The sequence below is a fragment of the Rufibacter psychrotolerans genome, assembly GCF_016924645.1.
GTDB lineage: Bacteria > Bacteroidota > Bacteroidia > Cytophagales > Hymenobacteraceae > Nibribacter > Nibribacter psychrotolerans.
Map to the genome: position 1 here is coordinate 1 of NZ_JAFFJV010000024.1, position 57,671 is coordinate 57,671.

Sequence of the window (57,671 nt, forward strand, 5' to 3'; positions counted from 1 at the left end):
CTCGCTCGCCTCTGGCGAGTGTGAGCTTTTCCGAGGCCTCTGGCCTCGTTGCGGGAAGCACCAACCTTACCTTTCTACCATTGCGGCCAGAGACCGCCCCATGACTCACACTCGCCAGAGGCGAGCGAGGGAGTGATCTTCAGGAAACTGCAGCTAGTAATCGTAAAGAAAAGAATTGTCTCTGCTTGCCCACAGAACTAAGCGCTTCATGCATTTCTCAGAAGGTTACTACTCCAAAAAATTCAGTCTTGGAATAAACAAATCATCCATGTTCACCAACGCATGCAGAATAGGATGCAGCTCTTCCCGTTTGAGTTTGAACAACTCCCGGATGCTCATAAACTTTACCTCCTCCAAAAGCTGAGCGTGCCGTTCTAACTCTGGGTCTGAACCTAAAGCAAGCGTGCCGTTCACAAGTTTTACCTCAAAAAACAACTCAAGGGCGTGCAGGGGTGGGCGGAGAAACTCGTTCATATACAGGAATCTACCCACTTCTACTTCAAGCCCGGTTTCTTCCACAAACTCCCGTTTGAGACACGCTTTTACAGTCTCGCCGTAGTTCAGGCCACCCCCGGGGGGAATCCAGAAAGCACCCTCGCCTAAGGCGGCTTTGTGGCGGGCAAGCAGTAATTTATCGTCCTGTACCAGAAGTCCGCAGACCCTAATTCTTGTCTTTTGTGAGTAAGTCTCCGCGAACGGGTGAATGTTCTCCATAGGTTGTGGGGGAGGGTTGAAGGCTGTACTTTTGTAAGATGTTAAAGACGTTCAATCCTGAGTTTAGAGATACGGTAAAAGAAAAACTTCAGCGGCAATTTTACATGCATTTGCTGGGTTTTGAAATAGAAACCATTGAAATAGGGCTGGTAGAAGGCCAACTGCAACTGGAAGAAAAGCACAAACAGCACAAAGGATTCGCGCACGGCGGTGTCATTGCCACCCTGGCTGACATTGTGATGGGCTTTGCCGCCGTTACTTTGGTGCCCGCTGACCAGCACGTGGTCACCGCCGACCTGAAAGTCTCTTACCTGAACCCAGGCGTAGGAACGGCGCTTTTTGCCAAAGGTTGGGTCTTAAAACAAGGCAAAAGGTTGAACTTTTGTGAGGCAGAAATCTTTACAATAAATGGCCAGGGCGAGAAAAATATGATCGCGAAGGCCTCGGCTACCATGGCGACGTTAGCGCCGGAAGCCGATAAATCTCAAGACTAGACATGACGCCAGCAGAAGCACTCCGCCAGAATTTTCCCTTTGAACCTACCCAGGACCAAGCCCAGCTTTTTCAGAAACTGGACCAGTTCATCATGCGCCGCACTGGCCTGAAAGAGGTGTTTTTGCTCAAGGGGTTTGCCGGTACCGGTAAAACCACGGTGGTGAGCGCGCTGGTGAAAATCCTGAACAAGTTTGGCTACAAATATGTGCTGCTGGCACCTACCGGGCGGGCGGCAAAGGTGATGTCCACGTATTCGGCCAAGCCGGCGTCCACCATCCATAAAAAGATCTATAAGCAAACGAACAATCCGTACTCAGACGGGCTGGCTTTTTCGCGGCAACCCAACAAGAGCGAGCAGGTAGTCTACATCGTAGACGAGGCCTCCATGATTTCTGATGACAAAGCCTTCGGCGACAATGGTTTGCTGCAGGATCTGCTGGGCTATGTGTTTGAGAAGCCCAGCAACAAACTGCTGCTCATTGGCGATACCGCTCAGTTGCCGCCCGTGAACCAGACCATCAGCCCATCTCTGGATGCGAGTTATCTGCAACGTAATTTCCAGTGCCACGTGCACGAGATGGAGATGCGCCAGGTAATGCGTCAGGCCGAGGAGTCCGGGATTTTGATGAACGCTACCCGCTTGCGAAACGAGCTGGTGAAAGAGCAACCGGAGCTGGCCTTCAAAACCAAAGGCTATCGGGATATCTTCTCCATGCGAGGCGACAAACTGGAAGACGGTCTGCGGTATGCTTATGACAAGTTCGGGATTGACAATACCACCGTTATCTGCCGCTCCAACAAAACCGCCAACCTCTACAACCAGCACATCCGGCGGCAGATTTTCTTTGCCGAGGACGAGATTGGCGTAGGCGATTACCTCATGATCGTGCGCAACAACTATACCTGGCTGCCCAAAGATTCCAGCATCGGGTTCATGGCCAACGGCGACTTTGTGGAGGTGACCAAAATCATCCGCTACGAAGAAATGTACGGCATGCGCTTCGCGGATGTACGCATCAGGTTTGTGGATTATCCCAACGAGGAAGAACTGGAAACTAAGATCATGCTGGACACGCTCTACTCAGAAGCTCCCGCGCTTCCTGCCGACAAGAACAAGGAACTATACCAGCAGGTGCTCCTGGATTACCAGCACATTACCAGCAAACGCCAGCGGGCGCAGGAGATGCGGCAAGACAAGTACCTGAACGCTTTGCAGGTGAAGTTTGCCTATGCGCTCACTTGCCACAAGGCGCAGGGCGGGCAATGGCAGGCGGTGTTTGTAGATCATGGTTTCCTGAAAGAAGATACGGTCACGCAGGATTTTGCCCGCTGGCTGTACACGGCGGCTACCCGGGCCTCAGAGCAGTTGTTTCTGGTGAACTTCAATGAAAAACTGATTGAAAATGCTGCGGCACCCGTAGAGGACTAATCATTTCTGAAGAATACGTATCTTTACCAATTATCGGCTTCGTTACCAATCTTAGCAGAAATGAAGAAATTACTTTTAGGGGCACTGTTCCTGTTGTTTGGCGGCTCAGCGGCCATGGCGCAAACCAACCCGGCGGCGCAAACGCAAACGGCTGTTGCTCCTATTGCCACTCCGGCACCTGCTCCGGCTGGTCCGTCCATTCTGTTTGATGAGCCCAAGTTCAACTACGGCGAGATCAAGCCCGGCGATGTCATTGAGCATGCGTTCAAATTCACGAACAACGGCACGCTGCCCCTGATCATCTACAACGTGAAAACCACGTGCGGCTGCACCGTATCGGAATACCCAGAAGCTCCCGTGATGCCCGGCGAAACAGCGGTGATCAAAGCCCGCTTCAACAGCGCCGGCAAACGCGGTCAGCAGAACAAAGTTCTGATTGTGGAGTCCAACGCTATTCAGGGTAACGCGCAGGTAGTTTTTTCTTCCACCATCGCTTCTGCCAACTAGCGTTTACACGTTGTTTTTCAAAAAATAAAGCCAAAACGCCTCTCTTGCTTTGCAGGAGAGGCGTTTTGGCTTTATCGGTCGTATAGTGCTTAGGGCAGATTCTTGGCCAGCGCCCACACCAGGTTCAGCCACCCGGCAATCATGAACAGCCCGCCAATAGGAGTGATGGCGCCCATCCACTTAATGCCGGTGAGACAAAGAATATACAGCGAACCGGAGAAAATCAGGATACCAATAAGAAAACAAAGGCCCGAGATGCGCATGCCGGTAGCGCCGGGAAATTGCGACATCAGCACGCCCACCAGCAACAGGCCCAACGCGTGGTACATCTGGTATTTCACGGCTGTCTCAAAGGTCTCGGTGCGGCCGGTCTCGGTTAGCATCTTGGACAAGCCGTGGGCTCCAAACGCGCCAATCATTACGCCCAAACCGCTCAGCAGGGCCCCCAGGATCAATATAGTTTTAATGCTCATTTTTGGAAAATCAGTGTGAAACGGAATAGTTACGGTTGCCGAAGATAGCGCTGCCCACTCTAATCATGGTGCTGCCCTCGGCAATGGCTAATTGGTAATCTGAGCTCATGCCCATGGAAATTTCCTTGTAATACGGCGCCTCCGGGAAAAACTCTGCTTTTAGCGCCTCAAAGTAGCCGCGCAAACGGGAGAATTCACGTTGCAGATGCTGTTCGTCATCGGTGTTGGTAGCCACGCCCATCACGCCGCAGATGCGCACGTGCTTTAGATTCCTGAATGCCTCTGACCGAAGGATTTCCTGAGCCTCTTCCAGGTCAAGCCCGAATTTGGTTTCCTCCTCGGCGATGTAGAACTGCAGCAGGCAGTCAATAACCCGGTTGTGTTTCTGGCCTTGTTTCTCAATTTCAAGCAGCAAACGCAGGCTGTCTACCGATTGGATCAGGTGCACGAAAGGCGCAATGTACTTCACCTTATTGGTTTGCAGGTGCCCGATCATGTGCCATTCCACATCAGCGGGAAGCTGTGGTTGTTTCAGCATCATTTCCTGCGCCTTGTTTTCGCCAAAAGCCCTTTGCCCGCCTTCGTACGCCTCCCGGATCAGTTCTACCGGGTGGGTTTTGGAAACGGCAATCAGGCGGCAGTTGGTACCGGCTAACTTTTGCTGGAAATCATGGATATTCTCCTGGATAGTCCTCATCAATCTTCTAACGCGTTGGTGAAAAAGGTGTTTTTGAGCAGCAGCCACAACAGCAGCAGAACAATTGCCCAGCGCAAATATATCTGGTAATAATCACGCGTATCGCGGTAGCGGGTTTCTTTTATCTCGGTTTTCTCCAGGGTATTGATGCGCCGGAAGATCTGGGACAAGGCATTAGCTCCCTCGGCCCGGAAGAACTGACCTTCAGCCAAAGAGGCTAACTGGCGTAACGTTTTCTCTTCCAGGCCGGTCTGCACCGTGACTTGTCTGCCCGTGGAGTCATCCGGCATCTGCACCGTACCTTCTTTGCCAATGCCTACCGTGTAGAGTTTTAGCTGAAACGCATGGGCTAATTGAGCCGCCAACTCAGGATCCAGGCTACCGGCAGTGTTTTCGCCGTCGCTGATGAGGATGCACACCTTTGATTTTGCTTTTGACTCCCGCAACCGGTTGATGGCCACGGCCAGGGCGCTGCCAATGGCGGTACCATCCTCAGAAATCATGTTCAGGTGGATGCTCCGGATGCTTTCGCGCACCAGTTCGTAGTCGGTGGTGAGCGGGGTGAGGGAGTAAGCGTGCCCGGCAAACACCACCACCCCGATGCGGTCCTGCACGCGCCCATTCACAAACTGCAGGGCCACCTCTTTGGCGGCTTCCAGGCGGTTGGGCTGAAAATCGGTGAGTTCCATGGAGCCGGAAACGTCCATGACCAGCACAATGTCAATCCCTTCCGAGGAAAGTTCTACAGTTTCATCGGTTTTCTGCGGACGCGCCAAAGCCACCAGCACCAGCATCAGGAAAAGCCCAAAGACTACGTCGGGTACGTAGCGCAGGATGCTGGTCCAGTGCCAGGTGGCGTTGCCCTCAAACAGGGCCACGTCCAGCTTCTTGCGGAACCGCACGTGCAGGAGCCAGCGCAAGAGGAACAGGAGGGGCACCGCCAGCAGGGCGTACAGGAAACCGGGGTTGGCCCAGTCAAACGACTGCCAGGTGCGCCAGTAAAACCAGCTAAAGTTGAGCCAGGAGAAATCAGCGGGGGCTTGCCACATTGCGCAGGGAGTCTCGGATTAAAACATAGCGTTGGGCCGCGAACTCGGCCAGTTGGGTGAGGGAGTCGGCCACCTCGGTCTCGTCGTCTGAGATGATGTTGCCGTAAATGGCCCGGTCGCACACCCGCAGGGCGTTGCTCACCAGCTCGTCTTCCTCGTAGTAGGTGGTGATTTCCTTGGTGGTGAACGAGTTGATCTCTATGTCCTCCAGCTTGGTTAAGTAGTTCTTCCACAGGATAATGGCCCGCTCCAGGTGATCCAGGGTTTTAAGGCGCTTGAACCGGTCCCGGGTGGTCTGCAGCCGGGACTGGAACTGGGCCTGGTCTTTCCGGAGCACATACAGTTTGTAGCGGGTGTTAATGCTTTTCCCAAACAGGACCCAGATGCCGCCCACCAGAATGGCCGCCGCCACCGCGCCCAGACCCCAGTAAATGTAGTTGAACTGCTCAATCACGGGCATGAGGTGCGTGGCCGATTGGAGGGGCAAAGAGTCACCGACCTGGGCGACTTTCTGGATCAGGATGACCGAGTCGGGGTCGGCCAGGAGGTGGGCGGTGTCGGTGTTGAGGAAGAGCCGGACCGGCAACCGGAGCGACTGCACGGGCCTGAGGCTGAAGGTGCGCAGCGTGTAGATGGTGCTGTCTGTGCTGATGCCCCCCACGGTGCGTGTGGGGAAGAACTCTTTTTTCACCAGCTCAAAGGGGGCAAAGCTGAAGGCAGAGTCCGGGAAGACCACCTCGGCCTTGGGCGAATGCCGGGACAGCAGCACGTACCGCACCGACCGCCCCAACTCTACGGAGTCCTGCAGGAAGAACCCCTCAATCTTCACCGCGGGAAACTGGGCCCAAGCCACCAGAGGCAGCAGGCAGAACAAGAGGCAACTTAGCTTTTTTAACAAGGGAGACAATTCAATGTTACGTATGGGGGGCGGGCAGGGCCACCGCCGTATTCTTTGGTAAAAGGTTTACTGGAGCGTAGTTTGGGTAAGGCCTTGTTTTTAAGCCGTTTTGCTGAAAACAGACGTAAAACCCCAAGGCCTCGCTAAGCGCTTCGTTTCATGATCTTGTTCCGGGCCCTGAACAGGTTCACCAACTGGGGCACGTAGTCCTGCTCCACGTAAATGGGCAGGAAATCGGCCTGGTACTGGCGGCAGAGCCGGGCCAGCCGTTCCTGGTTCTGGGCGTACGGCAAGAGGTAGCGCTCCCTGAACTCCCGGGAAGACGTGTTGATCCAGATGGTTTTGCCGGTTTCCTTGTCCAGCAGGGGCACAATGCCCAGCTTGGGGAAGTGGACCTCGCGTTTGTCTACCAGTTGCAGCACAATCAGGTCGTGTTTCTTGGCCAGCATGATCAGTTCCCGCTCGTAGTTCAGGTCAATAAAGTCCGAGATCAGGATGATGATGCTCTTGCGCTTCACCACGTTGAGGCACAGCTTGATGCCCGCGCCAATGTTGGTCTTGAGCGACTGCGGCTTCAGCTCGGCCAGGGTTTTGATGAGCGAGTAGGCGTGGTCATTGCCTTTGCCGGGCTTCAGGTAGCGCTCTTTGCCGTCGGTGAAGCAGATCATGCCCAGTTGGCTGCCCTGTTTTAAGGCCGAAAGCGCCAAAATACCGCCAATCTCCTTGCCCAGGTCCATCTTCTGGTTGCCGGGCGTGCCCAGGGCGTGCGAACCGCTCACGTCCAGCAGCAGGAACACGTTCTGCTCTTTCTCCTCGCGGTAGGTCTTCACGAAGGTGCCGTGTCCCTTGGCCGTTACGTTCCAGTCAATGGCGCGCACGTCATCGCCGTACTGGTAGGCGCGCACGTCGTCAAACTCCAGGCCGGAGCTTTTGAACACAGATTTGAAGTCGCCCTGCATCTGGGCGTCAATTGCCTTTCTAATCTGTATCTCGTACTTTCGTAGCTTCCTGACCAAGTCTTTCATGCCCCCTAAAGGTTTGTGCAGCGTCTAAAATTACCGAAACTTACGAACAACCGCGTGAAAAAACAGTTGTGTCTGCTTTTGTTGCCCCTGGTGGTGTTTGCCTGCTCCCAGGATTCGGGTAAGCCCGCCGACCTGATTCCGGAGGAGAAGATGACCCGCATCATGCTGGACATCCACCTCACCGAGGCAGCCGTGGGGCGCACCCACCGGGATGTTGACACCTCGCGCGTAGCTTACCGGGAAGCCCACAAGCTTATCTTAAAACGACACGCCGTCTCAGATAGTGCCTTCAAGCACAGCTATGACTATTACCTGGCCCACCCAGAAAAGATGGACAAAATCTACGAGGTGGTGCTGGACAGCCTGAGCATCAGGGAGGCGAAGCTCACCCCCAAATTAGCGCAGGACTCCGTAACCGCTATTTAAAGCCAGAAAGCAGTTTGGCTTAGATAAGGCGCTTGCCGTTAGGTACTTTGGCCTGCGGCTGAGCCAGTACAATGTGCCCATCCTCATCGGCGAAGCCCGTGACCAGCACCTCAGACCGCCAGGGACCAATCTGCTTCACCGGAAAGTTGGCCACGCAGATGACCTGTTGCCCTACCAGGCTCTCCGGCGCATAGTGGTGCGTGATCTGGGCGCTGGATTTCTTGATGCCCAGTTCGCCCAGGTCCACCCAGAGCTTGTAGGCCGGTTTGCGGGCCTCGGGGAAGGGCTCGGCCTGTACAATAGTGCCTACCCGCAGGTCAACGGCCGTAAACTGTTCCCAGGTGATGGTGTTCTCCATGTGTTTTTGCGCCCAAGATAAGGCCTGCGCCCCCAATAGGCAAATACGGAGTGCCATCCGTAAAAACCTCTACAAGGGGGCAGCGTATTCCTAGAAAGAGCTTTTCCTTTCGGCGGAGCTTCCATCCTTATCCTTCAAGCTATGAAAAACAATACCGGAACAACGCTGTCGGTGTGGCAGCCGGGCGTGGAGATGCCCTTTACCCAGCCGCTGGCCGCCAATGTCACCGCGGATGTCTGCGTGGTGGGGGCCGGCATCTCGGGCCTTACCACCGCCTACCTGCTGGCCAAAGAAGGCCGGAAAGTAGTGGTGCTGGAGGCTGGCGAAATCTGCGGCGGCGAGACCAGCCGCACCACGGCGCACCTTTCCTGGGCCCTGGATGACCGCTACTCCACCCTGATCAAGGTGTTCGGCAAGGCACAGGCGCTGCTGGCCTATGAAAGCCACCGCGAAGCCATCCACCGCATTGAGCAGATCATCCGCGACGAGAAGATCCAGTGCGATTTTGAGTGGCTGCCCGGCTACCTGTTCCTGGGGGCCACGGATTCAGAGGACCAGCTGGACCAGGAACTGGCCGCCTGCCGCGAGCTGGGCATCACCGACGTGGTGAAGCTGAAGCAATGCCCGGTGCCCACGGTGAGCAGCGGGCCCTGCCTCATGTTCCCCAACCAGGCGCAGTTCCATCCGGTGAAGTACCTGGCCGCGCTGAGCCGCTACATCCTGGACCACGGCGGCGATATTTACACCAACAGCCACGTGAAGGAGTTTGATACGGGCCTGGTGCACCGCGCCACCACCAATGCCGGTTTTTCGGTGGCCTGTAACCACCTGGCGGTGTGCACCAACACCCCGGTGAACGACAAAGTGACCATGCACACCAAGCAGGCACCCTACCGCACGTACGTGATCGGGGCTCGAGTGCCCAAAGGAGCCGTGCCCACCGCCCTCTACTGGGATGATTCTGACCCTTACCATTACGTGCGGGTAGGCACGGTGGCCGGCGAGGAAGAACTGGACTCCGAGATCTTGATTGTGGGCGGCGAGGACCACAAAACCGGCCAGAGCCACGGGCAGGAGGCCGAGCGCTTCACCTGTTTGGAGGAGTGGACCCGTAAGAAATTCCCCATGGCGCAGGACGTGGTGTTCCGCTGGTCTGGGCAGGTGATGGAGCCGGTGGACTTCATGGGCTTCATCGGCCGCAACCCCGGCGACAGCAAGCACGTGTACATTGCCACCGGAGACTCGGGCCACGGCATGACGCACGGCACCATTGCCGGCATCCTGCTCACCGACCTGATCTGCGGCCGAACCAACGCCTGGGAAGCCCTCTACGATCCCGGGCGGGTTACCTTCGCCACCGACTCTGCCAAGGAGTTCCTCAAAGAAAACCTGAACGTGGCCGGCCAGTACCTGGATTGGGTAAAACCCGCCGAAAAAGAGGAAGCAGTCATTGCGCCCGGCACCGGGGCCGTGGTGCAGAAGGGCCTGGCCAAAGTAGCCGTTTACTGCGATGCCCAGGGCCAGCGCCACGAGTGTTCAGCCGTCTGCACCCACCTGGGCTGCATTGTGCAGTGGAACGACCTGGAGAATTCCTGGGATTGCCCCTGCCACGGCTCCCGGTTTGACCCCTTCGGGAAAGTGGTGGCGGGCCCGGCCATTAAGGACCTGGAGAAGCTGTAGTTGGTGGTCAGTTGTCAGTTGTCAGTGACTAGTGGCGGAGGCTTTGATGGATCATAAAAAAGGGAAGCAGGGCTAGATTACATCTGCCTTGCTTCCCTTTTAAGTTTTAAGGTACGCTGTTTATGAACAATTTTCTGGAAAACAGCCCTAAAATGAGTTATTCTAAGAGAAAACGGCTAATCCCCAACTTCTACTCACTAGCAACTAACAACTAATCACTAACAACCAACAACTAACAACCAACTACTACTTATACGCTTCCAGTTGCTTCAGGCGTACCTCCACGGAGGCAATCCAGTCCAGTTGTTTTTCTTTGTCCAGGCCGTGGCGGCTTTCGGCGTCGTAGAGGTCCTGCTCTTTGTGCCAGTTGTTAAAGGCCTCGTTGGCGTACTTGTTCAGGTCAGAGGCGCCGCGGGTGCAGGGGTTGGGCAGTTCGGCCAGGCGCTTGCGCAGCATGCGGGCGTGGAGCTCGGTCAGGTCAAAGTGCAGTTGCTCGTGCGCCAGCAGCATGGCCGAGCTCTTGTTGCGCGACCACGACTCCCTGGGGTTGAAGACCGCCTCCACCTTGAACTTGAGCTGGCTGTTCTCGCACTTCACCTTCATCTCCATGTTGGTGGAGGTGAGGGCGTGGTGTTGGTTGTTAGGCGCAGGGGTGCCCGCGAAGTCGTCCCAGGTCAGGCGCTTCTGAAGGGTCCAGGGAATATTGGCCGCGGGGGCTGGGGTTTTGGGTTTAGTTTCTGGAAAAGCGGCGTAAAACAGCGCACTGATCCAGAGGAGCAATAGGGTGAATGACATAGCTGGTTCCGTAACACGCTCTTGGCAAAAAGGAGTTTCCTGAACGTACGCTTAAGTTATAAAATTATTGCGGGCTGAACTTCCTGAACCTGAAAAATAGGAGCACGGCGGCAATGGTAAGCCCCGTGAACAGCCCCAGCCAGATGCCAAGGGCCCCCAGGCCAATCCAGAACCCCAGCGCATACCCCACCGGCAGGGCAATGAGCCAGTACGAGAACAGCGAGATCATGCTGGGCACCCGCACATCTTCCAGGCCCCGCAGCGCTCCCAGCCCCACCACCTGCACCCCGTCAGACAGCTGGAAAATGGCCGCGATGATCAGGAGCTGGGCCGCCAGGCTTTGCACGGCGGGGTCTTTCACGTAAAACTCCGGAATAAGGTCCTTGCACAGGATAATGAGCACCGCGCTGGTGGCCATGAACAGGGCGCCCATGATGAGGCTGCTGTAGCCGGCCATGTGCACGCCGTGGGCATCGCCGGCCCCGCGCAGCTTGCCCACCCGTATGGTGGCCGCCGCCGAGATGCCGCTGGCCATCATGTACGTGACGGAGGCTACGTTGAGGGCAATTTGGTGCGCCGCCAGGTCGCGCGCGCCCAGCCAGCCAATCATGACCGCCGAAAAGCTGAAGGCTCCCATTTCAAAGATCATCTGCAATGAGATAGGGAAGCCCACTTTGAGCATGCGCCGCATGTGGGTCCAGGAGAGGTGTTGCCAGCGCAGGTACCTGCGGTAGCGCGCAAAGCGGGGGGCCAGAAAGACAAAGCCAGCCATCATCAGGGCCATAACCACCCTAGAGATGAGGGTGGCCCAGGCCGCCCCGTTCAGGCCCAGCGCCGGAAAGCCCAGCTTCCCGTAGATGAGCACGTAGTTCAGCCCCACGTTCAGCACGTTGGCGAAGATGGAAATGTACATAGACTGCTTGGTGAGCGACAGGCCCTCGGCAAACTGCTTGAACGCCTGGAACATCATGAGCGGCACCATGGACAGGAACAGGATGTTCACGTACGGAATGGCCAGCCGCACCACGTCTTCGGGCTGGTTCAGGTAGGCAATCAGCGGCGACAGGGCCCAGAACGCCAGGAACAGCAGAATACCCATGATGGTGTTCAGGAACCAGCCGTTGGTGAGCGCCAGGGCAATGCGGGTGTAATTCTTGCGGCCATCGGCCCGCGCCACCATGGGCGTGATGCTGAAGGAGATGCCCAGCCCAAACACCAGCACAATGGTGAAGATGCTGTTCCCCAGAGAGGCCGCCGCCAGCTGCAGCGTGCCTATGCGGCCCGCCATCACGCTGTCGGCCACGCTCACCAGGATATGGCCCAGTTGGCTCAGGACCACCGGATAGGCCAGCCAGAAGGTACTTTTATAATGTTCGCGGTACGGGGCAGAAAAAATCACGAGCGTCTGGTTTTAGAAAGAGGCCGCAAAGCTACGGCTATTTTCCCAACCCTCTACGGACAAATGTCCCTTAGGCGGGAGTGAGTGAGTGAGTGAGTGAGTGAGTGAGTGAGTGAGGGGCAGATGGCAACTGGGCTGTTTTAGGGCTATTTCTAGAAAATCAGCCCTAAAACAGGGGAAAAGAGGCCCTTGCTTCAGGAAACGAAGGCTTTCAGCCGAAGAATGGCACTGTCCAGCACCTCCTCGGGTAGGGCGAACGACATTCGCACGGCGTGGGGCATGCCCATGTTGGTGCCAGGCAACACCTCCAGACCCACCTGGTCTTTGAGGGCCGCGGCCCATTCCTCGGCCAGCTGAAAAGGGGAGGAGGCGTCCTGGGGTTTGAGGCAGCCCTCTAGCTGCAGGGTAACGTAATAGCCGGCCTGCGGCACCGTGAAGCCTAGTTTTGGCATTTGGCGCAGGGCCGCAAGGAGCCTTTGCCGTTTGGGTTCCAGGTCCTGTTTAAACTCCCGCCAGATCTGGTGCCGGTGCTGGGTGGCGGCCACCGCGCCGGCCTGCAAAAACGGAGACACCCCCGAAATCCATTTCTGCTGCAACTCCATGGCCTTTGTGAGGATGGGGAACGGAGCAATGAGATACCCCAGCCGCCAACCCGACATGGCAAAGGACTTAGAGAAACCGTTTACCACGGCTATTCTATCGCGCAGGGGCTCAAAGCGTAAGAAGCTGTGCACGGGTGCTTCGTAGCTGAGGCCGTCGTAGATTTCGTCAGACAAGACATGCAGGTTGGGGAATTCTTCCAGGAGTTGGGCCACGTGCTGCAGTTCGGTTGGGGAGTAGACTTTTCCGGTGGGGTTGCCAGGGTTGGTCAGGAGCAGCAGCCTGGTGGTGGGCGTGAGTTTCTGCCGGAGCAGATCTAGGTCCAGGGCGTAGTCCTGCGCCGGATTGGCCGGTACCGTTACCAGTTTGCCGCCGCTTTGCCTGATCAGCTCCGGAAACGCAAACCAGTATGGGGCCAGCGCCACTACTTCATCGCCGGGCTGCAGGAGGCTGTACAGGTACAGGTGAAGGGCGTGTTTGGCCCCGTGGGTAATCAGGATCTGCTCGGCGGGGATGGGGAGGCCTTCGTCCTCCAGGTAGCGTTGGGCCAGGGCATACCTCAGTTCGGGCAGGCCCTCGTTGGGGCCGTAGTAGGTGTTGTGCTGGGCCAGGGCCTCCTGCAGGGCCTGCGTGGCCACAGCCGGACTGTGGAAGTGGCTTACGCCCAAATGCAGCGGAATGATGTCCATCTTGGTCTAGTGGGAGTTGAATATTGGTGCTGGTAAATATATGCGCTGTTTTAGACCTATTTTCCTGAAAATGGCCCCGAAACAAAGCCTCAGGCCTTCTGTGCTGGACTGCGCCTTACACCGGCCGCAGCAGCACATCGGCGAAGCCGTGGCTGGTATCGGTGAACACGTCCTGTACCTGGAACCCGCAGTCCCGGGCCATTTCCTCCACTTGGCGCAGCGAGAACTTGTAGGAATTCTCGGTATGAATGGCCTCCCAGGCTTCAAACTGGAAGGTCTGGTCCAGGGCCTCAATAGTCACCTCCTGCGCCGTTTTACTGATCAGGAAGCTACGCATGGTGCCTTCCAGGGGATCATACTCGGCAAAATGCTGAAACTGGTCCAGGTCAAAGTTGGCCTTGAGTTCTTTGTTGATGCGGTGCAGCAGGTTCAGGTTAAAGGCTGAGGTCACCCCGGCGGCATCGGCGTAGGCCCGGCGCATTTTCTCGGGGTCTTTGCGCAGGTCCAGGCCCACCAGCAGGGCATCGTGGGGGTGCAGGCTCTGGCGCAGGGTGCACAGGAATTCTTTCGCCTCGGGCAGGTCAAAGTTGCCGATGTTGGAGCCCAGGAACAGGACCAGTTTCCGCTGCCGCAGGTGCAGGTTCAGCCACTCCAGCCCCTGGAAGTACTCGGCGGCCAGGGCGGTTACGGGCAGGTGCGGCCACCGGTGGTGCAGGTCTTCTAGTAGTAGGTTCAGCTGGTCTTCTGAGATATCCACTGGCACGTACTGTACCTGGGCCTGGGTGGCCACCAGTTCTGCCAGCAGGAGCTTGGTTTTGTAGGCGTCGCCGGCTCCCAGGTCCACCAGTTGGAACGGGGTCTGCGTACCAAACGCGAACAGGATTTCCTTGCGCTGCCGGTCCAGTATCTGGTGCTCCAGTTTGGTGAGGTAATACTCCGGCAGCTGCATGATCTGCTGGAACAGTTGGCTGCCTTTGGCGTCATAAAAGAATTTAGAGGAGAGCTTTTTGGGGCTTTGGCTCAAGCCCTGCATCACGTCCTGCGCCAGGCTGTTCTCATGGGTGGGCGCCTGGGGCAGCAGGTGGTGCAGGGTGTTCTGGGTAGTGGGTAGTGTCATAGTGGGTCATGGGGTTAGGGTTGCGCCAGCCTGATGCCGGTAAACTGCCAGCGCTTGTCTGGGTGGAAGAAGTTGCGGTACGTGGGCCTGATGTGGCTTTGCGGGGTGGCACAGGAGCCACCCCGCAGCACCATCTGGTTGATCATGAACTTCCCGTTGTATTCACCCAGGGCGCCGGGAGCCGTCTTAAACCCCGGATACGGAAAATAGCCGCTGTAGGTCCATTCCCAGGCATTGCCCAGCAGGTGGGCTGCCCCCGAGCTGCCGCTGGGCTGAGCCGCCGCCACCGGATGGAAGCTTCCGCTTTCCAGGAAATTCCCCTCGGCTACGGGGTTGGCGTGCCGCTGCGCCAGGGCTTCCCACTCAAACTCGGTGAGCAGGCGGTGCCCCGACCACGTGGCGTAGGCCTGGGCCTCATAGAAGCTGAGGTGGGTGACTGGCGCCTGGGGCTCTATTTCTTCCAGACCGTGCAGCGTAAAGTGCCACCATTTGCCTTCCTGCTTCACCCAATAGAGGGGCGCCTGCCAATGGTGTTGCTGCACCAGCTGCCAGCCCTCGTCCAGCCAGTGTTGGAACTGGGCGTAACCCCCGGCTTCTATAAAGGCGGCATACTCGGCGTTGGTGACCAGGGTGCGGCGGGCCTTGAACTCGGGCAGGTAGACCTGGTGCGGCTGCTGTTCGTTGTCAAAGCAGAAACCCTCGCCCTGGTGCCCGATGGTATACGTTCCCGCCGGTACGGTACACCACTCGTTTTGGGGCTCTTTCGCTTGAAACGATTCATAAACAGGCTGCGGTTTGGCGGCGTAGGCGGGCATGAGGGGGGTGCTGCTCAGGATGTACTTGATGTCGGTGACCAGTAGTTCCTGGTGCTGCTGCTCGTGCTGCAGGCCCAACTCCACCAAGTCCAGAAGCTGCGGTTGCTGCAGGAAACCCTCGTCGGCAAGGGCTTTTTCCATCCAGTGGTCTACGTGGCGGCGATAGGCGTAGATTTCTTCCAGCGGCGGACGCGAGAGGGTGCCGCGGTCTGAGCGGGCTACCCGGCTGCCCATGCTGTTGTAGTACGAGTTGAACAGGTAGGCGTACTGCGGATGGAAGGGCCGGTACCCTGGCAGGTGAGGCTGCAACACGAACGACTCAAAAAACCAGGTGGTGTGCCCCAGGTGCCATTTGGGTGGGCTCACGTCCTGCATGGGCTGCATGACGGTGTCTTCGGGGGTAAGCGGGGCGCAAAGGGCTTGGGTCTGTTCTCTGATGCTTCTATAACGGGCCAGCAGGGGAGTGCTGCCGGCAGAGGTGGCAAATAGCATGGGAAATGTGGTATATTCCCTTTCTAAACTTATTTTTGGGCGAAAGGTTTACCTCTACCCCAGCGGCTACTATCCTATGGCATTTGTCTTAACGCCTTTTTACCGGGAGCTTTCGTTCAGGTTCAACGCCCGCACCTCGCGCGGAGCCATGCAGACGCACCGGGCCGCCTACCTGCGCGTGCACCACACCCGCGCCCCCGAGGCGCAGGGCTGGGGCGAGTGCTCGCCGCTGCCGGGCCTCAGCCCCGACTATTCCCCCGACTTTCACCTGACCCTGCAGCAGGTGTGCGACCGTTTTAACGCCCTGGAGGTGGAGGACGTGGCGTCTGAGGAGGCGCAACGCTTCTGGAAGTGGCTGGAGCAGTGGCCCTCTATCTGCTTTGCCGCCGAAACCGCCTGGGTAGACTACCTGCGGGGCGCCAAGCGCGTGCTCTACGACACGCCTTTTTCCCGCTCGCAGCAGGGCATCCGGATCAACGGGCTCATCTGGATGGGCGATGCCGCTTTCATGCGGGACCAGATCAAAAAAAAGCTGGACCAGGGCTTCCGGTGCCTTAAAATGAAGATCGGCGGGCTGGACTTTGCCCAGGAGCTCCGCATCCTCAAGGAAATCAGGAGCGTGGCCGGTCCCCAGGAGCTGGAGCTGCGGCTGGACGCCAACGGCGCCTTCCCCGTGGTTGACGCCGAGGAACGGCTCCGGCACCTGGCCAAGTTCCAGGTCCATTCCATTGAGCAGCCCATCAGGCAGGGGCAGGCCGAGGCCATGCAGGAACTGTGCGGCGTTTCGCCCATTCCCATCGCCCTGGACGAGGAGCTGATTGGCGCCACCGGCAAAGAGCAGAAGTGGCACTTGCTGGACCAGATCAGGCCGCAGTACATCATCATCAAGCCCACCTTGGTGGGAGGGCTCTACAGCAGCCGCGAGTGGATCAGGGTGGCGGAGTCGTTGGGCATTGCCTGGTGGCTTACCTCGGCGCTGGAGTCCAACATCGGGCTGAACGCCATTGCCCAGTTCGCCGCTGACACCGGCAACCCCATGCCCCAAGGGCTTGGAACCGGCCAGCTGTACCACAACAATTTTGCTTCGCCGCTGGAGATCAGGGGCGAAGAACTGTGGTACAACCCAGAAACAGCCTGGGAACTGCCCGGGTGAGTGAGTGAGTGAGTGAGTGAGTGAGTGAGTGAGTGAGTGAGTGAGTGAGTGAGTGAGTGAGTGAGTGAGTGAGTGAGTGAGTGGCGGTTTTAGGCTTGTTTTCTGCAAATGGGGTTTAAAAACGGGTTTACGCCAGCCAGTTAATGATCCCTTCCCCCCATTTCTGCCACACCAAGAAGTAGATGATGGCGAACAGGATGGAGGTGATGTTGCCGATGAGAAAGTAGTCGTTGGAGACGGGGTGCTGCTTGTCGGTGTCCAGGCGGGTGCCCAGCTTGAGCGCGCCTAAGACGGTGAGCGCGGCCCCCAGGTCGTTGATGAGGCACAGAAACAGGAAGAAGCGCTCCAGCAGGCCTTTGGCAATGGTGTTCATCTTGTTGCGCTGTTCCACCACCGAGCCCACACCCTCGGGGTGCTCAAAACGTTTCCGGATGTAGCTAAACACAAAGTGCGCCAGCAGCTCGCCGGGCAGGTAGATCAAAAGGAAAAGCAGGACTTTCATGGTTGGGGCGGAAGGCTCAGGAACAGGAGTTCCTTTGCCGCAAGATACTCTTTCAACTTTAAACTTTTTTGCCGTTTCCAGAGCAACGACGGATTTTTGTTGAATTTACTGGCCACCGCCTTGTAGTCCCGCAGGTGCCAGAAAGCAGCGACAATGGGGTGCTCCTGCCGGCTCCATCCATCCACCACCGACTGATACAGCACCAGCAGCCGGTTTAACAACTCATCGGTTTTGGGTAAACTGGTTTCCACCCAGAAGCGGTCTCCCTTGCGGCTTTTCAGTTCGGCCAGCTTTTCCCGGGCTCTGGTCAGGCCTGGGCCCAGCATTTCATAGGCTATATTGGGGTTGATGGGTGTTTCAATGGTTCCTTGGTGCAGCACATGGCGCAGTTGGAAGCCCGCGCCCTGCTTCACCACTTCTTCCTCAATGGCCACCAGCAGCGCCACGCCGTCCTCCAATGAAGCCGCAACGGCCTGGTACTCATCGCCCAGCGTAATGGTGAGGGGCGAGAGCAGCTTTTCTGGGTGCTCCTGGTTAATGGCCTTCACCACTTGCTGGAACTGCTGCATCAAGGGCTCGCCCTTTTGCCGGCTGCTGCCCATGATGTCGGCCATCAGGATATGGTAGGTTGGGGGAAGGCTAGGCATTTTTATATTTCAAATTTCATGCAATACTAATAAAATTTCATATAAAATGAAATAATGCGAAATGTGCATAAAAAATGAAAGACAGCATAGCCTACTTAGATAGAAGTTGCTCTACCAGCTTAGGAACGCCTACCGTGGCTTTCTCCTGAAGGATGGTGAGGTTTCTTCTGTGCTGCACGGCCGGAGCATTAGGATCAATGAGGTAGATGGGGGTGTCATGCGGCGCGAAGGAAAGCAGCCCGGCGGCGGGATACACCTGCAGGGAAGTGCCAATCACCAGGAGGTAATCGGCAGACATGGTCTCCTCGGCGGCTTCCTCAATCAGGGGCACGGGCTCCCCGAACCACACAATGTTGGGCCGCAGCTGGGAGCCTTTTTCGCAGAGGTCGCCCAGGTTGAGTTCCCAGCCTTCCATGGGGTAGATGAGGCTCTCGTCTTTGGTGCTGCGGCTCTCAAACAGCTTGCCGTGCAGGTGCAGCACGTGTTTGGAGCCGGCGCGCTCGTGCAGGTTGTCTACGTTCTGGGTGATGATGCGCACGTCAAATTTCTGCTCCAGATCTACCAGGGCCTTGTGGGCGGCATTGGGCTCCACGCCCAGGGCGCTTTTGCGGCGCTGGTTGTAGAACTCCAGTACCAGCTCGGGGTTTTTCTGCCAGCCCTGGGGCGAGGCCACTTCCATCACATCATGTCCTTCCCAGAGGCCGTTGGCGTCCCTGAAGGTAGCCAGGCCACTTTCGGCACTAATCCCGGCCCCGGTTAAAACCACTATTTTCTGCTTCATTTTAGATTAGACACAAGATGTAAGACCCATGACACAAGATTTTGGAAATATACGGAACTCCCTGAAAAAGTACCGCTCCTGATTTTGGCCTGTTTTCTTGAAAACAGGCCAAAATCAGGAGCGGTAAGAACCAGACAGCGTCTAAGGTGTTACTCTGCTTTCTTCTTGGCAGTAGCGGTCTTTTTGGCCGGTGCTTTTTTGGCGGCCGGTTTCTTGGCAGCTGTCTTCTTGGGCGTATCCGCTTTGGCGGCCGGCTCTGCCGCTTTCTTCTTGAAACCTCCTCTGGCCGGTTTGTCCGGTGTATTGGCGGCCAGCTCCAGGCACTGCTCCAGCGTCAGTTCGGCGGGTTCCTGCCCTTTGGGGATCTTCACGTTCTTCTTACCCGCCACAATGTACGGCCCGAAACGCCCGTTCAGCACCTGCACGTCGGGGTTCTCGGGGAACGACTTGATCAGCTTCTCGGCGTCGGATTTGCGCTTGGCCTCAATGATGAGAATGGCTTGTTCCTCGGTCACCAGCAGCGGGTCCAGGTCTTTGGGCAGGGAGTAGAACTTGCTGTTGTGCTGAATGTACGGCCCGAACCGCCCGATGGCGGCCTTCATCTCCTTGCCCTCGTACTCGCCCACTACCCGCGGCAGTTTGAACAATTCCAGGGCCTGCTCCAGGGTGATGGACTCCAGAAACTGGCCTTTGCGCAGGCTGGCGTACGCGGGTTTGGCATCGGTGCCTTCCACCTCTTCGCCCAGCTGCACGTAGGGCCCGAAACGACCCAACTTGGCCAGCACTCTCTGGCCGGAGATAGGGTCAACGCCCAGTTCACGAGCCCCGCTCACGGCAGAGCGCTCCACGCTGGCGCTGGTCTCAATGGTTTGATGGAAACTGGAGTAGAACGTGTCTATCATCTTGTCCCACTGCTTCTTACCGGCGGCAATCTCGTCAAACTCTTCCTCCACGCGGGCCGTGAAAGAGTAGTCTACCACGCTCTCAAAGTGCGACACCAGGAAGTCGGTGACCACCATGGCGATGTCGGTGGGGAAGAGCTTGGCTTTCTCGGCCCCGGCCATCTCGGTTTTCTGCTGGGCGGTGATCTGGTCCTTCTCCAGGGTGAGTACCGTGTAGGCGCGCTCCTTGCCCTCGCGATTGTCTTTTTCCACGTAGCCCCGTTTCTGGATGGTAGAGATGGTAGGCGCGTAGGTAGACGGTCTTCCTATGCCCATTTCCTCCAGTTTCTTCACCAGGCTGGCCTCAGTGTAGCGCGGCGCCGGGCGGCTGAAGCGCTCGGTGGCCTGCAGACGCTGCAAGGCGAGGGGCTGGCCTTCCTGCAAGGGCGGCAGCATGCCTTTCACGTCATCGTCGGCCAGTTCCTCGTCGTCGGTAGACTCGGTGTACACTTTCAGGAAACCCTCAAAGCGCACTACTTCGCCGGTGGCGATCAACTTCTCCGGCTGGCCGCTGATGTTGATGGTGGCGGTGGTTTTCTCAATCTCGGCATCGGCCATCTGCGAGGCGATGGCGCGCTTGCGGATGAGGTCGTACAGGCGCTGCTCGTTCCGGTCAGAACTTACCTGAATGGCGGCGAAATCGGTGGGCCGGATGGATTCGTGGGCTTCCTGCGCCTGCTTGGACTTGGTCTTGTACTGGCGCGTTTTCACGTAGTTTTCGCCAAAAGTGCGCGAAATCTCCGTAGCCGCCGCGTTGATGGCGTCCTGCGACAGGTTCACCGAGTCGGTACGCATGTAGGAGATCTTACCGGCCTCGTAGAGGCGCTGGGCCACCGACATGGTCTGCGCCACCGAGAAAGACAGCTTGCGGCTGGCTTCCTGCTGCAGGGTAGAGGTGGTGAACGGCGGCGCGGGCGTGCGCTTGGTGGGTTTTTTCTCCAGACTTTCAATGGAGAAAGAGGCGCCCATGCAGCGCTTCAGGAAATCCTCGGCCTCCTCACGGGTCTTGAAACGGGTGTTCAGCTCGGCCTCCAGGCGCTTGCCGCCGGCGTCAAACTGGGCCACCACTTTGTAGGCCGAAACGGCCTTGTGGCGCTCAATTTCGCGCTCGCGCTCCACCACCAGCCGCACGGCCACAGACTGCACGCGCCCGGCCGAAAGCCCGGTTTTGATCTTCTTCCAGAGCACGGGGCTTAATTCAAACCCCACCAGGCGGTCCAGCACGCGGCGGGCCTGCTGGGCGTTCACCAGGTTGATGTCAATGGAGCGCGGGTTCTCAATGGCGTTGAGGATGGCGTTCTTGGTGATCTCGCGGAACACGATGCGGCGCGTCTTGGCCTCGTTCAGGTTCAGGGCCTCAGAAAGGTGCCAGGAAATGGCTTCTCCCTCGCGGTCCTCATCGGAAGCTAACCATACCGTTTCGGCTTCCTTGGCCAGTTTCTTGAGTTGGGAGATCACCTCCCGTTTATCGGCCGAGACCACGTAGGTGGGCTTGAAGCCGTTCTGGATGTCAATGGCATTATTGTCTTTGGGGAGGTCACGCACGTGCCCGAAGCTGGACTTCACCACGAAATCCTTGCCCAGGTATCCTTCAATGGTCTTGGCCTTAGCCGGCGACTCCACAATCACTAAGTTTTTTATCATATGGGAAAAGAGGAGGGCTGTGCCCAAAAATTTTTCAAAGATGTAGTAATTTTTTGAGACAATCCAACCACTATCTTTATGCCGATTGCTCCAAAGGGGTAAAAGAATATACCCGGGGGCAGTAAAAAGGTTTTTTTTAGTATACTTAGGCATGAAGAATCTGCTATTGATGCGACACGCCACCGCGGCGGAAAAACAAATTGGCCAGACGGACTTTGACCGGGAGATCACCCTGTACGGGGAGCGCCAGGCGGGCGAGGCCGGACTGTGGCTGAAGGAGCAGGCCCTCTTGCCGGAGCTGATCCTGTGCAGCCCAGCGGTAAGGACCCAGATGACCCTGCAGAGCCTGCTGGAGCAGCTGGAACACCAGGTGCCGGTGCAACTGGAGCGCGACATCTACTATGGCGCGGAGGCAGACCTCCTGAACTTACTGCACGGGGTGGAGAACGAGGTAGACACGCTGCTGCTGGTAGGGCACAACCCCACTATTTCTTTCTTCGCCTCCACGCTGGCCCATGAAGAGGTCCCCTTTGGCCCGGCCACCATTGCCCACCTCCACTTTAACGGGTACAACTGGGAAAACTTGCGTGCCGGCACCTGCAAATTACACTTCCTCTACCAAGGATAAGCCGCCCTGGTTTTTGCCACATTTTGGCAAAACAACCCATAAACGGGGCAAAAACCGCCCAAGGGCATAGAATAATTTGTAGTTTAGCGCCTCGTCAACCCAGAGGAAAATTTTTTTTCAGTTTTCTGTAACCTATGGCAACAACTATCGTATCGGTCATCAACCAAAAGGGGGGTACGGGTAAAACCACCACTACCATCAACCTGGGAAGCGCCCTGCAGAAGCTGGGCAAACGCGTGTTATTGATCGATCTGGACCCACAAGCCAACCTCACGTATTCTTTAGGCATCACGGAGCCTGCCCATACCCTGGCCGATGTGTTCACCGGCCAGCAAAAGCTGGTGGACGCCATTCAGGAGCGCAATGGCCTGTACGTGGCGCCCGGCTCCAATGAGCTGGTAGACGTGGAGATTTCCCTGGTGACGCACGAGAACCGGGAAAGTTTCCTGGGACAGTTGCTCAGCGAGGTAAAAGACTACGACTATATCTTAATTGACTGTCCGCCTTCGTTATCAGTACTCACGGTGAACGCCCTGGCCGCCTCAGACGAGGTGCTGATCCCGCTTCAGATGGAGGTGCTTACCTTGCAGGGCCTGGGCCAGATCCTGAACACCGTGCAGCAGATCAAGACCACGCTCAACCCCAGGCTCAAGGTAAAAGGCATTGTGGTGGTCATGTACGACAAGCGCCGCAAGCTGAGCACAGAGATTGAAGATTACTTGAAGGAAAACGTAGACGAGTATATTTTCAACCAGCGCATCAGGCTGAACGTGAAGCTGGCCGAGGCCCCCTCGTTCGGGCAGAGCGTCATTGAGTATGATGCCGCCTCTTACGGGGCCAAAGACTACATGGGGCTGGCGCAGGAGTTTGTCGCGCTTAGGTAGGGCTTGGCGCCGCCGGTTTTAAGGGTAAATTTTGTAAATAGCGGAGAAAACGCAAGAAAGCGGCTCCATCCATATAGATAATCGGGCAGTTTTCTGCCCCAGCAATAAAAACGCTCTTCAATCATAGATAAGATGGCTTTAGGTAAGAATTTGAAACTCAACAAGGACAAACTGATTGGGAAGACAGAGGCCGAAACGCCGCCTGTGCCACCGACGGATGCCGCTGCCGCCTCCGCGGCAGAGTTGACCCCGGCCGAAACGCCGCGCGAGACTCCGGCCCCCGAGCCCACCAACCCTGTTGTTGAAACCGCAGGGGCAGACGCAGGCGAGAAGCCCACTGCCTCCAAAGCCCGTGCCGGAGGAAAAGCATTGGAGAAGCAAGCTGACAAAGGCGAGAAAACCGCAATCCAGGCCCAGGATGACCAGGCCAGAAAGAGCAACACGCCCCGCCAGTCCCAGATCCAGAACTCTGATTATATCAATGAGCAGCTCAACCGCGTGCTCTACGCCCTGGACGCCTTCAAAAAAGGCGACGTGTCGGTGCGTCTCACCAAGCAGAACAACGACATCTTCTCCGAGATTGCCGAAGCCTACAACTCCATGGTGGAGATGATTGGGGGCGTAGGGGGCGAGGTGTCGCGGATCTCCAAAGTGGCCGGGGTGGAAGGAAACCTGAAAGCCCGGGCCTCGGCCGAGAACGCCTCTGGTTTCTGGAAAGACATGATCAACAACATCAACGGCCTGGTAGACTCCATTGCCGTTCCGGTATTGGAGGTAGGCAAGGTACTGAAGAACATCTCGCGGGGCAACCTGGACGAGACGTTCCAGATTCCCGTGTCCGGGGACTTCAAGGTCATGGCCGAAACCATCAACCGCACCATTGACAACCTGAACCTGTTTGCCGGCGAGGTAACCCGCGTGGCCCTGGAGGTAGGGACCGAAGGAAAACTGGGCGGACAGGCCTCGGTACCCAACGTAGCCGGTATCTGGAAAGAACTGACCGATAACGTAAACGCGATGGCCTCTAACCTGACCCTTCAGGTACGGGACATTGCCAAGGTAACCACTGCCGTGGCCCAGGGGAACCTGGACCAGAAAGTAACCGTGGACCTGAAAGGAGAGATGTTGCAGTTGAAAGAGAACATCAACCAGATGGTGGATTCTTTGAACATCTTCGGGGATGAAGTAACCCGGGTAGCCCGCGAAGTGGGCACCGAAGGAAAACTGGGCGGCCAGGCGAAAGTGCCGAATGTAGGCGGGGTTTGGAAAGACCTCACCGACAACGTGAACACCATGGCCTCCAACCTGACCTCTCAGCTGCGCGACATCGCCAACGTAGCCACTGCGGTGGCGAAAGGCGACCTGACCCAGAAAATCACCGTGAACGTGAAAGGCGAGCTGGCCGAGCTGAAGGACAACCTGAACCAGATGGTGGACTCGCTCAACATCTTCGCCGACGAGGTGACCCGCGTAAGCCGCGAGGTAGGAACCGAAGGTATCCTGGGCGGCCAGGCCTCCGTGCCCAACGTGGCCGGTGTTTGGAAAGCCCTCACGGATAATGTGAACTACATGGCGTCTAACCTCACCTTGCAGGTACGGGACATCGCCAACGTGGCAACCGCCGTGGCAAGGGGAGACCTAAGCCAGAAGATTACGGTAGGCGTTCGTGGCGAGTTGGCCGAGCTGAAGGACAACCTGAACCAGATGGTGGACTCCTTGAACATCTTCGCCGGCGAGGTGACCCGCGTTGCCCGCGAAGTTGGTACCGAAGGTAAGTTGGGAGGCCAGGCTTCCGTGCCGAACGTAGCCGGGGTTTGGAAAGACCTAACGGATAATGTGAACTACATGGCGTCTAACCTGACGCTGCAAGTGCGCGACATTGCCAATGTTGCCACGGCCGTGGCAAGAGGAGATTTGAGCCAGAAGATCACGGTGGGCGTTCGAGGCGAGCTGGCCGAGCTGAAGGACAACCTGAACCAGATGGTGGACTCCCTCAACATTTTCGCCGGCGAGGTAACCCGCGTGGCGCTGGAAGTAGGAACCGAAGGAAAACTGGGCGGGCAGGCCTCTGTGCCGAACGTGGCAGGAACCTGGAAAGCCCTGACAGATAACGTAAACTCCATGGCGTCTAACCTGACGCTGCAGGTGCGGGATATTGCCAACGTGGCCACCGCAGTAGCCCGTGGCGACCTGAGCCAGAAGATCACCGTTGGGGTAAAAGGCGAATTAGCCGAACTGAAGGACAACCTCAACCAGATGGTGGATTCGCTGAACATCTTCGCCGGCGAGGTAACCCGTGTGGCGCGTGAAGTGGGCACCGAGGGTAAATTGGGCGGTCAGGCCAATGTACCAAACGTGGGCGGGGTTTGGAAAGACCTCACCGATAACGTGAACTACATGGCCGGCAACCTTACCTCGCAGATGCGCGACATCGCCAACGTGGCCACGGCCGTAGCCAAGGGAGACCTGACCCAGAAAATCACCGTGGACGTGAAAGGCGAGCTCCTGCAGTTAAAGGACAACCTGAACCAGATGGTGGACTCGCTCAATATCTTCGCCGGCGAGGTAACTCGGGTAGCCCGTGAGGTGGGGACTGAGGGAATCCTGGGCGGCCAGGCCAACGTGCCGAATGTAGGCGGCGTTTGGAAGGATTTGACCGAAAACGTGAACTACATGGCCTCCAACCTCACCTTGCAGGTGCGGGATATTGCCAACGTAGCCACGGCCGTTGCCCGCGGAGACCTGAGCCAGAAGATTACGGTAGACGTGAAAGGCGAGCTCCTGGAGCTGAAGAACAACCTCAACCAGATGGTGGACTCCTTGAACATCTTCGCCGATGAGGTAACCAGGGTAGCCCGCGAGGTGGGTACGGAAGGAAAACTCGGCGGACAGGCCTCGGTACCAAAAGTACGCGGTACCTGGAAGGAGCTCACCGACAACGTAAACTCCATGGCCTCCAACCTGACGCTGCAAGTGCGGGATATTGCCAACGTGGCCTCGGCGGTGGCCAAGGGAGACCTGACCCAGAAGATCACCGTGGACGTGAAAGGCGAGCTCCTGGAGCTGAAAAATATCTTGAACCAGATGGTGGACTCCTTGAACATCTTCGCCGGGGAGGTAACCCGCGTGGCGGTTGAGGTGGGAACCGAAGGTAAATTGGGCGGACAGGCTTCGGTGCCAAATGTGGCCGGGACCTGGAAAGCCCTCACCGATAATGTAAACACCATGGCGTCTAACCTGACGCTGCAGGTGCGCGACATCGCCAACGTAGCCACTGCGGTGGCGAAAGGCGACCTGACCCAGAAAATCACGGTGAATGTGCGCGGCGAGCTGGCCGAGCTGAAGGACAACCTGAACCAGATGGTGGACTCCCTGAACATCTTCGCCGGCGAGGTAACCCGCGTGGCCCTGGAAGTGGGTACCGAGGGTAGACTGGGCGGTCAGGCCAAAGTGCCGAACGTGGCGGGAGTTTGGAAAGACCTCACCGACAATGTGAACGTGATGGCCTCTAACCTTACCACGCAGGTACGCGGCATTGTGAAAGTAGTAACGGCGGTATCTAAAGGGGATCTGACCCAGAAACTGACGCTGCAAGCCAAAGGCGAGCTGGCCGAACTGGCCGACACCATCAACAGCATGGTGGAAGACCTGAACCGCCTGGCGGGTGAGGTAAGCCGGGTGGCCAGAGTAGCCGGGGTGGAAGGAAAACTTACCGAGCGCGCCTCGGTACCTGGGGTGAGCGGCAGCTGGAAAGAACTGGTAGATACCCTCAACGACCTCCTGGAGTCTATTGTAACGCCGGTTCTGGAAGTGTCACGGGTGGTTCGCTCCATCTCTGAAGGGGATTTGACTCAGAAAGTGGAAATCCAGACCGCCGGTGATATCCTGGCCATGTCCAATGCCTTGAACCTGGCGGTAGACAACCTGAATGCCCTGCTGGGTGAAATCAACGATTCTTCCCTGATTGTGGGAAGCTCGTCTGAGGAAATGGCGGCCAAAGGCCTGGAGATGAACCGCGTAACGGTAGATGTGGCCCTGGCCATGCAGCAAATGGCAGAAGGGGCGCAAAACCAGGCCTTGAAAACCGACCAGGCCTTTAAACTGATTGAGGAAATCATGAAGGCCACCAAAGAAACCGCCAACAAAGCCGATGTAGTGAACCGCTCGGCGGTGATGGGGGAGGAAACTTCCCAATTGGGTCTGAAAACGGTGGCCGAGGTGGTGCGCAACATGGAGGAGATCTCTTCTTCGGCGGCCCTTACCGCCAAAACCATTGAAGTCCTGAGTACCCGCAGCCAGGAAATCTCCAAGTCCCTGGGGGTAATCACTGATATTGCCGCCCAGACCAATTTGCTGGCCCTGAACGCGGCCATTGAGGCGGCCCGCGCCGGCGAGGCGGGAAGGGGCTTTGCGGTAGTAGCCGAGGAAATCAGGAAACTGGCCGAAGGCTCCCGTAAATCGGCGAGTGAGATTGCCACGCTGGTAGAAGACGTGAAGAAAGATACTTCTTCTGCCGCCGCCGCTATCGCCACCATGGAAGGCCGGGTATTGAAAGGAAAGAACGCCACCTTTGAGGCATCTGGCGCCTTTAAGAACATTGCCACCTCCAGCGGCGAAACCCTCCGCAGTGCGCAGGACATCCTGGTGTCTACCGAGGTGCAGAAAACCTCCATCGGTGACGTGGTGAAGTACGTGGAAGAAGTGGTAGCCATTGCCGAGCAGACGGCGTCGGGTACCCAGCAGGTAGCCGGCACGGCCAAGCAACTGTCGGGTTCCATGCAGGAGCTTACCGCTTCCAGCCAGAGCCTGAACGACATTGCCGAAGACCTGCAGGTGAGTATCTCGGCCTTCAAGCTGGTGAACGGCAGCGTGGGGTACCCTAACCGCAACAACCGCAAGTTTACGGCTATGCCCGCCGCCCGCCGCTCGTTCAACGGCACCGATCTGGACGAGAACCAATTGATCCGGAAGGCTGCCAGTAAAAAGGCTACTAAAAACAGAGGTCAGGAATAATGGAAACGCAGAACGCACGGGACAAAAAAGAGGCGGCCGTAGAGGAACGGGTCCATCTGATTGTCTTTAAACTGGGGACAGAGGAGTACGGGGTGCGCATTGACCAGGTAAAGGAGGTAACCATTACCCCCGAGATTACCCGCATGCCCAAAACCCCTTCCTTCATCAAGGGAGTGGCCAACATCAGGGGTGACATCATTGCCATCATGGACCTGGAGGAGCGTTTCAGGATTGAACGTGCTTTCAAGGAGCCGGAACGGCACACGTACACCCTGGTCATGGAAGCCAAGGACTATACCATGGGCTTTATTGTGCGCGAAGTTCCCCAGTCCCTGACCTTGCCGGTTTCCAGTATAGACAAGACGCCCTCGTTTATCCAGGACATCAATATCAATGAGAACTTTATTGAGGGCATAGGAAAACTAGACGACCGGCTCATCATTGTGCTGGACATGTACAAGATCCTGACCTCCGATGAAGTGTTACAATTAAAGTCATAGTGCTCATCATTTGACCTATTAACGTATGGAATCCACTGATAAAAAAAGAATACTCATTGTAGATGATTCTTTCTACATGCGCACTATGTTGAAGAACATGCTGCTGGACGCTGGTTATGATGTGGTGGGGGAAGCCCCAGACGGCAAAACCGCCCTGCAGCTAGCCCGGGAGAAGGTGCCGGACCTGGTCACCCTGGATGTGATCTTGCCAGACAACACCGGCCTTGATGTCTTAAAAGGCATTAAGAGCGACAACCCAGGCATTAAGGTAGTGATTGTGAGCGCCGTGGGCCAGGAAGTGATCATGAACGAGGCCGCCGAGTACGGCGCCCTGCACTACATCATCAAGCCTTTCTCAGAAGACAAAGTGCTGGAGGCGTTGAACAACGCCTTCAAAGAAGAAGAATAGATCAATAACCGGTACGCCACTTACGTTCACCAGTGCAGCAGACGCAGCAAGCAAAGATTAGGGTTTTGATAGGAGATACCTCGGTACGCTCCCGGTTGGTGCTGTCCGGCATGATAGAGGCCGAACCCAGGCTGGAGGTGGTTGACACCGCCCGGTCCCGGGAAGAGCTGATCTTCAAGGCCATGGCCGCCAAACCCGACCTGATTGTAGCCCACCATGGCCTGACCATGAGTGGATCGCTGCCCCTGTTCAAGCCGGTGTACGGGCAAGACTCCGCGTTGCTCCTCATGGTGTCGCAGGAAATGGCCGAGGGTATTTTCTACCTGCCCCGCACGTTCAGGGTGAACGGGCATGAGGCCAGGCCGGCAACAGTGGAAAGCACAGGTGCCGCCGGGGGCAAGGCCGGTCTTATGTCTACCCTGCGCGAGTTTGTGGTAAGGTATTCAGATCCCAGCCCCGCACCGGTGGTTAGAAAGAAGGAAGCACCTGCCCATTCGGCCCAAAGTGGGGCCAGAAATCGGGTAAGAACGTCGGCTCCGGGGCAGGCGCCCCTAAAGGTGGTGGTCATCGGGGCCTCCACCGGCGGGTCGTTGGCCCTGGAAGCCATTGTGCGGGAGCTGTCTGCGCCGCAACCTGCCGTGGTGCTGGTGGCGGTGCACATGCCTGAAAAGTTTACCAAGCGCCTGGCCCAACGGCTGCAGAAATGCACCAACTGGCGCGTGGAAGAAGGCTACCAGGGCATGAAACTGAGCGCAGGTACCATTGTCATTGCCCCCGGCGGGCAGAACATGCGGGTAAAGCGCTCGCCGCTGCGCGCCAAAGAACTGACCATTGCCCTGGAGCCTTCGGCTGCCATGGACACGCCCTCGGTAGATGTGCTCATGGCCTCTGCCGCGCAGTGTGCTCCTGCCCGGGTGCTGGGTGTTATCTTAACCGGCATGGGACAGGACGGAACCGCCGGGGCCCGCGAGATCATGAACCAGGGCGGCACCGTCATTGCCCAGAATAGAGAAACCTCCACCATTTTCGGGATGGCCAAGTCGGCGATTGAAAGCGGGGTGGTCCATGGAGTGGTGGCCTTAGGCCAGATCCATTCCATCATTCACCGGTTTACCGCCGGCCCCCACATGAGCCAGGCGCTCCAACGTAATTACAAAGGATGAAGTCGAGAGATCAGGAATATAAAGAGATATTTATAGCCGAGGCTCTCGAGTACTATGATGCGCTGAACCGGCACATCAGTGATCTGGAGAAAAACCCGGAAGACGAGCAGCTGCTGGCCGAGATTTTCAGGTTGCTCCATAACCTGAAAGCCAACGCGAAGGCCATTGGCTACACGTCCATTGCCGATGTGTCGCACAAACTGGAAACGGCTTTTGGCATGATCCGCAGCCGGGAGCTGAGTTTCAGTGATGAGGTAGTGACCGTACTATTCGACGGCATTGACATGCTGGGCGAGATGATCACCGGCATTGACGGCCCCAACGAGGTAGAGCCCAGCCCGGCCCTGCTCCGCAACCTGGACATCATCGTCAATTCCCTCACCGATAATTCCTCTGACCTGTCAAAGGTTCAGAAGTATTATACCTCTAAGAACCTGTCGCTCTCTGATCTGATCTACATTCAGATCAAGAAGCTGGACCACCTGCTCAACCTGGTGGGCGAGCTGATCATTGACCGTGACCGGATTGTGTCCATCAGCAAAGAGCTGGACCATGACGATCTCAAGAACGTGAGCGCGCACCTGTACCGCATCACCGAGGAGCTGCAGTACAGCGTCATGGATGCCCGCCTGGTAAACGTGGGCTCTTTGTTCAATAAGTTTCCCCGTATTGTGCGGGACATTGCGGTGGCCGAGAAGAAAGAGATCAACCTGGACATCTCGGGGCAGGACATTCAGATAGACCGCAACATCCTGCAGATCATCACCGACTCTTTGCTGCACCTGATGCGCAACGCCATCTCGCACGGCATAGAAAAGGCCGAAATCAGGAAAAAGGCCAAGAAAACGCCGCAGGGCAACATTTCGCTCTCGGCGCAGAATGACCGGGACACCGTGATCCTGCGGTTGTCTGACGACGGGAAAGGCATTGACCAGGAAGAGGTGCGGCGGGCCATTGTGCAGCGCGGCTTCCTCACCGCCGATGCCACCAAAGACCTGCGCGAGACCGAGGTGCTTTCGTATTTGTTTGAACCCGGGTTCTCCCTGGCCAAGGAAGTAACCGAGGTGTCGGGCCGGGGCGTGGGGCTGGATGTGGTGAAGAACGCCATTGACTCCATTGGGGGCCGCATAAAGGTAGACTCAAAGAAAGGCGTAGGCACTACCTTCACGCTTTTCCTGCCTACCTCCATTGCGGTGAAAGGGGCGCTCCTGTGCCAGGTGGAGGAGAATTTTTACGCCATTCCGCTCATGCACACCGACTCGGTGGTGGCGTTCCCCACCCGGGACCTGCACGAGGTGGGCGAGCTGCTGGTGGCCGACATCAACGGGGAGACCATCACCATTGTGTCATTGCGCGAGCTCTTCAATACCGACATAAGGGAGTACAGCGTAAAGAAGAAAGATTTAACGGGTGATGCGCAGAACATCATCATTGTGACCTACAACAACCGGAAACTGGGCCTCATTGTGGACAAGCTGCTGCGGCAGCAGGACATTGTGATCAAGGCCCTGAGCAAGCCGGTCAATACCATTGAGATTTACGCGGGGGTAACCCTTTTGGGATCGGGCAAGGTGTGTCTGGTGCTGGATGTGGCCGCCATTACCCGCTACTTTATAACCAGAAGGTAAGTGCTGGAGGGACCAAAACAATTTAATGCCTGATTCATGGAGCTTCAAGTAAATGAACTAGAGCGGGATATCATCAAGGAAATCCTCAACATAGGATTAGCCCGGGCGGCCGACTCTTTTGCCGTCATTGCCAAAGACCGCGTACTCCTGAAAGTGCCCGATCTGCAGCTGATGGAGGCCGAAGAGCTGTTAAAGATTGTGCGCGCCTATGAAAACTCGCACGTGATCATACAGTCAGACATAAAAGGGGAGCTGAACGGCTCCACCCTCATGCTGTTCTCTGAGGCGCACGTGGAGCAGCTCTCTAAAGTATGTCTGGGCATGGCCGTGAAGGGCAGCGAGCCCCTCACCGAGATGCAGGAATCCTTGCTGCTGGAGGTGAGCAACATCATCACGGGCGCCCTGGTCACGCAGCTGGCCAATATCTTAAAGTCCAACATCTACGGCTCGCCGCCGGTGGCCCCCAAACACGACATCGCCGAGTCCCTGAAAGGCATCTTCACCGACCACCCGCTGTTCCAGCCCCTGGTGTTCACCGTGATCACGCAGTTCACCAACAACTCCCAGATGGTGGAGCTGCCGCTGCTGCTGTTCTTTGACACCTCCACGTTCATCAAGATCCTGGAGATCATCAGGTCCTATAATTTCCTTACCAAATAGCCGAACCAAGATATTTTCCTTCTCAAAAGAGCCGCCCCCGGGCGGCTCTTTTGCTTCACAATGAGGACAGAACGGGCGTTTTAGGGCCATTTTCGGCAAAACAGACCCCAAACGCCGGGCCGTGCTCCCTTTCCAATGCAGTATCTTTTTTGTTGTTTTGCGCGTCTGAAACAAAAACAAGATTTAACACCCGCCTATGGACGCTTTAGGAAGACATATTCTGGTAGAGTTCTACAACTGCTCGCCAGAATTGATGAATGATGTGGTACACATTGAGAACAGCATGGTGGCTGCCGCCGAAACCGCCGGGGCCACGGTCATCAACAGCACGTTTCACCACTTCTCTCCTTATGGCGTTTCCGGGGTGGTGGTAATCCAGGAGAGCCACCTGGCCATCCATACCTGGCCCGAGTACGGCTACGCGGCCGTGGACCTGTTCACCTGCGGCGACTCGGTAGACCCCTGGGTGTCCTACAATTACCTGAAGGAGGCCTTTGAGGCCAGCCATGGCTCGTCCATGGAGTGCCGTCGCGGCCAGCAGAGCCTGCTCAAGCGCACCGACTTCACCGTGGAAGCACGTGATTCTGGTCAGCAGGTAGCGCCCATCCCCAGCATTACCCGCGATGTCTGGTTCACCGAACGCGACGAAAACATTGCCCTTTCCCTGAAACACACCGGAAACCAGCTCTACAAAAAGCAGTCGCCCTATCAGAAGGTGGAGGTGATTGAGACCCTGGCCTACGGCAACATGCTCACCCTGGACGGCATGGTCATGTGCACCCAGAAAGACGAGTACGTGTACCACGAGATGATCACGCACGTGCCGGTGTTCAGCCACGGCCACGTGAAGCGCGCCCTGGTGATTGGCGGCGGCGACGGCGGCACCGTGCGCGAACTGCTGCGCCACGACGGCATTGAAGAAGTGGTGCTGGTAGAAATTGACGAACTGGTGATTGAAGCCTGCAGGCAGCACCTGCCCGAAACCGCCAGCGCCTTCGGCCATCCCAGGCTCAAGCTGCTCATTGAAGACGGCATCAAATACATCCAGGACACGCCAGACGCTTCTTTTGATTTGATCATTGTAGACTCCGCCGATCCGGTGGGGCCGGGCGAAGGCTTGTTCACCGCCGAATTCTACAGCCAGGTGTACCGCTGCCTCACTCCGGAAGGCGTGATGATCACCCAGAGCGAGTCGCCCCGTTTCAACACCAGCGTGTTCGTGGAGATCTTTGATACCTACAAGGGCATTTTCGGGCCAGACAAGGTGCATTGTTACCTGGCGGCCATCCCCACGTATCCAACGGGTACCTGGAGCTTCTCGTTCTGCGCCAAAGGCAGCGTAAACCCCCGGCAGTTCAACGCCGAGGCCGTGGCGGCCTTCTCCCGGGAGCAGGGGCTGCGGTACTACAATGAAGACATTCACCTGGCCGCCTTTGCCTTACCAAACTTTGTAAAAGATTTATTAGCTTCTAAACCAGCGTAATATGCGTATGACCATGCCCACCATGTGTGATTCAAAGCACAAGAAAATAACGTCTTTTGACCAGAACGGCGTAGGGGAAGTAGGCAGTGGCCTTTTCGGGCTTCCGTTCACCGAGGAAGAGTCTGAGGTAGTGATTTTCCCCATTCCGTGGGAAGTGACCGTTTCTTACAACGCCGGAACCGCCGAAGGACCGGCCGCCGTGCGCGATGCCTCCCCGCAGCTGGACCTGTTTGACCCCGAGTTGCGCAACGCCTGGCACCTGGGCATTCACATGCCCGCCGTGCCTGAGGAATGGGCCCAGGAAAGCCAGCGCCTGCGCGAGAAGACCGAGGCCTACATTGAGTGGCTGGAAACCGGCAGCCAGGGCGATGCCTCCCAGTTTGACGCTACGTTGGCCGAAGTGAACCAGAAAGGCGAGGAGCTGCTGCAGTGGTCTAAAGCGGAAACGCTGGCCTACCTGGAGAAAGGCAAGCTGGTGGGCGTTCTGGGCGGCGACCACAGCACCCCGCTGGGCTTTATGCACGCCCTGGCCGAGAAGCACGAGGAATTCGGGATTCTGCAGGTAGACGCCCACGCCGACCTGCGCGAAGCCTACGAGGGCTTCACCTACTCACACGCCTCCATCATGTTCAACGCCCTCAAGCTGCCCCAGGTGAAAAAACTGGTGCAGGTGGGCATTAGGGACCTGTGCCAGGCCGAGGCCGAGCTGGTGGACCAGTCCAACGGGCGCATCACCACGTTCTATGACAGCAAGCTCAAGTCAAAGATGTACGAGGGCAACTCCTGGCGCAAGCAGTGCAAAAAGATCATCGCGCAGCTACCCCAGAAAGTGTACATCAGCTTTGACATTGACGGGCTGGACCCCAAGCTGTGCCCCGGCACCGGCACGCCGGTCCCCGGCGGATTTGAGTTTGAGGAAGCCGTTTACCTCATCAAGGCGCTGGTGAAATCGGGTAGGGAGATCATCGGGTTTGACCTGTGCGAGGTGGCCCCCGGCGACAGTGAGTGGAACGGCAACGTGGGTGCCCGCCTGCTGTACAAACTCTGCAACTGGATGGCCGTATCGCAGAAGAGACTAGAGGCTGCTCACTAACCTAAACCGCTCCTCACTATGGGATTCATCCTGAAAATCATTGTTACCGGAATTGTGGCCCTGGTGCTGGCCCAGTTCTTCCCGGGCGTCACCATTGACGGCATCACGGGAGCCATTCTGCTGGCCCTGGTGCTGGCCGTGCTCAACGCCATTGTGCGGCCCGTGCTGGTGCTCCTCACCATTCCGGTCACGTTCATGACCCTGGGGCTGTTCCTGCTGGTCATCAACGCCATTATCCTCTACATGGCCGATTACCTGCTGGACGGATTTAATGTGAGTGGCTTGCTCACGGCCATTCTTTTTAGCCTGGTGCTTTCCATTGCCACGGCCATCATAGACGCCATCTTCTAAAAAAACAGCCTTTTTGCTAACCTTATTAGATAGCCCGGATGCTTTTCCGGGCTATTCTTGTTTATTGGCGCAAGGTTGAAAGGAAAAAAGCGGTTTTTGGCGTATTTTTGTCAAAACAGTTAGAAAATGGGAGTAAGGGAAGCACGGGAAGCGCTGAAGCAGTATTTTGGCTACGATCAGTTCAGACCGGGACAAGAGGATATCATTTCAAACGTGCTGGCGAAGCGCGACACGGTGGTGCTCATGCCTACGGGCGGCGGCAAGTCGGTGTGCTACCAGGTGCCGGGCCTGGTGATGCCCGGCCTTACCGTGGTGGTTTCGCCCCTCATTGCCCTCATGAAAGACCAGGTAGAGGCCCTGCTGGGCAACGGCGTGAACGCCGGCTACCTCAACAGTTCCCAATCGGCCAAAGAACAACAGCTCATTGAGCAGCAGTGCTTTGACGGCCGCCTTAAGATGCTGTACGTCTCGCCGGAGAAGCTGCTCTCGGCGGGGTTCTTTTCCTTCCTGAAGCGCCTGCAGATTAACCTGTTCGCCATTGATGAGGCGCACTGTATTTCGGCCTGGGGCCATGATTTCCGACCCGAGTACCTGCAGCTGAAGAACCTCAAGCTCCAGTTCCCCGAGGTGCCCATCATTGCCCTCACCGCCACCGCTGACCGCCTCACGCAGCGCGACATCCTCACGCAGCTCTACCTGCAGGACCCCAAAGTATTCATCTCCTCGTTTGACCGGCCCAACATTTACCTGCAGGTGCAGCCCGGCCAGAAGCGCATGGAAGCCATCCTGGACTTTCTGGAGGAACGCCCCTTTCAGCCGGGCATTGTCTACTGCCTCAGCCGCAAGGCCACCGAGACGCTGGCCGCCAAACTCAAGGAGAAAGGCTATAACGTCGATTATTACCACGCCGGCTTGTCGGCCCGGGACCGGGAGCGGGTGCAGGAGCGCTTTCTGCAGGACAACGTGCAGATCATGTGCGCCACCATTGCGTTTGGGATGGGCATTGACAAATCCAACGTGCGCTGGGTGATCCACTACAACCTGCCCAAGAACCTGGAGAGCTACTACCAGGAGATAGGCCGGGCCGGCCGCGACGGGGCCTCGGCCGAGGCGCTGCTCTTTTACAGCCTGGCCGATGTCATGACCCTGCGCGACATCATCACGCAGGGCGAAAGCACCACGGAGCAGAACCTTTCCCTGGCCAAGCTGGACCGCATGCAGCAGTTCGCGGAGAGCACCAGCTGCCGGCGCAAAACCCTCATGCACTACTTTGGCGAGGAATACCCCCAGGACTGCGGCAACTGCGACATCTGCGACAACCCGCCCACCTCGTTCAACGGCACCGAGTACGCCCAGAAAATCCTTTCGGCGGTGGCACGCACCAAGGAAACCGTGGCCTCGGCCCAGGTGGTGGACATCTTGCGGGGCTCGCGGAACCAGCTTACCCTGAGCCGGGGCTATGACCAGCTGAAAACCTTCGGGGCGGGCCGCGATGTTCCCTCGCAGGACTGGCAGCGCTACATCCATCAGTTGATCAACCAGGGCATTCTGGAGGTGGCCTATGACGAGCACGGGGCCCTGAAGCTCACCAACGCCAGCCAGGAAGTCCTGTTCAAGCACAAGAAGGTAGAGCTGGTGAAGTTCCAGCCGGTGAGCCCCAAAGAAGAGAAAGAGAAAAAGCAGAAGAAAGCCAGAAGTGGCCTTGAAACGGCTTTGTTTGAGCACCTGCGCCAACTCCGGAAACAACTGGCCCAGGAGCGCAACATTCCGCCCTACGTGGTCTTCACCGATACCACCCTGCAGGAGATTGCCGAGCAGCGACCCACCAACAAACCGGCTTTCCTGGCCATCTCGGGGGTGGCGCAGGCCAAGTACCAGCAGTACGGCGAGATCTTCATCAATGCCATCCTGAGTTTCCTGGCCCAGCAGGCCGACCAGCAGAATGCCCGCATGAAGGGAACCACGCACCTGGTGACGTATGAGCTGCTGCGGCAGGGCAAAACTCCTGAGGAAATCTCTGAGCAGCGCCAGGTGCAGATCAACACCGTGTACTCGCACCTGGCCACCCTCTACCAGCAGGGCTATGACGTGGACCTGAAGCCGTACCTATCCGACTGGGAGTACAGCCGCGTGAAGGAGGGCATTCTGAAAACCAACCAGACCACGGCCATGAAGCCCATCTATGAGTACCTGGAAGGCGAAATAGACTACCTGAAAATAAGGCTGGCGATTGGGCGCTTTAACCGCGAGAACAACCAGCAGTAAACGGGGCTAGAATTTCAAGGAAGAAGGGAAAGGAAATCCTGTTTAGGGCCCATTTTCGGCAAAACTGCCCCCAAACGGGCGTTCACTCCCGCAGTAAACACCAAGAAGGCCGGTTCTAAGAAACCGGCCTTCTTGGTGTTGGGGAAATAAAAGACAAGGGTTATTTCAGGGCGATGGGGTCTGGCTTACCGTCTGGGTCGCCGGCCACGGTGCCCTGGGAGCGTACTTTGCCACCGGTTAAGGCCAGAATACCAGCAATGTGCGGGGCGGCGTAGGAAGTGCCGGTTCCGCTAACGTACCCTCCGCCTTTCCAGGTGGTGTAGATGCTGGTGCCGGGGGCGGAGAACTTCACCGAGGTCCCGAAGTTGGAGCTCTTGTTGAAGTTGCCGTAGGAGTCCATGTTGGACACCACGAACACGTTAGGGGCCACCACGCGGGCGGGCGAGTCGTTCTTGCAGTCAATGTAGCTGTTGCCGGCGGCTACCGCAATGTAGATGCCGCGGGCGGCGGTCTTCTTCACCAGGTCGTCCAGCATGGTGGAGGCGTTCACGCGCAGGCTCATGTTCACCACGTCGCCGGGCTTGCCGTTCTTGTACACATGGTTCAAGGCCGAGTAGATGCGGGTAAGGGTTCCGTAGCCGGTGTTGTCAAACACGCGCAGGGCCACAATGGTGGCGTTGGCCGCCACGCCCACCACGCCGATGCCGTTGTTCTTGGCCCCGATGATGCCGGCCACCCCGGTGCCGTGCCCGTAGCCGTCCTCCCAGGAGGTCACACCCGAGATGAAGGACTTGCTGCGCACCTTGTCCACGTTCAGGTCGGGGTGGCTGGACTGCACGCCCGAGTCAATCACCCACACGGTCTTGCCCGTGCCGTCGCCGTAGCCCACCCGCGCCACGCCCCACGGAATGGTCTGGGTAGAAGTGGTGGTGGTTGAGGTGGAGGTAGAGGTAGAGGAGGCACTTGCAGTTTTGGTTTCTTTGCCCAGCAGCACCGCCTGCTCGGGCTCTACGTACGCTACGCTCGCGTCTGCTTTCAGCCGGTTGATCTCGTCTTTGTTGAAGCGGCCCGCAAAACCGTTGAATCCTCCCTGGAAAACATCGCTGATGCGGCTGGCGTCAAACCCGTTCCGGGCCAGCAGGCGTTCGCGCAGGGTTTGTCCGCTCTGGTGGGTACTTTCTTTCAACACAACAATGTACTTGCCTTCAACGGCTTTGGAAGAAGCGGTGGGCTCCACCGGCAGGGAGGCCTGTTCCTCCATCAATTCTTCCTGCTGGCAACCAGACATTGAAAAGACTGAGGCTAAGGCAAAAAAAGACACGGCTTTCTTAAACGTAGCTGAATTCATAGGCATTAGGGGGTTAGTAAAGGTGAATCATATAGAAAGTGTTGCAGTGGTTTTGGTAAAAACACATGGTACTTTGTATCGTCTGCTTTCCAAATGTACTAAAAAATCCTACCCACATCCAAGCTTAAATTCTAATAAAGCATTGATATAAAAGCAGTTATATAGAAGTATATGAATGTAGGTATAGCTAAATTTAAATCTGGATCTCCCTGGTAAATAGGTCTTTAGGAAGCGTCTGGCTATTTTATCAAAGAAAACTGGAAATCTGCTAAAATATCAATGCCAAAATTGTTAGTTGTTTGCTAAAGAATTAGTACTTTTAGGGAGTAATTCAATCAACAGACCATTTATGCTTAGCACAAACCTGAAATACCTTAGAAAGCAACTTAATCTTACCCAGGTGCAACTGGCAGAAAAGCTGGAGATTAAGCGCTCCTTGATTGGTGCCTACGAAGAGGGAAGGGCGGAGCCTAAGCTGGCTACGCTGATGAAGATGGCTCAGGTCTTCCAGATGTCTGTAGATGAACTAATCAACCCCGACTTACCCAACACGGGCAAGGGCGCCGCCGGCCGGAAGCAGTCTAACGTTAAAGTGCTTTCCATCACGGTAGACGCTCAGAACCGCGAGAACATTGAACTGGTGCCGTACAAAGCCAGCGCCGGTTACCTGAACGGATACGCTGACCCTGAGTTTATGGAGGAGCTGCCTAAGTTTAGGTTGCCCATGATCCAGAGCCCCGGCACGTACCGTGCCTTTGAGATAAAGGGCGACTCCATGCTGCCCATCCCTTCCGGAACGGTCATTGTAGGCCGCTACGTGGAGCGCTGGCAGGAGATAAAGGACGGAACGCCTTGCATTGTGGTGAGCCTGCAGGAAGGCATTGTCTTCAAGCGCATTTACCACCAGCAAAAGCAGTCGGCGCTGCGGCTGCACTCGGATAACCCCAGCTACGAGCCCTACGAGGTTTCCCTGGAAGACGTGGTAGAGCTCTGGGAGGCCAAGGCCTACATCAGCACCACGTTCCCCATGGCTGAGATCTCCCTGGACAAACTCACCTCTCTGGTGCTGGACCTGCAGCAGGAAGTAAAAAAACTCAAGACCGCCAAGTAGGCCGCCATACCATCTTGTACTGCAAAGCCCTTTCGGGGCTGTTTTCCCCAAAACAGCCCCGAAAGGGCTTTCGGCTTTCTGGCGGGGTCCACTGGTAAACTTCAGGCCTTGGGGTACGTATTTACCCTTAACCAACCAGCGCCTTCACTATGATTGAGATCATACCCGCCTCCAACAGACACCACGCCTCGCACGGGTGGCTAGACTCCTACTTCCTGTTCTCCTTCGCAGACTACTATGACCCCGGCAACGTGCAGTGGGGTCCGCTGCGGGTCTTCAACGATGATTACATCAAAGCCAACAGCGGCTTTCCCGAGCATGCGCATTCTGAGATGGAGATTGTGACCATTGTGCTGGAAGGCGAGGTAACGCACACCGACAGCCTGGGCAACGACACGGTGATAAAAGCGGGCGAAGTGCAACGCATGACCGCCGGCACGGGCGTGCGCCACGCAGAGCACAACCACACTGACAAAGACCTGCATCTTTACCAGTTGTGGTTCCTGCCCAACAAGCAGGGGCTGGCCCCCAGCTACGAGCAGAAGGCCATTGATTTTCTGGACGAGAAAAATGAGCTCATTCCCCTGGTGACCGGCCAAAAGGTGCTGGAAGACGTGGTGTACATCAACTCCAATTCCACCATCTACTACGCCAACCTGCGCGAGGGCAAGGAGATAGATTTCAAGACCTTCCCCATCCGGAAGAGCCTACTGTACGTGACCACGGGCGAGCTGTTCGTGAACGGCCTGGCGGTGCAGAAGAACGACCAGGTAAGGGCCGCCGACATTGATGCCCTGCGCATCATGGCCACCGCCGACAGTACCTTTCTGCTGATTGACCTGCCCGGCGTGGAAGCCAACTACTAAGTTTCACATATAAAATGGAAGAAGGCCCGGCGCTGTACGGGTCTTTTTTGTTTTATAAAGGACTGATCCAAAAGCTATTCAGGAGATTCCTTCCCGGACCATCATTTCCCCTGGTTGGTTCGTGGCGGCGGACTGTTTACTTCACCTCCGTATTTCCCGTATGTAGGGCAGGAGCAGCGCTATCGGGAACCCGCCGTGGGCCGGAGCGAAAACAGAGCTTGTCACACCATATGCAGAAAAGACCGGGTACTTTCTTGATTCTTGTTTTTTGGATTTTTTTTCAGTTTTGGCCCCAAAACAGCCGAGCGTACGGCGTGCTTACCCACCAGGCCATTATTGATGTGGCCTGGGAGCCTTACCTTGTGCCGGCCCTCAAGAAGAAGTACCCGCAGGCTACCCCGCAGCAACTCACCAAAGCCCACGCCCATGCCTACGGCGGGGCCATCATCCAGGACATGGGCTACTATCCGTTCGGGAACACCTTTTTCACGGATCTTACCCATTACGTGAGGAGCGGCGACTTTATCGCGGCCCTGTTGGCCGAGGCCAAGACCTTGGACGAGTACGCCTTTGCCCTTGGCGCGCTCGCCCATTACTACGCCGACAACTACGGCCACCCCATCGGGACCAACCGCTCGGTGCCCCTGGTATACCCCGAGCTGAAGGCCGAGCACGGAACCAGCGTCACGTACGAGGAGCATCCCGTGGCGCACGTGAAAATGGAGTTCGGGTTTGATGTGCTGCAGGTGGCCCGGGGCCACTACGCCCCCGAGGCGTACCGCAACTTCATCGGGTTTGAGGTAAGCCAGGAGGTGCTGGAGCGGGCGTTCCAGAAAACGTACGGGCTGGAGCTGGGCAGTCTGTTCGTGAACCTCAAGCTGACCATCGGTTCGTTCAGAAGGTCGGTGAGCACGCTCATCCCCAGCCTGACCAAAGCCGCCTGGAACCTGAAGGCCTCTGAGATAAAGGCAGCCCAGCCAAGTATCACCCGCCGCCAGTACCTCTACCGGATCAGGAAAACCGATTACCACCAGCAATGGGGAAGAGAATACCAACGGCCTTCCTTGTTTCAGCGGGGCCTGAGCTGGTTATTGCGCGTTTTGCCAAAAATAGGCCCAAATCAGACGTTCGCGTTCAAGCCGCCCACCCCGGAGGCCGAGAAGCTGTTCATGGAGAGCTTCAACGTGACCTCCACCAAATACGGCGAAGGCATCAGGGCGCTCCCCGCCACCGCCCAGGCCATTGACAACACCGACCTGGACACCGGCTCCCGCACCCAGCCAGGCAAATACGGCAAGGCCGATGCCGCTTACGCTGAGTGGCTGGAAAGGCTCGGCAATACCGAGTTCAAGGCCCTGGCTCCCGAGGTGCGGAGTAACCTCCTGAATTTCTACCAAAACGCCGCCGCCCCTAAGCAGGGAGACAAAGAGGCCCAGGAAAAGTGGAAAAAGACCCAGGAACTCCTGGCCAAGCTGAGAGCGGCCAGTTAAGGGAAGAAGGTAGCCCGGGCAGCCTATATGATCCTGTTTGTCGCTCCCCTTGGATACCAGCGGAGAGTAGTCCTCCTTCTATTTGTTGGTAGAAGGGCAGTTTGCCTCCTGATTAACGCCATTTGCCTTGGGCGCAATCTCTTTAGGGCTGCCGGTTCTCCGGTCTGCCATAGAAACTTTGTCCCTTTCCATTCTTCAACCCTTTGCCTGTAAGGTGCCCTTAGGTTTGTGAAAGCCGCTTTTTCAAGGAGTATATAGGTGTACCCGGTTATTTTAATATAAAGATATTAAGAGAATGAAGTATATAAGTATTGGACTAAATGAATATGAAGACTCGGGTTAATACCGATAAAAAATAGTATAAAATTTTATGGAGTAGCTGTTACTTAATTGATTGTGCCCGTATAATGTGATTGTTGATACTTTTTAAAATAATAATTTTAAAAGACTATGAAAAAGAATTGGATATCACTCCTGGTGGCCCCCGTGTTTGTAGCCGGGGTATCATTAGCATCGTGCGACGATGATGATGATGCAACGGTGAACCCGTCAGGTTCAACAACCGGAACAACTACGGGTACAACAGGTAGTACTGGCGGCTCAACCACTGGTACCACCGCTGGCACTACTACCGGAACAACCGCTGGCACTACAACCGGAACTACTGCCGGAACCACGACCGGTACTACTGCCGGCACCACTACCGGTACTACGGCTGGAACTACCACTGGTACAACCGCAGGCACCACGACTGGTACAACCGCAGGTACCACTACCGGAACAACTGCCGGTACGACCGGTACTACCACCGCTGGAACTACCACTGGTACAACTGCTGGAACTACCGGTACTACCACCGCTGGAACTACCACTGGTACCACAGCGGGTACAACCGGTACTACTACAGCCGGAACAACCACAGGAACAACCGCCGGAACAACTGGTACAACTACAGCCGGAACCACTACCGGTACCACTAGCGGAACAACCACTGGTACTACCGCAGGTACAACTGGTACAACCACTGCCGGTACTACCACTGGTACTACCGCAGGTACAACTGGTACCACCACTGCCGGTACTACTACTGGTACAACTGCTGGTACCACTACCGGAACAACCGCTGGTACAACCGGTACTACCACCGCTGGAACCACTACTGGTACTACTGCCGGCACCACCACTGGTGGAACCACCGGCGGGTGATATTCCCATAGCTTTTAGCAAAAGAGGCAGCCAAATAATCTTGGCTGCCTCTTTTTTTATTTCCCTGACGGAGGTGGGTTCCAGCGCAAAGCTGCCCTGGTGCTATTTACCGCTATACCTCTTCCAGCGATTCAGTTTCCGGAAAATGGGCCTCGGTTAAGGTGCCGGCCACCGTTGGGGTGTTGTTCAGCCACTGGGTTTCCAGGGTTTTGCTGGTGCGGGCGCCTAATTTTTTGAGCAGCTCTACTTTCTTCAGAAGGTTTCCGTTGCCCTCAGAAAGTTTGTTCATAGCCGCATGGTACTTCTGCTGGCTACGGTCAAGGTTTACACCAATGTCCTTCAGGTCCTCCAGAAAATTGGCAAACTTGTCGTATAGTTTTCCGCTTTCCTCGGCAATGCGCAGAACGTTTCTTTTCTGGTTTTCCTGTTTCCAGACACTGGCTACGGTGCGCAGGGTGGCCAGAAGGGTAGAGGTGGTCACAAAGACAATGTTGCGGTCCAGGGCTTCCAGGAATAAATCGCGGTCCTGCTGAATGGCCAGGTTAAAGGCCGGTTCAATGGGAATGTACATCAGCACGAAATCCGGGGAGTTGATGCCGTGCAGGTATTGGTAGTTCTTGCGGCTTAGGTCGGTGTAGTGGGTCCGCAAAGACTGAATGTGGCTCTTGAGGTGGATCTGCTGCTGAAGTTCATCCTCGCAGTTGCAGTACGCGTCATAGGCCACCAAACTTACCTTAGAGTCAATGATGAGGTGCTTGTTATCGGGCAGGTCAATGATCACGTCCGGGCGGAAAATCTTGGCATCGTCGTGCTGCAGCACCTGCTCACGGCGGTAGTGTACATCGCGTTCCAGACCCGATTTCTCCAGCAGGTTCTCCAGCAGGTATTCGCCCCAGTTGCCCTGCGCTTTTTTCTCCCCGCGCAAGGCTTTAGTCAGGTTCAGTGCATCCTGGCTCATCTGCTGGTTCAGGTTGGCCATGTAAGCAATCTGCTCCTTCAAAGAAGTGGTGTCTTTCAGCGTCTTCTCGTAGGTTTGCTCCACCTTTGATTCAAATTCCTTGATGCGCTCCTTTAGAGGGGAAAGCACCTGCTCCAGGTTTTCGGCCGAGGTTTTCCGGAAGTGTTCGGCATTGTTAACCAGCACCTGGTTAGATACCTGGGTGAACTGCTGCATGAAGGTTTCCCGGAGGTGGGAAAGCTCTGCCCGTTCATCAGACAGCTTTTGCTTCAGGTGGTAGATGTCATTCTCGGCGCGGGTAACTTCGGCGTGCAGTTCCATCACCTTGCTGTTTTCCCGGCGCAACTGCTCCTGCAGCTTTTGCATTTCGGCTTGGGCGGCTTCCTGTTGTTTCAGGGCAAACGCTTTCTCTCCTTCCTGCTGCTGTAAAACGGAACGCAAAGAGGAGAGCTTGGCCTGAACCAGGAAGTAGGAAAGAATGGCTCCCACCAGAAAAGCCAAAAGGGCGAACGTGATATCCATAAGCAAGTAGTGTGAATCAGGAGTAGGAACACCTAAAGGTACAAATTAAGTGCCCTTTCCTAAAATTTTTCGCAAATAGTAATAGGGTTAGCAAGTGGTTTTCCTGTCTTTAGAGCGGAAGCAGAAGAAGTAACACAATATTAACCAAAGCCTATGGTTACTTCTGCGTGTTTTCAGTATTAAGGAATACCTGGGTGTTCTTAAAGTTGGGTTGATTTTAGCGGATAAAACGTCCTCTGCGAAAACAAGTCCTAAAACAGCAAATCGGGTTTCCTGAAGGAAAGTGAAAATCCTTTCCGGGAGTGGATTTTATACCAACTTTTGGCGTTCCTTAGGTAAGGTTCTGCCTGGAACCGCCAAAGTTGAAAATGATACTATGAACGTGTTTTTACTTAAAAATAAAGGATTTAAATCTTATTTGCGCCGCAAACTGGTAGAACCGGTTCTGGAAATGGCCAAACAAGGGTTAACGCCGCACCAGTTAGCGCTTACCATCACCCTGGGTGCCGGTTTTGGGATGATTCCCTTCATTGGCCTGACCACGGTACTTTGTACCTTCTGGGCTCTTCGGCTGCGGCTGAACGTGGCCTTCACCATTCTCATCGGGTACCTGATGCAGCCGGTTCAACTGGCCTTGTACGTGCCGTTTGTGGATCTGGGGCAGAATATGTTCCCGGTGAAGCCCATCCCGTTCTCGCTGGAGAAACTAACCAACATGTTCAAAACCGATTGGCTGAATGCCCTTCAGCAACTGGGGTTCGCCAACCTGCTGGGCATTGTGGCCTGGATGCTCTGCTTCGTTCCGTTCGGGTTGGTTATGTATTTCTCCAGCCGGAAGGTATTGCACCGGGTGCTTCCTGTTCGGCAGGTAGTCTGATGTTTCAGGGCTGTTTCTGGTAAAAGGGCCCTGAAACGCTCTTTTCTTCCTTTCAATGCGCAACTCCTGATAGTACCTGTGGTTAATACCCAATTTGCCTTAAAAGGAAAGCTGGGCTAAACGCCAGCTCCTTATGTGCGTACGGATTACCTGAATGAACCACCTGCCTTGAACGCAGTCACTCAGTAGCGGTAAGGGCACCATCATCCGTAATCCTATTCGCCATGTCTACTATCCCACAGGAAAAAGTACTGGACAATTCTATTCGCCTGCTGTTGGAAGGGTTTCCCTTTATCCAGAACCGGGTGGAGCGCTTCAAATCCAATATCTTCAAGACCAGGATCATGTTTCAGAACGTGATCTGCATGCACGGGGAGGAAGCCACCAAAATCTTCTATGACCCCGATAAATTCATGCGCTGGCAGGCCATTCCTAACAGAATTCAGCGCACGCTCATGGGCAAAGACGCCATCCAGACCATGGACGGCGAAGGGCACCGGCACCGCAAAGCCATGTTCATGTCGCTCATGACCCCTGATAAGCTATACAAGCTGAACCATTTACTGACCGAGCAGTGGAACGCTTACATTAAGAAGTGGGAGCAGATGGAGGAAGTGGTGCTCTTTGAGGAAAGCCAGGATTTACTGTGCCGGGTGGCCTGCGCCTGGACCGGAGTTCCCCTGAAAGAAAAGGAAGTACGCCTCAGGGCCCAGGATTTCGCCGCCATGGTAGATGCCTTTGGCGCGGTAGGGCCCCGGCACTGGCGCGGCAGAAAAGCCCGTAAGCGCGCCGAGAAATGGATTGGCAAGATCATCAGGAAGATCAGGAAAGGGAAGCTGCAGGTACAGGAAAACTCCCCGGCCCACGTCATAGCCTTTCACCGCGATGTGGAAGGCGAACTGCTGGACGTGCACATGGCCGCGGTGGAACTGATCAATCTCTTACGACCCATTGTGGCCATTGCCTGGTACATCACCTTTGGGGCGGTGGCGCTGCATGAGCACCCGGTGGCCCGCCAGAAAATCGCCGAGGGCGAGGAAGGCTACGTGGAGCTGTTTGTGCAGGAGGTGCGGCGGTATTATCCTTTCGGGCCGTTTTTGGGAAACCGGGTGAAAAACGATTTTCATTGGGGCGGCCACCACTTCAAGAAAGGCACGCTGGTGTTTCTGGATATGTACGGCACCCTGCACGATCCGCAGATCTGGGAGCACCCAAATGAATTTTACCCTTACCGCTTCCGCAACTGGGACGGCAGCCCCTACAACTTCATCCCGCAGGGCGGCGGCGACCATTTCACCGGTCACCGCTGTGCCGGCGAGTGGGTGACCATTGAAGCCATGAAAGTCTCTATGGTGTTTCTTTCCAGATACATGGAGTACGAGGTGCCGCCGCAGGATTTAGGTTTCAGTCTGGTACGCATGCCTACGTACCCCCGGAGCAAGTTCATCATGCGGAACGTGCGGGGCACCGGGCAACCGGTGGAGGCCGATGTCCATGCCCTTTCCAAATGCCCGTTCCACCAGGGAGCAGCCTCCGCGCCCCGCGCGTAAAAAGCAGGTTTCCTTGTGTTGGCCTATTGCCAGCCCCCTCCCGCGCCCATGAACTGGAAAGCGGGAGGGGGCTGGTCTGCTTTGGTAGCAGAAGGCTTTAGATGTATCGGGCTAAGTAGAAATCAGCCAGGCATTTATGTTTTTGGCCCCTTTTGGGCAAAGAGCGCAAAAAACGTAAAATATTGCCCGGCAGGATAGGGTAAGACTGCCCGAAGGGTGTCTATAGAGTAAGCAAAAAGAAAAGCCAACTCTGGGGTAAATCTTTTACTTTGAAGGAGTATTCTCAGTAACTTCAGCCACTTTATTGTATTCCATCAAATTGAATATACCCTATGAGAAAACTTGTTGTTCTGGCAGTCGTGCTGGCCACCAGTACCCTTGCCTTTGCGCAAAACAATGTTCCGGCCGCCAAACCCGGCGTGACGTACGGTAAGAAAGTTACTGCCCAGAAAGCCGTAAAGCTGGCTGATCTGCCCAGGAAAGTGGCGGGCGGCGGGGCTTACGTGGGCCAGATTGAAGGCACCGTGGTGGAGGTCTGCAAGAAGAAGGGCTGCTTCATGAAACTGGCCCGTAAGAACGGCGACCCCGTGATGGTGAAGTTCACCGACTACGCCTTCTTCATGCCCCAGGACATTGTAGGCAAAACGGTGGTGGTAGAAGGAACCGCCCATGTGAAGGAAACATCGGTGGAGCGCCTGCAGCACTTCGCCGAAGACGCCGGTAAAAGCAAGGAGGAAATTGCCAAAATCACCCAGCCCAAGCGTGACATTGAGATAGTAGCCGATGGCGTGCTGGTAGTGAAGTAAGTACCTGGGGTGCTGGCAAGTGTTCTGCTGAGAGGAAATACCTTTTTTCTATCTATATGCAAGCACAGAATTTAAGATTGGAGCGGATAATTCCGGTTACCGCTATGTTGGGAGGGACCCTGCTGGCCATCCATTACTTTCTTCACCTGACCTATGGTCTGCAAACCGGCAAAATCCTGTGGGATGCCATGAGTAGTCCGCTGGGCCGCATTGATGGACCGGTTTTCACGGCCTCTTTCGCCACCATGGACCTTACGCTGATAGCGATAGCCATGGCCTATTACCGGCAACTGAATGCCATCAAATTCGGGGTCTTGTTCTTCGGGGTGGTGGCGTTCCTGTGCGCTATGACCGGGTTCGTAGCCACCCTGCTAGGGAACATGGTGCCGTACGTGATGCCCGTTGCCTGCCTCACCATGTTCCTGAGCGCCATCCTGCTCAGCATCGCCACCCTGAAGGCCCGCGTCCTGCCCGCCTGGGTGCGCTCTGGCCTGCTGGCCTTTGGGGTGTTCACGGCGCCGCTGGGGTTTGCCCTGCCAAACCTCAAGCCCATGCTCCCCGAGTTTGCCTTGTTTGAGCTGCACTTCATGTTTCCGGCCCTGCTCTGGGTAGCCATGGGCATTGCCCTGGCCCGGCAGCATGGCAATAGGAGGGGTACCGGCCAAGCCGAGAAACTGGTAACCAGAAAAATTCCTGCCTTCAAAGAAACCCCGGAGGAAAACTAAGGAGCGCGTTGCCAAGTAACAGGAGTGCTACCTGCTTTTGGCGTTGGACCCCGTTTTCGGGCCGGTTTCTTTAAACCAGCCCGAAAACGGGGTTTTGCTTATCCTCTGGCGCAAATACTCTTGTACGGGCAGTACTGGCAAGTTTCCAGATCATTCGTTTTCCGGATGGGCTCCTCGGGGTTGAGCATGTGCAGCACCAGGTCTTTCAGGAGCCGTTCAGAGGTTTGGGTGAAATCGGCGGGTTGACCATCTGCCTCCACGAAGGGGAGTTCTGAAGTAAGCACGCCGGCCCCCAGGTTGCGGAACGAGATAATGCCCGCCTCAAAATCATACATGGCTTTGGGTAGGTTCAGGACTTTGCTCTCCAGCAGACTTCCTTTCTGAATCTCCTTGGCCAGGATGTAGCGGTACATCCAGAGCTGGCGCACTTTGTCCAGGTGGCGGTCGTGCAGAAGGGTGGTCTCCAGTTCCTCGGGGTCTACCTTCAGGTGGCGGGCTTCTACTTTACCGGTCTTGTAGTCAATCACGCGCAGGGTGCGGCCGCTCAGGTCAATCCTGTCTGCTTTCCCGGCGATGCGCACGGGCACCCTTTCGCCGGAGGGCAGCTTCACGTCCAGCTCGGTGAGCAGCGTTTCCTCCAGTTGCAGGATGTACAGCGGCAGTTCCTCTGAGGTGAGCAGGCCCTCCAGGTAGCGGGTGAGCAGTTGCACGGCCACTTTGTAAAGGATCAGGTTCATGCCTTGCTCGGGTAAGTTGCCCAGCGTACCGCGCTTGAATTCCTGCTGTACTTTCTGCGGCAGACCGGCCAGCATCTTCTCTACATCTTGTTTCTCAATGGGCCGACCTTCCTCGGCGAACGGCTTGAAATAGTCTTCCAGCACCTGGTGCACAATGGTCCCGAAGGTATCGGCACCCACGGTTTCATCAATCTCGTCTACTTCCTCCAACTTGGCGATGCGGCTGAAGTAGTACTGCAGCGTGCAGTTCACGTACTGGTTCAGGTGCGAAGGGTACAGACCGCGCCGCAGCTGCTCCTTGATCTTGCCCAGTACCTCCTCGTCTTTCTGGATGATGATATCGGGCTCGTACTCCTTGGTGTCCAATTGCTCCACCACTGCGGTGAGTTCCCGGAACCTGAGGTTGGGGTTGCGCATGGCCAGATCGTGCTGAATCTGTAGAATAAAGCGGCTTTTCTCCCCGGAGCCGTAGGTATCAGAAGGCAGCACGTACAGCAGGTTTACGCGCTTGGCTCGCTGCAACAAACGGTAGAAGTAGTAAGAGGTAATGCTCTCTTGTTCAGCGTAGGTAGGCAAGCCAAAGGTGCGCAGCACATCATACGGGAACATGGAGTGCTGCTTCTTGGGTTGGGGCAGCACGTTTTCGTTTACGCTCAGGATGATGAGGTTCTCAAAATCCAGGGCCCGGGTCTCCAGCATCCCCATGACCTGGGTTGGAGAGATAGGCTCCCCGCTGAACGGCAGCTTGGTATTGCCTATCTGCTCGTACAGAAACTTCTTGAAACTCCGCACCGAGATCTTATGCTCCCGGCAATCGAACAAGGTGTCCAGCCGCTTTACAATGGTGTAGAGGATGTAGAGGTACTCGGTTTCAATGGGATTTTCAGATTCTACCCGGTAAATGCGACCCAGGGCATCTACCAACTGGTAGAGCGTGTCAATGAGATCGGTGCAGTCGTTCCAGGTGCGGAAGAGTGTGATGAACATAGGATGCTCCCGGCCCAGCCGGATGATCTCCTCGGCGGTGAGCAACACGCTGTTGCGGGCCACCATCTCGTCCAGTACGTGCTGAAACAGGTCCAGGTCGGCCTCGCGTTCGGCAATTTCGTTCAGGTACTGCTCATAGCGGCGCAGGAAGGGGTGTTGCAGCAATTTGGTGACCGCCAGGTGATGGTAGCGGTTTACTTTGTACCCGGTGTCGGTGGGTTGCACTACGCCCGTCAAATGCACCTCAAAGAGCAGATCAATGAGGTTGAACAGGGGGGTGCCCTTGAACGACAGACCCATGGTCACGTTGTAATCTGATACCTCGTCCGAGATGGAGTGCAGCACGGGCAGGAGCAGGGTCTCATCGGGCAGTACAATGGCAATCTCCGCAGCAGGGTCTTTTTGCCGGATTTCACGCAACAGCTGACCCGCAATCTTGCCCTGCATGCTGGCGTTGGCCACCCCAATAGCGTTGATCTCCTTTTCAGAAGTAAGCAGCAGGTTCTGTTGCCAGTTCCACTCGGGTAGGGGCCATTTGGCTTTGTAGCGTTTCAGGAAGTGCCCGGCGCGCTTGTCAGAATCAGAGGCCATGTAATAGTCATCTGAGTCAAAGAACACCTCGGCTTTGCCTGCCTCCAGCAGGGTCTGAATGATCTTCTGCTCGGCCCGGGACAAGGCGTTCAACCCGATGAAAATGTATTTATAACAGCCTTCCTCACTTCTAGCAATGTCTTTGATGCGATCGGCTACCATCCTGAAGGCCATGCCGGTATACGCCTGATGGTCCTTCTTCAGTTTCTTCTGCAGGGCGTGGTAGGTGCGCTCCAGGTTGGCCCAGAGCTGGAAGTACTGCTTCACGTTAGGCGTGGGCACGCTGCTGCCGGGTTTGGCTGGGTCCCAGCGCTCCAGGGCTTTGGCTTCGCTCACGTAGTCAAATACCTCGTGGGCGTTCACCAGCTCCATGTCCATGCGACTGAAATCTTCCAGCAACGTGGCGCTCCAGCCCACAAAATGATCAAAATCCAGGTGCGGATCATACTGCAGCATGAGGTCATACAGATCCAGTTGCAGGTGCAGCGGCTCCAGTACCTCCACGCTGGCCATGTTGCAGACAAAGTCCTCCATGGAGTAAATCTGCGGCGACCAGATACCCGTAGGCGCCACCTGGGCCAGGGCATTCTTGAAATACAAAGTAGCCCGGCGGGTAGGTAGCACAATGCACAGATCGCTCAGGCGCTCGGCGTAGGTTTGGTAGATATGTTCAGCGGTTTGCCGAAGAAAGGATTGCATGATTCAGGGTCAAGTAGCGCGAAAAGAACAGCAAGATACTACGTTTTGGGGCTGTTTTCAGGAAATCAGGGCTAAAACTGCTTCAAGGACTCTTATATTTGATTTTTTATGGGTAAGGGGTTGGTCATACTCTTTTACAACCGTAAGAAGGAGTTTTAACGCCAGGAGGGATTATGAGCCGCTATGCCATTTCAGATATTCACGGGTGCCTCAAGACGTTTCGGTACCTGGTGGAGGAGGTCATCAAATTGAAGTACCGCGACCGGCTGTACCTGCTGGGCGATTACATTGACCGGGGCCCCGACTCCAAGGGCGTGCTGGACTACATCATGAAACTCAAGCGCGACAGCTATCGCGTTTACACCTTGTGCGGCAACCACGAGGACATGATGATGAAGGCCCGCGACAATTCTATTTACCACACTTCCTGGATGTTCAACGGCGGCAAGGAGGCGCTCAAGAGTTTCCGGGCCGAGACTATCCAGGACGTGCGGTTCACCTACTGGGACTTCCTGGAGGAACTGGAGCTGTACTTTGACCTGGACGATTACCTGCTGGTGCACGCGGGCTACAACTTCGCCCTGCCCGACCCGGCAACCGACCGGCACACGCTCATGTGGTCGCGCACGTTTGAGGTAGACAAGCGCAAGCTGGGTAAACGCAGGATTGTGCACGGGCACACGCCTATCTCATTGGACCGCATGACGGCCACCCTCAAAGACCCCAACGCGCTGGTGTTCAACATAGATGGCGGCTGTGTGTTCAAGGAAAAGTTTGGCTACCTCACGGCCCTTAACCTGGATACGCTGGAGCTGCACACCGTCCAGAACCGGGAATAACGTACGCCAACAAAAAAGCCCCAGATCTCTCTGAGGCTTTTTTGTTGGCGGTTGCTTAGCGCTGCACCGGATGCGGCTCATGCAGTTGCAGCACGCGGCTGGTGTAGGCCCGGGTCTCCTCGCAGAGCTGCGGGTTCTTGGCCAACGACATGCCGTAAGACGGAATCATCTCCTTGATCTTGTTCTGCCACTCAGACGTAGCGGCCCGCTCTGGGAAGCACTTATGGATGAGGCCCACCATGATGGAAACCGCCGTGGAGGCTCCCGGCGAGGCGCCCAATAGCGCGGCAATAGAACCATCGGCGGAGCTTACCACCTCGGTGCCAAACTCCAGTACGCCGCCCCGCTTGGGGTCTTTCTTGATGACCTGCACGCGCTGGCCGGCCACCTCCAGTTCCCAGTCCTCAGACCGGGCGGTGGGCACGTACTCGCGCAGGGCGGCCATGCGGTCCTCAGGCGACTGCAGCACCTGGTTGATGAGGTACTTGGTGAGCGGAATGTTGGTGTACCCGGCCGCCAGCATGGGCTTGAGGTTATTCACTTTAATGGACAGGGGCAGGTCAAAGAACGAGCCTTTTTTCAGGAATTTGGTTGTAAAACCGGCGTAAGGCCCAAAGAGAAGCGCCTTTTCGCCGTTGATCACGCGGGTGTCCAGGTGCGGTACCGACATGGGCGGCGAACCTACTGAGGCTTTGCCGTACACCTTGGCCTGGTGCTGGGCTATCACGGCTGGGTTGGTGCACTTGAGCCACTGCCCGCTTACCGGGAAGCCGCCGAAGCCTTTCCCCTCGGGGATGCCGGAGGCCAGCAGCAGGGGCAGGGAGCCGCCGCCAGCGCCAATGAACACAAATTTGGTGCGGGCCGTGCGCTTCTGGCCGGTAGCCAGGTCCTTCACCCGTACGCGCCATAGGCCATCGCGTTTCCGGCGGAAGGAGCGCACCTCGTGGTTCAGGAACATGTTCACGCCGCCCATTTTCTTCAGGTAATCAAACAGGTGGCGGGTAAGGCACCCGAAGTTCACGTCGGTGCCCACTTCCATGCGGGTGGCGGCCACCTTGCAGGTATCGTCGCGGCCGTTCATGATCAGGGGCATCCACTCGGTGAGCTGGTCCACGTCCTCTGAGTACTGCATGCCCTGGAAGAGCGGCGAAGTGGTCATGGCCTTGAAGCGCTTCTGCAGGAATGACACGTTTTTGTCGCCCCAGACAAAGCTCATGTGCGGCACACTGCGGATAAAGTCTTTGGGATCCTCAATAATGCCTCTTTCTACCAAAAAGGCCCAGAACTGGCGCGACTGCTCAAACCATTCGGCAATGACATCGGCCTTGGAGATATCAATGGAGCCATCGGCTTTCTCAGGAGTATAGTTCAGCTCGCAAAAGGCCGAGTGGCCCGTACCGGCGTTGTTCCAGGCATCAGAACTCTCGGCGGCCACCTCGTCCAGGCGTTCGTATATTTCTATGGTCAGATCGGGTTGCAGCTGCTTCAGCATCACGCCCAAGGTGGCGCTCATGATGCCCGCGCCAATCAACACCACATCTGGTTCGGTTACTATTTTGTCCATGATTTACTTTTATATACTTCCTAGAGTACGAAGAAACCAACAGAAAGTGTTTTGCCCAAATCCATGGCCTATTAAATGAAAAAAGCCAATGCGCGAACATTGGCTTTCTTAGGCGTACGGGCAGCTTTTTAGCTGTTTTTCACCAGTTTATGCACGGTTACTTCCTTTTCATGGTATATTCGCAGAAAGTAGAGCCCGGCGGGGGCGTTTTCCAGGTGGGGCAGGGAAATGGTTTGTTCGCCGGCCTGGCCCTGCAGCTGCTGTTCTTTCACCACTTTTTCGGTGCCGTCGGTGAGGGAAACCCTGATGGGCTGGTCCCGGGCCAGGTCTACCCGCACCGTCACGGAACTGACAAATGGGTTGGGGAACACGGCTGAGGTGAGGGTAGCTTTGCGGGCCACGGCCTGGCTCTTGACCGCCACTACTTTTGAGTATTCGCTGGCGCCGTCATAGTCTACCTGTTTGAGGCGGTAATAAGACGTGCCCGGCAGGGGGTACGCATCCTGGAAAGAATAGTGCACGGGCACGCTGCTGGTGCCGGCTCCCGCCAGGGTCTGGATGGCTTTGAACGTCTTACCGTCCTGGCTGCGCTCTACAATAAATTCTTTGTTGTCTTTCTCTGAGGCAGTAGCCCAGGTTAGGTTCACCTGACCGGAGGTTTTAGCCTTGGCCTCAAATAAGGTTAAGCTCACGGGAAGCACGGTGGGGGTGAGCTCAAAGCTCTCCACTGCCAGGGTGCCGGCGCCCAGGTTGCCCTTCCGCACGCTGATCTGGCCGGGTTTGCCGTTGGCTTTAACCGTAATCATGTGGGTGCCCTGGCCTTTTACAATTTCCCAATCGGCCGGGGCAGACCACTCATAGGCGTAAGGAGATGGAGCGGCGGGTACGGTGTAGTGGGCAATGGCCGCCCGCTCAAGGTAGGTGGGGCCCGTGATCACCAGTTTCTCTGCCTGACAGGTTTGCGGCCGGAAGGCCACTTGCCCAACAGTGGTAGAGGCTTTCGCCTCTACCCTGATTGTTGTTAGTTGGGTAAATTGGGCGGCAGTAAGCGTAAACGAAAAAAAATCAACGGCTCCGTTCTTCAACTCCTCGGCCTTCTTTGCCTCAAATTTCAGGGCGTAAAACGGAGATTGGGTAGCATTCTCAAGGGTATAGCTAACGTCTGGGTGGGTGTGTGTAGGGTTAGTGGCCCGGGCACCGGCGGGTAGTTCAAACGCTACGTAGCCAAGGTCATGGGGCTCGTGGTTCTGCACGGCAAAGTGCAGCGTTACGGTTTGGTTTGAGTTTTTGGTGTAGCTGGTATAGGTAACCTCAAAGCCCTGGCTGGTGGCCTTGCACCCCAAAGGGAAAGTCTGAGCGGTGGCAGAAAAGCTAGTTGCGCCTAAGGTTGAGGCAAACGCGAGAAATGGAATGAGGTAGGTATAAGCCTTTTGGAGTAAGGTGGTACTTAGTAGAGTGCAATTAGGGGTAAAAATGTAACGCATTTTGGAGCTGCTTCTTAACAATTCTGTGTTTTTGTTAGGATGCTGCAAAGGTAGGGCTACCCTTAACGGAAGAGGGAGAGTTTCGATAAACCTAGTTGGATACTAGATAAACTCCTTATAAGGCTTGCGAATGCACGCTTCTTGCTCCGTGAATAGCTGCTTTTACCCGACGAAAAGATTATGTTAGAAGGCTTAACCAGAGATGAACGGGATTAATAATCGGGGTCTGAGATGAAGAGTAGAAGAAGGGGCAGGATGGTTCGCCTCGTCTACTTTACAGGCTCAAATCTTCTGCTGAGGATATGGTAAGTTGAGAGCACCTTGGTTATTAAGAGCAATCTCAACCATAGATTCAGGCCATCACACAGCAGGGCCTAGTTAGGTTTAGCTCACCAACAAAGAGCACGCCTTATAAGATTGCAGTGTTCTTTTTTGCCCCTTTACTCAGCAGCAATTTGTTATGCCTAAGTATAAGTGGGTAGCAGATCGGAGGTGACTTTCTCTAATATCTTCTAAGGGAACAGTTGCCATTAAAGTTGTCTTTGGACTAACCCGAGTTGTCTTTAGAATAATCCGAAGAAATTTTACTAGGGAGTTTAAAGATGCAATCAGTAAGGAACTGGTCTTCTATTCCTCTCCAATAACGGAGCGGGTAAGGGTGGGAGTTTAGAGATGCTTAGGTGCTCTGATACAACTAAACGAGGAAGGCGTCCTTACCCCATGCAATGTTAGAGAGGGAAATGAAAAGCTAAAAGAGAAGCTCCTTTTTGGACATCTTTCAAAAAAGGGGCTAACCTCAAAATGCGCCTATTTTATTTACAAGCTTAGTGATAGCTTTTCTAAAACATGGTCTGTCCACAAATCCATCACTTCTGTAACAATTATAGTCTTGAAACCGAACCGCTGGCCTTCCATTTCAACGCCTTTGGAATCATCTACGTGCACATCAATGCCGAAGGCGGGCGGGAACTTGGAATACTTATTACCCTCAGCTAGCAAGGTGCGGTCGTGCCGCCGCTGATTGATGATGCCGTCAAGCCAAATACCATAAGAAAGAAAAAGTAACCTGATGTAGTTGGCAGAGCGGAAGGAAGTGGTATACACGAAAACCTGATGACCCTCAGCTTTCAATTTCTTTACCAGCGGCACTGTTCCCAACCTGATTTTCTCATGACCAAACGTTTTCTGGAGCAGGTTCCGCTTTTCAGTAGGAAAGCGTTTTGTTCCGGGGATGAGCGTGTCATCTAGGTCAAAGGAGATGGTCATGAAAGTAAAGCTAGATTCTGGTCTGTTTTAAGAAATTTGGCACTAAACAGAGAGTCACAAGTGGACGCTTGCGCGAAATAATATTACTCTTTTCTTTGTATAAGTGTTGAACCTTTGTCAATCACATCTCTTGCTATATCTAAAGCTGAATTAACATCTTTTATACTTTTTGAGTTTTCATTAATTGGGCTGCGGTAAATACCGTATACTGCATGAAGTATCAACTCGTCCTTGTTTTTGTCATCATTTAAGATGTCTGCATATGCCTTTATAGTTAATGCTGCAGCTGATTTAAATGCGTATTCTTCTTGGAAGTTTCTTTCTTTATTATATTGAGAAATAGAATAGTAAAGTAAAAAGAAGAATGGTAAAGATTTTAATGAGTTGATTAATATGCTTTCCCACTTCAATGAAGCTTCTATGCCGTGCATTTCTCCTATCAAACCAAAGAAGTTGGTAAATATTCCCAGAATTGCAAGAAATGTTAACACACCCATAACACCTACAGCATACCTCCAAAATTCCAAAGGACCGTTAAGTTCGCTTTTTCTTTGTTTGAAAGTCTCAAATAAAGATGCTCCAACCTCTCTACCTATCAGATTATCTAAGTAAGAGTTTCTATCAGTGAAATATTGATGTTTT

The 57,671-nt window shown here is 55.8% G+C and carries 50 protein-coding genes (1 of these 50 running past the window's edge); 27 read left to right on the forward strand and 23 right to left on the reverse strand.

Going from position 1 to position 57,671, the window contains the following annotated elements; genetic code table 11:
* Positions 1-228: 228 nt before the first annotated feature.
* Positions 229-714 (reverse strand): NUDIX domain-containing protein, encoded by a 486-nt coding sequence (locus tag JT718_RS19020; protein ID WP_205504386.1) that lies wholly within the window; start codon positions 712-714, stop codon positions 229-231.
* A 104-nt stretch (positions 715-818) separates the two neighbouring features.
* Between JT718_RS19020 and JT718_RS19025 the strand changes: the two genes are divergently transcribed.
* From JT718_RS19025 to JT718_RS19035, 3 genes are read left to right on the forward strand one after another with little or no spacing between them, the layout of a single operon-like run.
* On the forward strand, positions 819-1,208 hold the full coding sequence (locus tag JT718_RS19025) for a PaaI family thioesterase (RefSeq protein ID WP_317195532.1): 390 nt from the start codon (positions 819-821) through the stop codon (positions 1,206-1,208).
* Positions 1,209-1,210: 2 nt separating this feature from the next.
* Positions 1,211-2,638 carry an ATP-dependent DNA helicase gene (locus JT718_RS19030; RefSeq protein WP_205504388.1) on the forward strand — a complete coding sequence of 476 codons (1,428 nt, stop codon included), beginning with the start codon at positions 1,211-1,213 and terminating at the stop codon, positions 2,636-2,638.
* A gap of 60 nt (positions 2,639-2,698) precedes the next feature.
* The gene (locus tag JT718_RS19035) at positions 2,699-3,145 is read left to right on the forward strand and encodes a DUF1573 domain-containing protein (RefSeq protein ID WP_205504389.1); all 447 of its coding nucleotides are present in this window, start codon (positions 2,699-2,701) and stop codon (positions 3,143-3,145) included.
* Positions 3,146-3,234: 89 nt separating this feature from the next.
* Here the strand turns inward: JT718_RS19035 and JT718_RS19040 are convergent, their stop codons facing one another.
* The 5 genes from JT718_RS19040 to JT718_RS19060 form a co-directional block, all read right to left on the reverse strand.
* Complete coding sequence (locus JT718_RS19040; protein WP_374729177.1) at positions 3,235-3,612, reverse strand: DUF423 domain-containing protein; 378 nt, start codon at positions 3,610-3,612, stop codon at positions 3,235-3,237.
* A 16-nt stretch (positions 3,613-3,628) separates the two neighbouring features.
* Complete coding sequence (locus JT718_RS19045; protein WP_205504391.1) at positions 3,629-4,315, reverse strand: YggS family pyridoxal phosphate-dependent enzyme; 687 nt, start codon at positions 4,313-4,315, stop codon at positions 3,629-3,631.
* Positions 4,315-5,364 carry a VWA domain-containing protein gene (locus JT718_RS19050; RefSeq protein ID WP_205504392.1) on the reverse strand — a complete coding sequence of 350 codons (1,050 nt, stop codon included), beginning with the start codon at positions 5,362-5,364 and terminating at the stop codon, positions 4,315-4,317. Before JT718_RS19050 ends, JT718_RS19045 begins: the two co-directional genes overlap by 1 nt.
* Positions 5,345-6,262, reverse strand: coding sequence for a hypothetical protein (locus tag JT718_RS19055; protein ID WP_205504393.1), 918 nt, complete (start codon positions 6,260-6,262; stop codon positions 5,345-5,347). The genes JT718_RS19050 and JT718_RS19055 overlap by 20 nt, the downstream gene beginning before the upstream one ends.
* A gap of 143 nt (positions 6,263-6,405) precedes the next feature.
* The gene (locus JT718_RS19060) at positions 6,406-7,287 is read right to left on the reverse strand and encodes a DUF58 domain-containing protein (protein WP_205504394.1); all 882 of its coding nucleotides are present in this window, start codon (positions 7,285-7,287) and stop codon (positions 6,406-6,408) included.
* Between the two features lie 54 nt (positions 7,288-7,341).
* Between JT718_RS19060 and JT718_RS19065 the strand changes: the two genes are divergently transcribed.
* Positions 7,342-7,713 (forward strand): DUF4296 domain-containing protein, encoded by a 372-nt coding sequence (locus JT718_RS19065; protein ID WP_205504395.1) that lies wholly within the window; start codon positions 7,342-7,344, stop codon positions 7,711-7,713.
* 19 nt (positions 7,714-7,732) lie between these two features.
* Here the strand turns inward: JT718_RS19065 and JT718_RS19070 are convergent, their stop codons facing one another.
* On the reverse strand, positions 7,733-8,071 hold the full coding sequence (locus tag JT718_RS19070) for a tRNA-binding protein (RefSeq protein WP_205504396.1): 339 nt from the start codon (positions 8,069-8,071) through the stop codon (positions 7,733-7,735).
* Positions 8,072-8,212: 141 nt separating this feature from the next.
* Between JT718_RS19070 and JT718_RS19075 the strand changes: the two genes are divergently transcribed.
* Positions 8,213-9,751 (forward strand): FAD-dependent oxidoreductase, encoded by a 1,539-nt coding sequence (locus JT718_RS19075; protein WP_205504397.1) that lies wholly within the window; start codon positions 8,213-8,215, stop codon positions 9,749-9,751.
* 246 nt (positions 9,752-9,997) lie between these two features.
* Here the strand turns inward: JT718_RS19075 and JT718_RS19080 are convergent, their stop codons facing one another.
* The 5 genes from JT718_RS19080 to egtB form a co-directional block, all read right to left on the reverse strand.
* Positions 9,998-10,546 (reverse strand): DUF922 domain-containing protein, encoded by a 549-nt coding sequence (locus JT718_RS19080; protein ID WP_205504398.1) that lies wholly within the window; start codon positions 10,544-10,546, stop codon positions 9,998-10,000.
* Positions 10,547-10,610: 64 nt separating this feature from the next.
* A complete protein-coding gene (locus tag JT718_RS19085; RefSeq protein WP_317195533.1) occupies positions 10,611-11,945 on the reverse strand; it encodes an MATE family efflux transporter in 1,335 nt (444 codons plus the stop codon).
* 194 nt (positions 11,946-12,139) lie between these two features.
* Positions 12,140-13,234 carry a pyridoxal phosphate-dependent aminotransferase gene (locus tag JT718_RS19090; RefSeq protein WP_205504399.1) on the reverse strand — a complete coding sequence of 365 codons (1,095 nt, stop codon included), beginning with the start codon at positions 13,232-13,234 and terminating at the stop codon, positions 12,140-12,142.
* A gap of 115 nt (positions 13,235-13,349) precedes the next feature.
* A complete protein-coding gene (gene egtD / locus JT718_RS19095; protein WP_205504400.1) occupies positions 13,350-14,351 on the reverse strand; it encodes an L-histidine N(alpha)-methyltransferase in 1,002 nt (333 codons plus the stop codon).
* A gap of 14 nt (positions 14,352-14,365) precedes the next feature.
* Complete coding sequence (gene egtB, locus JT718_RS19100; protein ID WP_205504401.1) at positions 14,366-15,658, reverse strand: ergothioneine biosynthesis protein EgtB; 1,293 nt, start codon at positions 15,656-15,658, stop codon at positions 14,366-14,368.
* Positions 15,659-15,734: 76 nt separating this feature from the next.
* On the opposite strand from egtB, the gene JT718_RS19105 reads away from it, so the two are divergent.
* Complete coding sequence (locus tag JT718_RS19105; protein WP_205504402.1) at positions 15,735-16,811, forward strand: o-succinylbenzoate synthase; 1,077 nt, start codon at positions 15,735-15,737, stop codon at positions 16,809-16,811.
* A 127-nt stretch (positions 16,812-16,938) separates the two neighbouring features.
* Here JT718_RS19105 and JT718_RS19110 read toward each other — a convergent pair whose 3' ends face one another.
* The 4 genes from JT718_RS19110 to topA all read right to left on the reverse strand — a co-directional run bounded on the left by JT718_RS19110 (position 16,939) and on the right by topA (position 21,326).
* Positions 16,939-17,313, reverse strand: coding sequence for a hypothetical protein (locus tag JT718_RS19110; protein ID WP_205504403.1), 375 nt, complete (start codon positions 17,311-17,313; stop codon positions 16,939-16,941).
* The gene (locus JT718_RS19115) at positions 17,310-17,960 is read right to left on the reverse strand and encodes a SatD family protein (RefSeq protein ID WP_205504404.1); all 651 of its coding nucleotides are present in this window, start codon (positions 17,958-17,960) and stop codon (positions 17,310-17,312) included. The genes JT718_RS19110 and JT718_RS19115 overlap by 4 nt, the downstream gene beginning before the upstream one ends.
* A 91-nt stretch (positions 17,961-18,051) precedes the next feature.
* Positions 18,052-18,741 (reverse strand): SIR2 family NAD-dependent protein deacylase, encoded by a 690-nt coding sequence (locus JT718_RS19120; protein WP_205504405.1) that lies wholly within the window; start codon positions 18,739-18,741, stop codon positions 18,052-18,054.
* 149 nt (positions 18,742-18,890) lie between these two features.
* A complete protein-coding gene (topA, locus tag JT718_RS19125) occupies positions 18,891-21,326 on the reverse strand; it encodes a type I DNA topoisomerase (protein ID WP_205504406.1) in 2,436 nt (811 codons plus the stop codon).
* A gap of 151 nt (positions 21,327-21,477) precedes the next feature.
* Between topA and JT718_RS19130 the strand changes: the two genes are divergently transcribed.
* From JT718_RS19130 to recQ, 12 genes are all read left to right on the forward strand, one after another.
* Entirely contained in the window at positions 21,478-21,954 is a 477-nt protein-coding gene (locus JT718_RS19130) for a SixA phosphatase family protein (RefSeq protein WP_205504407.1), read from the forward strand.
* A gap of 134 nt (positions 21,955-22,088) precedes the next feature.
* Complete coding sequence (locus tag JT718_RS19135) at positions 22,089-22,838, forward strand: ParA family protein (protein ID WP_205504408.1); 750 nt, start codon at positions 22,089-22,091, stop codon at positions 22,836-22,838.
* 150 nt (positions 22,839-22,988) lie between these two features.
* Complete coding sequence (locus JT718_RS19140; RefSeq protein ID WP_240337181.1) at positions 22,989-27,851, forward strand: HAMP domain-containing protein; 4,863 nt, start codon at positions 22,989-22,991, stop codon at positions 27,849-27,851.
* Positions 27,851-28,351, forward strand: coding sequence for a chemotaxis protein CheW (locus JT718_RS19145; protein WP_205504409.1), 501 nt, complete (start codon positions 27,851-27,853; stop codon positions 28,349-28,351). Before JT718_RS19140 ends, JT718_RS19145 begins: the two co-directional genes overlap by 1 nt.
* Before the next feature lie 25 nt (positions 28,352-28,376).
* Positions 28,377-28,760 (forward strand): response regulator, encoded by a 384-nt coding sequence (locus JT718_RS19150; RefSeq protein WP_205504410.1) that lies wholly within the window; start codon positions 28,377-28,379, stop codon positions 28,758-28,760.
* 65 nt (positions 28,761-28,825) lie between these two features.
* Complete coding sequence (locus JT718_RS19155) at positions 28,826-29,923, forward strand: chemotaxis protein CheB (RefSeq protein ID WP_205504411.1); 1,098 nt, start codon at positions 28,826-28,828, stop codon at positions 29,921-29,923.
* Positions 29,920-31,551 (forward strand): chemotaxis protein CheA, encoded by a 1,632-nt coding sequence (locus tag JT718_RS19160; RefSeq protein ID WP_205504412.1) that lies wholly within the window; start codon positions 29,920-29,922, stop codon positions 31,549-31,551. The genes JT718_RS19155 and JT718_RS19160 overlap by 4 nt, the downstream gene beginning before the upstream one ends.
* Positions 31,552-31,587: 36 nt before the next feature.
* Positions 31,588-32,211, forward strand: a complete 624-nt coding sequence (locus JT718_RS19165; protein ID WP_205504413.1) for a chemotaxis protein CheC — start codon at positions 31,588-31,590, stop codon at positions 32,209-32,211.
* 196 nt (positions 32,212-32,407) lie between these two features.
* Complete coding sequence (gene speE / locus JT718_RS19170) at positions 32,408-33,694, forward strand: polyamine aminopropyltransferase (protein ID WP_205504414.1); 1,287 nt, start codon at positions 32,408-32,410, stop codon at positions 33,692-33,694.
* A 1-nt stretch (position 33,695) separates the two neighbouring features.
* Positions 33,696-34,787 carry an agmatinase family protein gene (locus JT718_RS19175; RefSeq protein ID WP_240337182.1) on the forward strand — a complete coding sequence of 364 codons (1,092 nt, stop codon included), beginning with the start codon at positions 33,696-33,698 and terminating at the stop codon, positions 34,785-34,787.
* Between the two features lie 18 nt (positions 34,788-34,805).
* Complete coding sequence (locus JT718_RS19180) at positions 34,806-35,138, forward strand: phage holin family protein (protein ID WP_205504415.1); 333 nt, start codon at positions 34,806-34,808, stop codon at positions 35,136-35,138.
* Positions 35,139-35,264: 126 nt separating this feature from the next.
* Positions 35,265-37,403 (forward strand): DNA helicase RecQ, encoded by a 2,139-nt coding sequence (gene recQ / locus JT718_RS19185; RefSeq protein ID WP_205504416.1) that lies wholly within the window; start codon positions 35,265-35,267, stop codon positions 37,401-37,403.
* A 160-nt stretch (positions 37,404-37,563) separates the two neighbouring features.
* On the opposite strand, the gene JT718_RS19190 is transcribed toward recQ, so the two are convergent.
* A complete protein-coding gene (locus tag JT718_RS19190; RefSeq protein ID WP_240337183.1) occupies positions 37,564-38,751 on the reverse strand; it encodes a S8 family peptidase in 1,188 nt (395 codons plus the stop codon).
* Between the two features lie 349 nt (positions 38,752-39,100).
* Between JT718_RS19190 and JT718_RS19195 the strand changes: the two genes are divergently transcribed.
* The 4 genes from JT718_RS19195 to JT718_RS19210 all read left to right on the forward strand — a co-directional run bounded on the left by JT718_RS19195 (position 39,101) and on the right by JT718_RS19210 (position 43,424).
* Complete coding sequence (locus tag JT718_RS19195) at positions 39,101-39,862, forward strand: LexA family transcriptional regulator (RefSeq protein WP_205504417.1); 762 nt, start codon at positions 39,101-39,103, stop codon at positions 39,860-39,862.
* 149 nt (positions 39,863-40,011) lie between these two features.
* The gene (locus JT718_RS19200) at positions 40,012-40,728 is read left to right on the forward strand and encodes a pirin family protein (RefSeq protein ID WP_205504418.1); all 717 of its coding nucleotides are present in this window, start codon (positions 40,012-40,014) and stop codon (positions 40,726-40,728) included.
* A 314-nt stretch (positions 40,729-41,042) separates the two neighbouring features.
* On the forward strand, positions 41,043-42,218 hold the full coding sequence (locus JT718_RS19205; RefSeq protein ID WP_205504419.1) for a zinc dependent phospholipase C family protein: 1,176 nt from the start codon (positions 41,043-41,045) through the stop codon (positions 42,216-42,218).
* Between the two features lie 450 nt (positions 42,219-42,668).
* Complete coding sequence (locus JT718_RS19210) at positions 42,669-43,424, forward strand: hypothetical protein (protein ID WP_205504420.1); 756 nt, start codon at positions 42,669-42,671, stop codon at positions 43,422-43,424.
* 112 nt (positions 43,425-43,536) lie between these two features.
* On the opposite strand, the gene JT718_RS19215 is transcribed toward JT718_RS19210, so the two are convergent.
* The gene (locus JT718_RS19215) at positions 43,537-44,904 is read right to left on the reverse strand and encodes a DNA recombination protein RmuC (protein WP_205504421.1); all 1,368 of its coding nucleotides are present in this window, start codon (positions 44,902-44,904) and stop codon (positions 43,537-43,539) included.
* A gap of 376 nt (positions 44,905-45,280) precedes the next feature.
* Between JT718_RS19215 and JT718_RS19220 the strand changes: the two genes are divergently transcribed.
* The 4 genes from JT718_RS19220 (at position 45,281) to JT718_RS19235 (ending at position 48,862) form a co-directional block, all read left to right on the forward strand.
* Complete coding sequence (locus JT718_RS19220) at positions 45,281-45,781, forward strand: DUF2062 domain-containing protein (RefSeq protein WP_205504422.1); 501 nt, start codon at positions 45,281-45,283, stop codon at positions 45,779-45,781.
* 224 nt (positions 45,782-46,005) lie between these two features.
* Positions 46,006-47,331 carry a CYP152 family fatty-acid peroxygenase CypC gene (gene cypC, locus JT718_RS19225; RefSeq protein ID WP_205504423.1) on the forward strand — a complete coding sequence of 442 codons (1,326 nt, stop codon included), beginning with the start codon at positions 46,006-46,008 and terminating at the stop codon, positions 47,329-47,331.
* A 332-nt stretch (positions 47,332-47,663) separates the two neighbouring features.
* The gene (locus tag JT718_RS19230; protein ID WP_205504424.1) at positions 47,664-48,137 is read left to right on the forward strand and encodes a DUF4920 domain-containing protein; all 474 of its coding nucleotides are present in this window, start codon (positions 47,664-47,666) and stop codon (positions 48,135-48,137) included.
* A gap of 104 nt (positions 48,138-48,241) precedes the next feature.
* Complete coding sequence (locus JT718_RS19235) at positions 48,242-48,862, forward strand: hypothetical protein (RefSeq protein WP_205504425.1); 621 nt, start codon at positions 48,242-48,244, stop codon at positions 48,860-48,862.
* 98 nt (positions 48,863-48,960) lie between these two features.
* Here the strand turns inward: JT718_RS19235 and JT718_RS19240 are convergent, their stop codons facing one another.
* The gene (locus JT718_RS19240) at positions 48,961-51,876 is read right to left on the reverse strand and encodes a PD-(D/E)XK nuclease family protein (RefSeq protein WP_205504426.1); all 2,916 of its coding nucleotides are present in this window, start codon (positions 51,874-51,876) and stop codon (positions 48,961-48,963) included.
* Between the two features lie 173 nt (positions 51,877-52,049).
* On the opposite strand from JT718_RS19240, the gene JT718_RS19245 reads away from it, so the two are divergent.
* Positions 52,050-52,715 (forward strand): metallophosphoesterase family protein, encoded by a 666-nt coding sequence (locus tag JT718_RS19245; RefSeq protein ID WP_205504427.1) that lies wholly within the window; start codon positions 52,050-52,052, stop codon positions 52,713-52,715.
* Positions 52,716-52,770: 55 nt separating this feature from the next.
* Here JT718_RS19245 and JT718_RS19250 read toward each other — a convergent pair whose 3' ends face one another.
* The 4 genes from JT718_RS19250 to JT718_RS19265 form a co-directional block, all read right to left on the reverse strand.
* A complete protein-coding gene (locus JT718_RS19250; RefSeq protein WP_205504428.1) occupies positions 52,771-54,279 on the reverse strand; it encodes a malate:quinone oxidoreductase in 1,509 nt (502 codons plus the stop codon).
* A 128-nt stretch (positions 54,280-54,407) separates the two neighbouring features.
* Entirely contained in the window at positions 54,408-55,622 is a 1,215-nt protein-coding gene (locus tag JT718_RS19255; protein ID WP_205504429.1) for a PKD-like domain-containing protein, read from the reverse strand.
* A gap of 957 nt (positions 55,623-56,579) precedes the next feature.
* On the reverse strand, positions 56,580-57,029 hold the full coding sequence (locus tag JT718_RS19260) for an HAD family hydrolase (protein ID WP_205504430.1): 450 nt from the start codon (positions 57,027-57,029) through the stop codon (positions 56,580-56,582).
* Positions 57,030-57,112: 83 nt separating this feature from the next.
* On the reverse strand, positions 57,113-57,671 hold the final stretch of the coding sequence (locus JT718_RS19265) for a hypothetical protein (protein ID WP_205504431.1). Its footprint extends 824 nt past the window's final position; the window shows 559 of its 1,383 coding nt (coding positions 825-1,383); its start codon lies beyond the right edge, outside the window — the gene reads right to left on this strand; the stop codon is at positions 57,113-57,115.

What these genes read in the sequence shown, in the direction of transcription:
- JT718_RS19045 (WP_205504391.1), bottom strand. Translation starts at nt 4,315, where the DNA reads ATGAGGACTATCCAGGAGAATATCCATGATTTCCAGCAAAAGTTAGCC.
- JT718_RS19200 (WP_205504418.1), top strand. Translation starts at nt 40,012, where the DNA reads ATGATTGAGATCATACCCGCCTCCAACAGACACCACGCCTCGCACGGG.
- JT718_RS19260 (WP_205504430.1), bottom strand. Translation starts at nt 57,029, where the DNA reads ATGACCATCTCCTTTGACCTAGATGACACGCTCATCCCCGGAACAAAA.
- JT718_RS19120 (WP_205504405.1), bottom strand. Translation starts at nt 18,741, where the DNA reads ATGAAGCAGAAAATAGTGGTTTTAACCGGGGCCGGGATTAGTGCCGAA.
- JT718_RS19245 (WP_205504427.1), top strand. Translation starts at nt 52,050, where the DNA reads ATGAGCCGCTATGCCATTTCAGATATTCACGGGTGCCTCAAGACGTTT.
- JT718_RS19090 (WP_205504399.1), bottom strand. Translation starts at nt 13,234, where the DNA reads ATGGACATCATTCCGCTGCATTTGGGCGTAAGCCACTTCCACAGTCCG.
- JT718_RS19110 (WP_205504403.1), bottom strand. Translation starts at nt 17,313, where the DNA reads ATGAAAGTCCTGCTTTTCCTTTTGATCTACCTGCCCGGCGAGCTGCTG.
- topA (WP_205504406.1), bottom strand. Translation starts at nt 21,326, where the DNA reads ATGATAAAAAACTTAGTGATTGTGGAGTCGCCGGCTAAGGCCAAGACC.
- JT718_RS19220 (WP_205504422.1), top strand. Translation starts at nt 45,281, where the DNA reads ATGAACGTGTTTTTACTTAAAAATAAAGGATTTAAATCTTATTTGCGC.
- JT718_RS19060 (WP_205504394.1), bottom strand. Translation starts at nt 7,287, where the DNA reads ATGAAAGACTTGGTCAGGAAGCTACGAAAGTACGAGATACAGATTAGA.
- JT718_RS19145 (WP_205504409.1), top strand. Translation starts at nt 27,851, where the DNA reads ATGGAAACGCAGAACGCACGGGACAAAAAAGAGGCGGCCGTAGAGGAA.
- JT718_RS19135 (WP_205504408.1), top strand. Translation starts at nt 22,089, where the DNA reads ATGGCAACAACTATCGTATCGGTCATCAACCAAAAGGGGGGTACGGGT.
- egtD (WP_205504400.1), bottom strand. Translation starts at nt 14,351, where the DNA reads ATGACACTACCCACTACCCAGAACACCCTGCACCACCTGCTGCCCCAG.
- speE (WP_205504414.1), top strand. Translation starts at nt 32,408, where the DNA reads ATGGACGCTTTAGGAAGACATATTCTGGTAGAGTTCTACAACTGCTCG.
- JT718_RS19210 (WP_205504420.1), top strand. Translation starts at nt 42,669, where the DNA reads ATGAAAAAGAATTGGATATCACTCCTGGTGGCCCCCGTGTTTGTAGCC.
- recQ (WP_205504416.1), top strand. Translation starts at nt 35,265, where the DNA reads ATGGGAGTAAGGGAAGCACGGGAAGCGCTGAAGCAGTATTTTGGCTAC.
- JT718_RS19080 (WP_205504398.1), bottom strand. Translation starts at nt 10,546, where the DNA reads ATGTCATTCACCCTATTGCTCCTCTGGATCAGTGCGCTGTTTTACGCC.
- JT718_RS19020 (WP_205504386.1), bottom strand. Translation starts at nt 714, where the DNA reads ATGGAGAACATTCACCCGTTCGCGGAGACTTACTCACAAAAGACAAGA.
- JT718_RS19250 (WP_205504428.1), bottom strand. Translation starts at nt 54,279, where the DNA reads ATGGACAAAATAGTAACCGAACCAGATGTGGTGTTGATTGGCGCGGGC.
- JT718_RS19235 (WP_205504425.1), top strand. Translation starts at nt 48,242, where the DNA reads ATGTTGGGAGGGACCCTGCTGGCCATCCATTACTTTCTTCACCTGACC.
- JT718_RS19240 (WP_205504426.1), bottom strand. Translation starts at nt 51,876, where the DNA reads ATGCAATCCTTTCTTCGGCAAACCGCTGAACATATCTACCAAACCTAC.
- JT718_RS19215 (WP_205504421.1), bottom strand. Translation starts at nt 44,904, where the DNA reads ATGGATATCACGTTCGCCCTTTTGGCTTTTCTGGTGGGAGCCATTCTT.
- JT718_RS19165 (WP_205504413.1), top strand. Translation starts at nt 31,588, where the DNA reads ATGGAGCTTCAAGTAAATGAACTAGAGCGGGATATCATCAAGGAAATC.
- JT718_RS19030 (WP_205504388.1), top strand. Translation starts at nt 1,211, where the DNA reads ATGACGCCAGCAGAAGCACTCCGCCAGAATTTTCCCTTTGAACCTACC.
- JT718_RS19195 (WP_205504417.1), top strand. Translation starts at nt 39,101, where the DNA reads ATGCTTAGCACAAACCTGAAATACCTTAGAAAGCAACTTAATCTTACC.
- JT718_RS19130 (WP_205504407.1), top strand. Translation starts at nt 21,478, where the DNA reads ATGAAGAATCTGCTATTGATGCGACACGCCACCGCGGCGGAAAAACAA.
- JT718_RS19050 (WP_205504392.1), bottom strand. Translation starts at nt 5,364, where the DNA reads ATGTGGCAAGCCCCCGCTGATTTCTCCTGGCTCAACTTTAGCTGGTTT.
- JT718_RS19150 (WP_205504410.1), top strand. Translation starts at nt 28,377, where the DNA reads ATGGAATCCACTGATAAAAAAAGAATACTCATTGTAGATGATTCTTTC.
- JT718_RS19175 (WP_240337182.1), top strand. Translation starts at nt 33,696, where the DNA reads ATGCGTATGACCATGCCCACCATGTGTGATTCAAAGCACAAGAAAATA.
- cypC (WP_205504423.1), top strand. Translation starts at nt 46,006, where the DNA reads ATGTCTACTATCCCACAGGAAAAAGTACTGGACAATTCTATTCGCCTG.
- JT718_RS19070 (WP_205504396.1), bottom strand. Translation starts at nt 8,071, where the DNA reads ATGGAGAACACCATCACCTGGGAACAGTTTACGGCCGTTGACCTGCGG.
- JT718_RS19160 (WP_205504412.1), top strand. Translation starts at nt 29,920, where the DNA reads ATGAAGTCGAGAGATCAGGAATATAAAGAGATATTTATAGCCGAGGCT.
- JT718_RS19180 (WP_205504415.1), top strand. Translation starts at nt 34,806, where the DNA reads ATGGGATTCATCCTGAAAATCATTGTTACCGGAATTGTGGCCCTGGTG.
- JT718_RS19035 (WP_205504389.1), top strand. Translation starts at nt 2,699, where the DNA reads ATGAAGAAATTACTTTTAGGGGCACTGTTCCTGTTGTTTGGCGGCTCA.
- JT718_RS19230 (WP_205504424.1), top strand. Translation starts at nt 47,664, where the DNA reads ATGAGAAAACTTGTTGTTCTGGCAGTCGTGCTGGCCACCAGTACCCTT.
- JT718_RS19075 (WP_205504397.1), top strand. Translation starts at nt 8,213, where the DNA reads ATGAAAAACAATACCGGAACAACGCTGTCGGTGTGGCAGCCGGGCGTG.
- JT718_RS19190 (WP_240337183.1), bottom strand. Translation starts at nt 38,751, where the DNA reads ATGAATTCAGCTACGTTTAAGAAAGCCGTGTCTTTTTTTGCCTTAGCC.
- JT718_RS19115 (WP_205504404.1), bottom strand. Translation starts at nt 17,960, where the DNA reads ATGCCTAGCCTTCCCCCAACCTACCATATCCTGATGGCCGACATCATG.
- JT718_RS19025 (WP_317195532.1), top strand. Translation starts at nt 819, where the DNA reads ATGCATTTGCTGGGTTTTGAAATAGAAACCATTGAAATAGGGCTGGTA.
- egtB (WP_205504401.1), bottom strand. Translation starts at nt 15,658, where the DNA reads ATGCTATTTGCCACCTCTGCCGGCAGCACTCCCCTGCTGGCCCGTTAT.
- JT718_RS19105 (WP_205504402.1), top strand. Translation starts at nt 15,735, where the DNA reads ATGGCATTTGTCTTAACGCCTTTTTACCGGGAGCTTTCGTTCAGGTTC.